Below are 57,671 nucleotides of genomic sequence, written 5' to 3'. Positions count from 1 at the left end.
ATTACCCACTGCTTGATGAAGTCACCTTCTGGCAGAAGCATGAAGCGCAGCGTGCTCATAGCGAACGCCCGCCTTTAAAAACCGGGGATCACCTTCCATTTGCAAGCCGAGGCATCGATTACCGGTATTACCTGTTGCCCATCACACTGGCAGAGAAAGAAACGCTCACCGTTTATATACGAGTGCACAGCAGCGGAGCTCTCAATGTGCCGTTGAGCCTGGTCACACCGGAAGTGGCGATTGAGAAAAGCAATCATCTGACACTGATCCATGGCCTGTTTTACGGCGCCTTGGTCATACTCGCGGCATTCAACCTGCTACTGTATGCCAGCTCCGGCACCCACTATTACTTTCTCAACGCATTCTACACAGCCGCTATGGCCATGTTCTTGTTCGCCATGGGTGGATTTGCGAACCAATATTTCTGGCCCGGTAGCTCTCAGCTGGCGAATCTGTCGATCCCTCTCCTGCTTGCGGTCATCGCGCTGGCCATGGTCCAGTTCGGCTGGTCCTTCCTGGAGGTGCCGCGGCGCACGCTGTCCGAAAAAACACTGCGAGCTCTGGCGTGGGGCGCCGGAGGGTTGTTGGCCCTGACTCTAGTGATGCCCTACACCAAATCCATTCTGATCAATACCATCTTCGTGCTGACGGTCATTGCGCTACTGTCCATTATTGCAACCGTTCGTTGGCGCCAAGGATACCAGCCGGCGTTTTGGTATTTGGCAGCCTGGATGGTGATGGTGGTTGGCGCCCTCGTTTATGCGTCCGCTGCTTTTGGCTATCTAAGAGATTACCTAGCCAGAGAAGTTATGATGCAGGCCGTGGTTGGCGCTCAGGTCGTACTTATAAACTACGCACTGGTCCACCGTTGGCGACTTTTGAATGAAAAGTTGCTGGACGTCGAACATCAAGCCCGCAACGAGCTCGAACTAAAAGTACACGAGCGAACATCACAGCTACGCACCGCCATGTGTCGACTCGAAAAAGCCAATCGCAAGCTCGAAGCTCTTAGCCTTAATGACGCGCTCACCGGCCTGTACAATAGAAGGCACATGGACAATTTGCTTCCAGAACTGTGCCTTGAAGCTCAGAGAACCCGCAAGCCGCTGACCATCGCCCTTTTTGATGCCGATCACTTCAAGCACATCAATGACACCTGGGGACACGATTTTGGTGACACGTGCCTTCGAATGATTGCCAATATTTTGATGGACCATGCCAAGCGCCCCCGTGATGTTGCGGTGCGGTTTGGCGGCGAAGAGTTTGCCCTGTTGCTACCAGATACCGACACGGACGGTGCATATCGCCTGTGCAACAGCATCCTGGAACATATCCGGCATACAAGCCTTAGCGCACCTAACGCAGAACCCGTAACCATCACTTTGAGCGCAGGGCTCGCGGAACTAACCGACCACAAAAGTGCCCAAGAACTGTTTCAAAGTGCCGATGAGGCACTTTACGCGTCAAAACACCAAGGCAGGGACCGGCTTACTTACGCAAGAAGCGCCCCTCAGAGTACCGCCTGATCGTTTAGAAATTCGCGAGTAACCACCGCTGCTTCACGTACCAAATCCGATTGTTCCATCGGGTGCCGTACCGGAGGAACAAAATCATGGTTGCCACCATCCAGCCAGCAAAGCCGGGTTATACCTTCTATCCCCCCCTGCGCTTTCACGTCCTCAGGTTTGCCAAAAGGATCTCGTGTACCCTGCAATACCAGAAGCGGGCAGGTCACGCTGGACAAATGACTGGTGCGCCAACGATCAAGCTTACCCGGCGGATGAAAGGGATAACCGAAACACACAACGGCATCCACGTCGTCTGCACCTTCGCTAGCGATCACTGAGGCCATTCGACCGCCCATAGACTTCCCCCCGATGGCCAGCTGACAATCCGGGCCGACCTCACCCCGAACCTCGCGGATCTGCTCCCTGAACGCCTCCAACAACACAGGCTGTCTGTCAGGGGGCCGTTTTTTCCCATCGCTACGACGCTTCTGCATATAAGGAAACTCAAACCGGACGCAAGCTATTCCCTGCTGTTCCAGTTCCTGCGCCAATTGATCCATAAAGGGAGAATCCGCTGGCGCGCCCGCCCCATGAGCGAGAATCAAGACTTTTGTAGCACCCTGAGGGTAGCTTTTAGTGGTAATTCTGATCACAACATTCACCTTAATGTTATCTAGCGGTATCATTAGTGACTTGCGAACCCCCTGCAAGACCCTTTTACGAAACAGGAATCTAAGCCAACCCACTGGCAAGGCAGCTGATTCTGACTCACTTGACACCGTTCAGGAGTTGACCTGAGTCATTGCAAAGGGTTCATGGTTTCTCCATACTTGCGGCCGCATAATTTCCCCATCCTGAATCCATTGGTAAGGCTATGAGCACAGTAAATGCAAACCTGACATACAACTACAAGGTGGTGAGACAATTCTCCATCATGACAGTGGTGTGGGGTATTGTAGGCATGGCTATGGGTGTGCTGATTGCAGCACAGCTGGTTTGGCCATCCCTCAATCTCGACCTACCCTTCACCCACTTCGGCCGTCTGCGGCCGCTGCACACCAACATCGTCATTTTCGGTTTTGGTGGTAGTGCCCTGTTTGCAACAGCGTACTACGTTGTTCAAAGAACCTGTCAGGCACGCCTGATATCTGACAGCCTTGCGGCTTTCACGTTCTGGGGCTGGCAGGCGATTATTGTGTCCGCCATCATCACCCTGCCCATGGGTCTGACCTCTACCAAAGAGTACGCAGAACTGGAATGGCCAATCGATATCGCCATTGCCGTTGTGTGGGTCACCTACGCTCTGGTGTTTTTCGGCACCATTACCAAGCGCAGCACGCCACACATTTACGTAGCTAACTGGTTTTACGGTGGTTTCATCATTACCGTGGCCATGCTGCACATTTTCAACAACCTGGCGCTGCCGGCTACAGCCTTCAAGTCCTACTCAGCATACGCGGGTGTTACAGACGCCATGATGCAGTGGTGGTATGGCCACAACGCCGTAGGGTTCTTCCTGACCGCCGGCTTCCTGGGCATGATGTACTACTTTGTACCCAAGCAAGCGGGTCGCCCGGTTTACTCCTACCGTTTGTCTATCGTCCACTTCTGGGCATTGATCGCTACTTATGTCTGGGCTGGTGGTCACCACTTGCACTACTCTGCACTACCCGACTGGGCGCAAACTGCAGGCATGGTAATGTCTCTGATTCTTCTGGCTCCGTCTTGGGGGGGCATGATCAATGGCATGATGACCCTGTCCGGCGCTTGGCATAAGCTGCGCACCGATCCGATCCTGCGCTTCTTGGTGGTTTCCCTGTCGTTCTACGGCATGTCCACCTTCGAAGGTCCGATGATGGCGATCAAAACCGTCAACGCCCTTTCACACAATACTGACTGGACCATAGGCCACGTTCACTCCGGTGCTCTGGGCTGGGTTGCCATGATCAGTATCGGCGCTATCTATCATTTGATCCCGAAGCTTTGGGGTCTGAAAGAAATGTACAGCATCTCACTGATCAACGTTCACTTCTGGCTGGCAACAGTGGGCACCGTTCTGTACATCGCTGCAATGTGGGTTAACGGCATTATGCAGGGCCTGATGTGGCGCGCAGTAAACGCAGATGGCACCTTGACCTACAGCTTCGTGGAAGCACTGGAAGCCTCTTACCCGGGTTACTTCGTCCGCTTCATCGGTGGTGCCACCTTCTTGGCTGGCATGCTGATCATGGCTTACAACGTCTTCATGACTGTGCGCCAGAAAGAAGCGGTTGCCGAAAACAATGCGGCAACTCAGGCGGCCTAAGGGGAGATTGACCAGATGAAACATGAAACGATCGAGAAAAACCTTGGCTTGATGATCGCGCTGATCATCTTCACCATCAGTGGCGGCTTTCTAGCCGAAGTTGTTCCCCTCTTCTTCCACAAAGAAGTGAACGAGCCGATTGAAGGCCTTGAGCCTCTATCAGCACTGGAACTGGAAGGCCGGGACATCTATATCCGGGAAGGCTGTCACGTATGTCACACCCAGCAGATCCGTCCCTTCCGTGCGGAAACTGAGCGCTACGGCCACTACTCCGTTGCGGGCGAATTCGTATACGATCGTCCGTTCCTGTGGGGCTCCAAGCGCACAGGGCCAGACCTGGCCCGTGTCGGCGGTCGTTATTCGGATGCATGGCAGCGCCAGCATCTGTTCGACCCGCGCAGCGTAGTTCCCGAATCCAATATGCCAGCGTTTCCCTGGCTGTTCGAGAACCGTGCTGATCACGGCTCAATCGAGGCACGCATGACAACCTTGCAGACCCTCGGCGTTCCATATACCGACGAGCAAATTGCCGGTGCAGCAGACGAGCTGAAAGGCAAATTTGAAATTGAAGCACTGGTCGCATACCTGCAGCAGTTAGGCACTGTGCTTTCAGAGAAACGGTGATCCCATGGATATCAATGAGTTACGCGGAATTCACTCTCTCTTGGTAATGGCAGCGTTCTTCGGCATCATCTGGTGGGCATACAGCGCCCACCGCAAGAAAGCCAATGAAGAGGCGGCACAACTGCCCTTCGATGATGACGAAGTGGATAAGCGTACGCTCGAACAGGAAAAAACGGAGAAGAAACAATGAGTACCTTTTGGAGCGTCTGGGTCATAGTGATCGTGCTCGGTACCATATTCGGCTGCGCTTGGCTGCTGTTTGCCACCCGCAAAGGTCAGACAACCGACACCGAAACCGAAAACACCACGGGCCATTCGTACGATGGCATCGAAGAGTATGACAACCCACTGCCAAAGTGGTGGTTCTACCTGTATCTGGGCACCTGCGTATTTGCGCTGGGTTATCTGGCTCTCTATCCCGGCCTAGGCAACTACCAAGGTCTGCTGGGCTGGACATCCACTAACCAGTGGGAAGCCGAAGTTCAGGAAGCCGATGAAAAATACGGCCCGATCTACGCGCAGTTTGGCGAAACGGAAATTACCGAACTCGCTCAGAACGAAGATGCCATGAAAATCGGCCAGCGCTTGTTCGCGAACAACTGCGCGGTATGCCATGGCTCAGCAGCTCGTGGACAGGTTGGCTTCCCTAATCTGACCGACGATGATTGGCTGTGGGGCGGTGAACCAGAGCAGATTCTGCATACCATCGCCAAGGGTCGCCAAGGCAACATGACCCCCAAAGGCGTGATGCCCAACATGAGCAATGAGCAGGTCGACCAGGTGGTCAACTACGTTCTGAGCTTCAGCGGTCGTGAGAAAGACGCAGAAGCTGCTGAAGCTGGTGCGGCTGTATTCGCACAGGCTTGTACAGCGTGTCACGGCGCGGAAGGTAAAGGTATGCACGCAGTAGGTGCGCCGAACCTGACGGACAACATTTGGCTCTACGGTTCCACTTACGAGTGGATCAAAGAGACCGTTGTTAACGGTCGTCAGAACCAAATGCCCGCTCAGGAAGGTCGTCTGACCGACGACCAGATTCATATTTTGGCAGCGTACGTTTACAGCTTGTCAAACTGAATCTGACCCGGCCGGGTAGATCCCGGCCAGGTCTTTTCAACCCTATATCTGCGCTGCGGGTATAGGCTTGAAAAGATCTGCAGACCCTCCGAGGCCCGCTCCCAGCACGTCACATTACCGGGAGGTATCCATGAGTAACCAGATTCCTGTTAAGCAGGTAGACCCTTCCCCTTCCGACAATAACAAAAACCCCGGAACCTACGATCTTTATGCCAGCCGCGAAAAGATCTACGTAAAAGAAGTCAAAGGGCTTTTCCAGAAGATTCGGAACGTTAGCCTGGTCGCGCTTATGGGCATGTACTTTCTCTTTGCCTGGCTGACTCTGGATGGCCAACCGCTGATTCATTTTGATTTACCGGCCCGTGAGTTCCATCTTTACGGTGCGACCTTCTATCCGAAAGATTTCTTTTTGCTATCTGCCATGCTGATTATCTCGGCATTCGGCCTATTCTTTATCACTACCTTGTTTGGTCGCGTTTGGTGTGGTTATACCTGTCCACAAACGGTTTGGACCTTCATCTTCATGTGGATTGAGGAAAAGGTAGAAGGCAACCGGAACAAGCGAATCAAGCTCGACAAAAGTCCGAACTCAGCCGAGAAAATCACCAAAAAAACCATCAAACACACACTCTGGTTGATTGTTGCTCTGGCGACAGGCATTACGTTCATCGGTTATTTCTACCCGATCCGTGAACTGATCGTGGACATGTTCACCCTGCAGGCCAATGGCTGGGCTTACTTCTGGGTCGCTTTTTTCACCGTTGCGACCTACCTGAACGCAGGCTGGATGCGCGAACAAGTATGCCTGTACATGTGCCCCTATGCGCGCTTCCAGTCGGTCATGTTCGATGCGAACACCCGAATCGTGTCTTACGACCCCAATCGCGGTGAACCTCGCGGCAAACGCAAAAAAGGGACCGATCCCGCCGAGGCAGGCTTGGGTGACTGCATCGACTGCGAACAGTGCGTACAGGTTTGCCCAACCGGCATTGATATCCGCGATGGCCTGCAGTACGAATGCATCGGTTGCGCGCTCTGCATCGACGCCTGTGACGATATCATGGACAAAATGAACTACCCAAGGGGCTTAATTCGGTACACCACCGAAAACGAACTGGAAGGCAAAACCTCAAAACTGCTACGCCCGCGAACGTTCGGTTACGGCCTGGTACTGGCACTGATGATCGGTGCGGTCGCCTTTATTATTGGCACTCGCGTACCAGCTCAATTGGAAGTTCTCAGAGATCGAGGGGCTCTGTTCAAGTTCAATGGCGAAGGGCGGGTTGAAAACTCGTTCACATTGAAAGTACAGAACATGACTGAGGTTCCTCAAACCTTTGAACTTTCGGTCGAAGGCTTGGACGGCATCCGTATCCTGACCCAAACCACCATCAAGGTAAGCAGTGGTGAACATCTTGCACTGCCTACCGTTGTCGATGTGCTGCCAGAGTCCATCGAAGTAACCAACAGCACCATACGCTTCCGCGCAGAATCCCAGACAGATAATTCTCTGCAGCTGGAAACTGAAAGCCGTTTTGTAGGTCCAAGGCCACGTTAATCGTGGTCCGGACCGGGCAATCAATCCATTTTCGAGACGAACTGCACAATGACTGATAAAACCCCTGTAGCACCTTGGTACCGCCAGCCCTGGTTCTGGTTTCTGACCATATTCCCGCTCGCCTCTATCACCTGGGGCCTGAGCATGCTGGTCCTCTCAGTGAACCTGGATACAGCCATGGTCTCCGATGACTATTCCAAAGAAGGCCGCGGCATCAACATGGCCATCGCCAGAGACCAGAAAGCCTCAGAGATGAAGGTGGCCGGAACGTTACAACTGTCAGACAGAAACGCAACGCTCACGCTGGATACCAAAGACGGCCCGGCTGACTTCCCTTACATCATTCTTAATCTCTACCACCCGACTCTTGAAGAGCGGGATCGCGTCATACAATTTAACCGTTTAAGCGCCGGTGAATACTCTGGACGCACCTTAGAAGATTTGGACGGCCGGTGGTACTTCGACCTTCAGGGCCCCGACAATGACTGGCGCGTCAAAGGTGAACTTTGGTTACCGGCCGAGCATCCCATTACCATTAAAACCAAGGGCAGCGCGGAAGAGTGACCCCCCGGAGTTGTTTCCATTGTGGAGAGCCCGCCGAGGGCCATCCACCGATCACCCTTCTGATTGACGACCAAGAACAACACTTTTGCTGCCAAGGCTGTAAAGCGGTGTGTCAGACCATCCATCAGGAGGGTCTGACCGGCTTCTATGACATTCGCACACAACGGGCCACTACACCGAAAGAACTGAACCAGGCCGATCTGCTTCGCTTACGCGAACTGGATCACCCATTGGTGCAACAATCGTTTGTCGCACCGGTTAAGGCGGGACAGGAAGCTCAGCTACTGATCGGTGAGATTACGTGTGCCGCCTGCATCTGGTTGCTTGAGAACCACATGAAGCACCAGACCGGCGTACAGAGTTTTACCGTAAACCATACCACCCAACGTGCAAGATTGGTTTGGTCACCGGATCAAGCCTCCCTCAGCGATTTGCTCATCGCTATCCATGAATTAGGTTACACGGCTCGCCCTTATCAAGCAGACGCTGCCGAACAGGCGCTTAAAGCTGAAAACCGCTCTATGCTCATTCGGTTGGCCGTTGCCGGCATCGCCACCATGCAAAGTATGATGCTGGCATTCCCACTGTATTTCGAACTCATCAGCGAGCTTTCACCCGAATTTATCAATATGTTCAGGTGGTTCGGTTTTCTCGTGGCAACGCCGGTTGTTTTCTACAGTGCGCGGCCGTTCTTTCGGAACGCTCGGAGAGATCTTGCCTCCCGACACCTGACCATGGACGTTCCAGTAGCGATCGCGATTGGACTGGCCTACGTCGCAAGCGCGTGGGTAACGGTATTCGGTGGGCAAGAAGTCTACTTTGAATCGGTGTGTATGTTTGCTTTCTTCCTGCTTCTGGGCCGGTACATCGAGGTACAAGCTCGCTATCGGGCCGGGCTAAGCGGGAATGCCCTCGCCGGCTTCCAGCCCGCGGTTGCCGCGTTGGTGACCGAGGGTGAAGCAGACATCGTGCCCGCACACCAGATCAAACCCGGCGACATTGTGCGGGTTCGTCCCGGTGAGACGCTGCCTGCCGACGGCGTCATTATCTCCGGAGAGTCCACGCTAAACGAAGCTGCGCTTACGGGCGAGTATTTGCCAGAAACCCGCTCACCGGGCGATACCGTTCATGCCGGCACAATAAACGGCGAGAATCCGCTGGATATCCGCGTTACCCGTGCCGGTGCGCAAACCCGCCTATCCGGCATCCTTCGGGTCCTTGACCGCGTTCAATCCGAAAAACCACCGGTTGCAAGAATGGCGGACCGAATTGCCGGGAAATTTGTCGCTCGTGTGCTCATACTCGCCCCGGTCATCTGGATTGGCTGGTGGCTTGCCGGGGCCGATAACGCCTTTGATATTACTTTGTCAGTGCTGGTTGTCACCTGCCCCTGTGCCCTGTCTCTGGCTACCCCTACAGCCATCACCTCGGCTACCGTCCGATTGAGAAAGCTGGGCTTCCTGCCTACGCGGGGGCACACGCTTGAATCCATGAACACGGTCGACACCGTTGTGTTCGACAAGACCGGCACCCTGACCCGCGGTGAGCTCACGCTCACCGATCATACAATCCGGGGCTCCGTTGACGAAGCCACCTGCCTGAAAATCGCCGCCGGACTTGAGAAACAATCCGAACACCCGATTGCCAAAGTCTTTCATAAAATGTCTTCAGTTCCGGTGATCAACGTCACCAACCACCTGGGGGGCGGCTTATCGGGAAAGTATGACGGCCAGCCGGTATTTATCGGCCATAAAGCCTTTGTGGCCTGCCACACCAACGCTTCAGCACCGGAGACCGCAGGTGCTGCCGGCATGGAAATCTGGCTCGCGACCAAAGACCAGTGGCTGGCGAGCTTCCAGTTGGACGACCAGGTCCGCGACGATGCAGCCAAAGCACTTGAAACGTTGCAGAACATGGGCATCCAGACCATCCTACTCAGCGGTGACCGCTCAGGGCATGTCCAGCAAATCGCTGCCAAGCTTGGAATTTCTCGTGCTATCGGCGAGGCCTCCCCCGAACAAAAACTTGAAGTGCTGGATAAGCTCGGACAGCAAGGCCACCGTGTTATGATGGTGGGCGATGGTTTGAATGACCTGCCCTCGATGGCCGGTGCAGGCATTTCAGTGGCGATGGGCACCGCCGCCGACCTGACACAGCTGAAAGCCGATGCGGTTTTGCTGAATGGCCAGCTTTACCAGCTCGTTGAAGCTATTCATACCAGCCAGCAAACCCGCCAGATCATTCGCCAGAATATGATTTGGGCGTTCGGTTACAACGTGTCTGCACTGCCTCTTGCAGCAGCAGGTCTTGTGCCCCCGTGGCTTGCCGCGATCGGCATGTCCCTCAGTTCACTGATAGTCGTCCTGAATGCCCTGCGCCTGAGCAGGGCTAGACGCGGCACATAGGAGTTCGCAATGAACATTGTCATGCTTCTTATTCCCCTGATGCTGATGCTGGTAGCTCTCGGCATCGTACTGTTCGCATGGGCCGTCAAAAACGGCCAGTATGATGATCTGGACGGCCCCGCACACCGGATACTGCATGACGACGACAAAGACATGATCCCCAGCGAGGCACGCCCTCCCCAAAGTGCCCCCAAAGATCATAACGTCGCAAACCGTTCGGAAAACACACCGAACAGCCAAAACTGATCGCATTCATGCAACCTGAACTCTACCTGAGCTATTCGAGCGCTTTTGTCATTGGTCTTCTCGGCAGCACCCATTGTCTGGGCATGTGCGGGGGCATCAGTGCCTCTCTATCAATGGCACTGCCCGTTGGCCGTGGTTTTAGGTTTCGCCAAACCCTGCTCCTGCTGGCCTTCAACTTTGGCAGAATCGGTAGTTATTCGCTGATTGCCGCAGGCATCGCCTTACTCAGCACTCAAGCTGCAGGCCAATGGGCTTGGGCAGGGCTTCTGCTCATGGCGATCGCCGGCGTGCTGCTGATTTTCATGGGGCTGTCGATGGGGCAATGGTGGCAGGGGATTCGATTTATCGAGCGTGCAGGGGCTCCGGTGTGGCGAGCCTTGTCACCACTCACCAAACGATTTCTTCCGGTTCATAACGCAGGCCAAGCGCTGGCGCTTGGTTCTTTGTGGGGTTGGCTTCCATGCGGGCTGGTTTACAGTACGCTCGGCTGGGCGGCCCTTCAGCCCACCGTACCCAGCGCGGCATTGACCATGTTTTTCTTCGGCTTGGGCACCCTGCCCTCAATGCTCGCGACCGGGTATGCAGCTCAATGGATTCGCGGCATCAAGAGCCATCAGGGCGTTCGTAAAATCAGTGGCGCTCTGTTGATCCTGTTCGGATTATGGACACTGCCGCTTCAAGCTCTATTGAACCTCTAACCTCTAGAGGTTCAATACATCGAGCCTGCCAAAGTCTTGTTCAGGTTCGCCATTCTGCACTACCGCCTGACGCTTACCGCCCAAGCGTTTTCCATCCTTGAAATCATACAGGTTCGGATCGGCCAGATGAGAGGGTTCAACATTACACATGGCGCGGAACATAGTTTCCAGTCGCCCGGGATGCTGCTTATCCCAAGTCTGGAACATATCCTTGATAACCTGGCGCTGAAGGTTTTCCTGAGACCCGCACAGGTTACAGGGAATGATGGGGTATTCACGAAGCTCTGCGTAACGGGCAATGTCTTTTTCCCGGCTAAACGCCAAAGGTCTGATCACCGTATTGCGCCCGTCATCGCTGTGCAGAACTGGTGGCATCGACTTCAGTTTGCCACCGTAGAACATGTTCAGAAACAGCGTTTCCAACATATCGTCCCGGTGGTGACCGAGCGCAATTTTCGTTACGCCATGCTCTTCCGCAAAGTTATAGAGAATTCCCCGGCGCAGACGCGAGCACAAACCGCAGGTCGTCTTCCCTTCCGGAACTTTTTCCTTAACAATGCTGTAGGTGTCTTTCTCAATGATGTGGTACTCGATACCAAGTGCCTCCAGATAGGCTGGAAGCACCTCTTCCGGGAAGCCTGGCTGCTTCTGGTCGAGGTTCACCGCAATGATCTCGAAGTCGACCGGTGCGCTCTTCTGAAGATTGAGAAGTATATCCAGCATCGCGTAAGAGTCTTTGCCGCCAGACAAGCAACACATAACCTTGTCGCCAGCCTCAATCATTGAGTATTCAGCAATCGCCTGCCCGACCTCTCGGCGCAGACGCTTCTGGAGCTTGTTCTGCTCCACTTTACGGAGGCGTTCTTGCTCGGAAACGTGTTGGGGTTCAGATTTGACAGCCATTGCTTCAGACATCGGTTATACGCTCACGAGGAAAGTGAGCCCGGAATTATACGCACGACAAACATTCAGGGACAGGACAGCAACATGGATATGTTGAATTTGAAGCCGGAAACTACGGGTAAACGCGCACTCAACAAACTGCGTAACCATCGGGCCATCCTGATAGCGGCCAGGGATTGTTTTCAGGAAAACGGATACGACAACACCTCGGTTCGCGACATCGTGCGGAGAACGAGTCTGGCATCCGGCACTTTCTACAATTACTTTTCGAGCAAGCAAGATATTTTTGCCGCCTTGTTGAGCGATTTTCTAAGCTCGCTCAACGACGATATGACGGCCCTCAGAAACTCAGCAACATCAACCGAAGAGCTCATCTATTCAACCTACCACGCTCTCTATTGTGCAACGGCAAAAGATCCCGTTATTTACGGATTGGCGCATCAAAATCAGCGGGCTCTGCGAAACCTGTTTGGCTCTGACATACTTGGCCTGACACTCCTGTCGCTGGAACAAGATGTTCGGACCGCAATAGAGCGTGGATTATTACCTCAAACCGACCCGGAATATCTGTGCGCCACGTTCTTTGGTGTTGCCTATGACATGAGCCTTCTGGTGGCTCGTAAAGCACGAACCTGCCCGAACGGTATCCAAGATGAAGTTCAGCGTGCAGCGAAATTTTCAACCGACCTGTTTCTTGGCGGGCTGCCGGCTTTAGGCACCCTTCCAAGCCAAAGCTGACTGACTTACCATGAATACATGACGACTGAATCCAAAAACAGCCCATCCGATAGAACCGCTCAACAAGAGTGGCACTGGCTAGCTCAGCAGGTTGAGCACCTTTTGCTGGCCGTCGAACATGAACTGAGACTAGCGGGCCCCTTGGGGCTTAGCGAGCTTGCTCTGATTAAAGCGCTGCAAAGTGATCGTTGGAAGTTAATTGGGCCGGTAAACTTTGCTCGCCCGGAGCAACTCTACCCTGTCCACTTCCTGCTGTTTCACACACTTTACCGTCTCAGCGACGAACTTTTACCCGACGGCGAAAGCATTCATTTGTCGCCCTTGAGAATCAACCTGTTCACGATGGATTCGTCCGCCCGAGGGAGCCAACCGGGGCCCAAAGATGCGCTCAGGGATTTTTATCTGGACCTGGAACAATACTACCTATCCAACATCGAAATCGGCGACATGATGGATCGTTTCTGGGCAGGTACAATGCAACAAAAGCCGAATAGCGAATCCACCGCCTCAGCGGCTGAATTACTTGGCTTCGAGTCGATACCGCCAGCGTTTGCAACGGTGAAACACCGGTTTAGAAAGCTGGTCATGAAGGTACACCCTGACCGCGGCGGCAGCACTGAAGAAGTGCAGCACCTGAACGAGGCTTTCGCGATCCTCAAAGCACACTATTCCTACTTATCAGCCCGGCCGTCAATTGGAACTTCCCGCTCATGATCCATTTCAGAAAACTGATGTCGCTACCCGCTCTGTCCTTGATGATGGCTCTTCCTTATACGGCCAAGGCCGACTTGGTGGTACTGCAATATCATCACGTTGACGACAGCACCCCTCCGGCAACCAGCACATCACGCTCACTGTTTGAAGCACAGCTTGAAATGATCTCCGATCTGGGTCTGAAGGTGGTTCCGTTGGGTCCGGGCACTCGTCAGGCGCTGTCCGATGACGCGCCACAAAACAATCAAGTCGCTGTTACTTTTGACGATGCCCATGACTCGGTTTACAGCGTTGCCGCCCCGATTCTTGATCAACAGAAGATGCCCTACACCATCTTCGTAAACACCAACGCCGTAGGTGCCGAGGGCTATATGGACTGGGCCGAGTTAAAAGAGCTTGGCGATAAGGAATGGGTTACGATCGCCAATCACAGCGCTGACCATGCACATCTGGCCCGCAAACCCGATGAATCCGATGACGACTGGCATAAACGCACCAACCATAGTCTGGACCGTGCTCAGGCGACGTTAGAGAAGCAACTGGGAACCACCGAGCGTTTGTTCGCCTACCCCTACGGAGAATACGACGAAGCACTCGAACAGAAGGTGAACGACAGAGGTTGGTTCGGCTTCGGTCAACAATCCGGAGCCATCGGGCGTCACTCACACGGCACCCGACTCCCTCGTTTCCCCATGGCCAACGCCTACGGGCAACTCAACAGTCTGGAAGACAAACTGCAAAGCAAAGCTTTTCCCATTGATGCCAGCACACTCCCGGATGGCGTTATCTCCCAAAACCCGCCGTCTTTGACGTTGACGCTGCAGGCTCCTTTGTCGCCAAAGCGCCTCACCTGTTTTGCGTCGGGCATGGGGAGAATTGATTTCAGCATCAATGGAGGCACCGTGACCGTACAGGCTCCCAGCGCTCTTTCCAGTCGCCGTTCCCGCTACAATTGCACACACCCTGCGGGTGACGGCGGCTTTTACTGGTTATCACAACAATGGCTGAATCTGAACACCCCTGAAGACTAGCTACTCCTCAAGGTTCGAAGGTTACGATTCCCAGCTCGCCTTTTTCGTTATGCGGGATGACCTTAGGCCCCGTATCGGTGGCGACAACCGTCTGTCCTTCCAGGTCTTGCGAGCGGGTATAGAGCACCAGCCAACGTTCCCCTTGCCCTGAAAAAACGGGCACCCAAGCTTCGACATAGCCTCGGCGATGCCAGTTCTCGGGAGTGTAATCCATCACCAGATCCGTGACGATCCTGACCACGCCAAAATCCCGGTCAAGGAACGCCAGACTGGGAACAAACACGCCTTGATGATCGTAAGCACGAAGGCGCATGACGAACCCCGACTTAGCCGAATCGAATAGCAGGGCAATTAACTGGAATGGAGATTCACCGGAACTGAATTGATGACGAGGTGCTTCGCCATCGATTTGAATACCAAACTCACTCCCCTCGACCCAGTTTTGATGGTCTTTGTTTGCAAACTCTGTGCAGCAAAGCGATGAAAACTCGTCAAACTCACTGACCTGATTTGGTTCAACACCGAGAATCGCAAAAGCATACGGGTCATACCCCTCAACCGGTTCCATCTCTGCGACGGATTGCGATGGCAGGTGCACAGAGGCTGGGGTTAGATGAATCGGACTGGCGCGAGAGCCTGAGCTCCGGCCATCAATATCGGGCGTGTAATAGCTGACCCGCACATTGCCTTGCGCGTCAAGCCAGGTGAAATACGGCGGCCTCTGGCCGTCACGAACAAAGCTTTTGTCGGCCAGCTCTTCACCGTCGGGGTAGTTTTCGGGGGTGTAATCCTCTTCGCTCGGGGAGGTACTGGCTAGGAACGGGTCTTTGGTTTGCGCGCTCTCGACTTCACCTGCCTGAGTTTCCGCCGACGACGTTTCCGAGTCCGGAATACGGGTATAACGTACCCGGCCCTGCTCATCGACCCAAGTAAAATAACCGTCTCGCTCCGAGATGCCCGAACTCCCGCCGCCTAGCTGGCAACCTGCCAAAAAGGTGACAACAACGAGCAACGGCAAGAGGCCTCTTATTCGGGCCTGCATCATTGGCGAACTCCGCAGTTAGATCAGAACTTGGTCCTGAAACTCAGGCCGGCCATGACCACACGCAACGAGGTTTTGATGTCCATACCGGCATAAGGGTTATAGATAATATTCGTTATATTGTCGCAGTTTACGTTACAGCTGGAATCCGCTGGAATGGTTTCGATCGACTGTAAGTAAGATAGACTCATGTCGATCTCGGTATCTTTATCCCATCGGTACCCCATACCAATACTGTAAAGATTCGCACCGCCGAAGGGCGCCATAATCGATCGCTGATCATCCGGAATCACAGAGTCCCGAATTTCCACGCCCGCGCGCAGGTCCAATCGTGACGAGGCATGGAATTCCATCCCGAATGCCCAGTTCCATTGGCTTTTGAATCCAAGCGGGAGTTTCAACGTATTCGGAGTCGCGTTGTCAGGCGACAAGATCCTGGCGGCATTCAGGAACTCAAGATCTCGGTCAAACCTCAAATTAAACGCATCCCATTGAGCAAAATCCGTCCACCCGATATCCGCATTCAACGACAGCTTGGGGTGTACATCCACACTAATCCCGGTTTGAAAGTGCTGCGGGTACACAAGATCCATCGACACGTTACCCGCTTCCCGGGGCGCTCCGGATGGCAGGCTGAGTATGGAGGAGGTGATCGCGCCAAGCACCGACCCGTTAAGACCCTGCCAGAAGCCAGCCCAATCATCCGTATATTGAATCTCGAACTGACCTTTCAGGTTCATGTCCGCTTCAGAGGTATAGCTTGCCCCCCAACGGAACCAGTCGGTCGGTTCCCACATAACACCCAACGCATAGGTCGGAGAGATACTTTCCTGCAAGTTCAGGCTCAACGCACCAATATCATCGAAGGGCCCTATGTTCCCCCCACACAAAGCCAACCAAGGTTGTAATGGCTCATCGCCACTTTCGCAGTTGAAGGCATCCTGCAGTACTTCGGCCACACCGAGCAGCATGTTGGGGGCCCGCATGTACTGGTCTGCGGCTAATCCGAAATGTGACAAATGAATGCCAGCACCCACAGACCACTCGTCATTAATTTCATAGCCCACTGTCGGCGACAGATAGGTGGTTCTTTGAAGCGCAGTCGCTTGAGGCTGGTAACGGCCTGGATCATCTTTGTCACGATAAAAGCCCGCTGCCATCGGCATAAAAAAAGCGTTGGCAAACGTGAGTTTCGAACCGGGCGACTTAATACTGATCCCCGCTGAGGGCGCAACCGCGGGCCCCGGCGGCAGTCGAAGAACACCGTATCCCGGCACGTAAAGTGCCACATTATTCGTGTGACTGTGACTGTTGGCTACGGGGTCACGCTGCTCTCCGGTAGTAGGATCTATTTCCAGACCCTTAATACCAAAAATCTCGTACTCTTCATCGGCAATGAAATCCGCATCAATATCCAGATAGATACTGAGAATATTCACTTCCAATTGGCGGCCGTCCAATTTAGTAAGACCGGCTGGATTGTAGTGAATCGACATGATCCCAGGGGGATCTGCCGTCACGGCGTTGCCCAGCGCCAGCGCTTTCGGGTGGATCGTCAGGTTTTGCGTCATCTGCGCCTGAGCACCCCATGAAAGACCGGCAGCAATCAGAGTCGCCAGAATGGGCTGTTTGTAGCTAGGTTGTCCCATGAAATACATCCTCTTCCCTTAGAATATCTGCGGCGCCAATCACTCTTTGAGGCCAGAGAAATTAATGGGAAGGGATACACCCAGGGAAAAGTCCGGAGCATCTTCCGTCAGACCGATTCCCAGACTGGTATTCACAATCGTCATATCACTGACGCGGGTACCGAGAGACATACTCAGGAATCCAGTCATCTGGTCTTGTGCAACGGCTTGATCGCCGTTCGAGAAGGTCAGAATCGTTTCGTCGCTGTAGCTGACCTGAGCGGACATGCTCAATGAAATATCGTAAGACAGTGAGTAGGCAAAACCGGCCGACCCGGAAAGCCCGAAACCGGGCTCGACTTCGGTCAGCAGACGACCACCACGCACTTGCTCCAAGTCGTCCGCGGTAATGTTGTACGTTGCACTTAGGGAGCCGAATACAACCACCGGATCCAGGACCTTGGATAAACTCAGACCGCCACCAACCGAGTAGTAACCGCTGCCCGTAGACAGCTGTTCCTTAATGTCGATTTCGTAGGGACTAACACCGGTTTTGGTGCTTAGGGTGCCAAAAAAGGTGGTCGACATTTTCCCCGGCACGTAGGCAAAAGGCTGCCAACGGCCGGTGAAGGAAACATCCCCCATGTCGTACACGTTCAATTCGTCTTCGGTGTCGTACTTAACCACGAGGGGAAGCCGAGCACCGATGGTCAGGTTATCCAGAAGCCCGTAATCGTATGAAAAGGCATTTGTAAAACTGTGAGTGGCCGAGGGCACCACATCCAAATTACGAACCGAACCGTCCGTAATGGACAGATCAAGGCGTTGATCGCCGGTATAAGAATAATCAAAAGAGTAGTTAAGGGAATGAGTGCCCTTTTTCTGCAATGAGTAGTTTTTTTCCGCTGCCTGGAACACTTCTTCAAGCTGACGGCTGGAATCCTCATCCCCATCCTGACGCGAAAGCGCTTCCCGCGCCTGATCCACACTTCCATCTTGTGCAAGCGCCATACCTGGAAGCAGACCTGCCGTGGAAACAAGGAAAAAGCCTCGCACTAACCAACGATTCATCCTGACTCCCTACTCTTATTGATTTTATTCCTGTCCCGAGCCTTAACCCGAAAATTAGTTACGACGGTAGTAAAGTTGTTTTCGTGTGTTTTCCACACTACCGTCGGGATTGTTCTTCTGTCGTTCCAGCAGGTTCTGCAGGCGCCGTTCTGTGGCCTCATGAAATGCCGGAATCTGATGTTGCGCCAGCAGTGTCATGGTCTGATCATCCACAAACCGGAGGTCTTCCTCTTTCAGCTCCAGATTGTCCAATGGCTTATCACTCCCCGGGAAAACAATGAACAACACGTTGTCGTCCCACTTTTCTTCGAATTGAGCCAAGGTAAACGAGATATTGCCCACGGCCGGATCGGCCAGATAGACACGGCCATCGCGAATGGTGCGAAGAACGACAAAGTGCTTAAAACCTGCGTGTTGAATAGGAACGATGGCGGGATGGTCGAGTTCCATTAAGTCATCAAGACCAGCGCGGAAGCCGCCCGAGGGATAACCCAGTGCGGTCACCAGCTTTTTCATATCCAGCATGGAGAATGCCCGACGCTCAACGATCCGTTCACTTTCACCGTAATGCAGCAGCCCTTCCATCACCTGGCGCTCTGAAAGTGTTCGCCCCAGATAATTGTTCAAGACGGTTGTAAGCGCTGCGCTACCGCAACTGTAATCGTAGGCTTGCCGAACGATGTTTCGGAACGTTTGCTCTACCAATGGCTCAACGCGAACATCCGTACGATGTTCAACGGGGCTGGAGTCCACTTTGTGCTCGAGCACAATGGTACCCCGATCAAACGGTTCTACTTCGGTAGCTTCCTGCACCATTGCGAACGTGAGGATCGACCCGGCCAACACCAGCAGCATTATGGAAAGTCCCTGTTTTTATTAGACATGCAACTAAGTGGTTACATCATGTAACGGTAAGATACCGAAATCGGAAACGGCTTAAAGATAACTGTGCCTCAAATCTATAGCTGCAGCTGAGGCCAGTCGGGGCGGGAGTGAGAAGTGGTTCAAGAAAGCCCGGTGTTAACCAAGCAGTTGATCAATCTTTGCTCTCAAGGCAGGCAAAACGTCCTCTTCAAACCATGGATTGTTTCGCAACCAACGATTGTTCCGCGGACTCGGATGAGGCATGGGTACAAGGCTTGGCCAGTACTGCGCCCAAGCTCGAACATTTTCTGTGACGGACCCTCGGCAATCAGGCAAATGCCAAGCTTGCGCGTACTGCCCGATAACCAGAGTAAGTTCAACGCGCTTCAGCCGGGCGAGCAACGCATGCCGCCAGGTATCAGCGCAGAGGGAGATTGGCGGCAAATCTCCAGATTTGCCGGTACCAGGGAAGCAAAATCCCATAGGCAAAATCGCCACCCGATTAGCATCGTAGAACGTCTCGCGACCAATGCCCATCCACTCCCGTAATCGATCACCACTCGGATCATTGAATGGTATGCCGGTTTCGTGGACTTTACGGCCTGGCGCCTGCCCTACAATTAAAATCCGGGACGATTCTGCCAACTGAACGACGGGGCGAGGTTCGTGAGGTAATTGCTCACGACAGAGCGTGCAGGCACGGACTCGTTCTATCAGCGCACTGAAGCCCAACTCGGCGTTGTCCGCAGGTTCAGTCACAATTCGGACGTCCAAAACACACTGGCGCCCTGCTCCGGATTGCTGGCACCTTGGCGCATCCAGCCAAACAGTTCACGACCATAGCCTTGATGCTGACTGGCAAGGTCGCGTCGGGCCCCGGCACGAGCATTCAAGGTAGCGTCATCCAACAGCACGGAAAGCTGGCCGTTAACGGCGTCCAAACGGAGAAGGTCGCCGTCCTCAATCTTTGCCAACGGCCCATTATCCAAAGCTTCGGGATAAACATGAATGGCCGCAGGCACCTTTCCCGAGGCGCCCGACATACGACCATCCGTCACCAAGGCGACCCGGAACCCGCGATCCTGAAGAACCCCCAGGTAAGGCGTCAACTTATGCAGTTCCGGCATGCCATTGGCGCGGGGCCCCTGAAAACGGACAACCACGATGCAATCCCGGTCCAGATCTCCGGCGTCAAAAGCGGCTTTCAGGTCGTTCTGATCATCAAACACGACCGCGGGCGCTTCTATACAGTGATGTTCTGGCGCAACCGCAGAGACCTTAATAACACCCCGCCCCAGATTTCCCTCAAGCACCTTCAACCCTCCATCTGGCGCAAAAGGCTGAGCCACAGAACTGAGCACCTCCGGGTGCAAGCTTTCCTGCGCCGCAGGACACCACTGCAAGCCCTTCTCGTTCAGTTCCGGCATACGCGCGTACTGGGCCAGCCCTGGCCCCATAACGGTGTTCACGTCTTCGTGAAGGAGCCCGGCCTTTAATAATTCCTGAATCAGGTAAGGCGTTCCACCCGCCTCATGAAACGCATTGATGTCTTCTTGCCCGTTCGGGTAGATGCGTGTCATGGATGGCACAGCGGCTGCGAGATCAGCGTAATCATTCCAATCAATGATGATGCCTGCGGCTCTGGCTATCGCGATCCAATGTATCGTGTGGTTGGTCGAGCCTCCGGTCACGAGCAGTGCCACCAAGGCGTTCACGATGGCCTTTTCATCGACCATGTCCGCCAACCCAAGCTTACCGCCTTGGGGCTGTGACAAACGGATAACTTGTTCTGTGGCAGCGCGGGTCAATGCATCCCGCAGCGGCGTGTTCGGGTGGACAAATGCGGCACCAGGCAAGTGCAGCCCCATAACCTCTACCAATAATTGATTGCTGTTGGCAGTGCCGTAAAAGGTACAGGTTCCGGGGCTATGGTAGGATTTACTCTCGGCCTCTAGCAGTTCCTCCCGGCCTATTTTGCCTTCCGCGTATAACTGGCGTACTCGCTGCTTTTCCTTGTTTGGCAGTCCAGAGGGCATTGGTCCCGCAGGAATCAATACGGCAGGCAAATGCCCAAAACTCAGCGCACCAATAAGCAGGCCTGGCACAATTTTGTCACATATACCAAGTAAGGTGACGGCATCGAACATGTTGTGGCTTAGCGCCACTGCCGTACTCATGGCAATGGTGTCGCGGGAAAACAGGCTCAACTCCATGCCCGGCTGCCCTTGGGTAACACCGTCGCACATGGCGGGCGTACCGCCGGCAAACTGAGCCACGGAGCCCATCCCATGAGCCGCTTCGCGAATAACATCTGGAAAACCATGATAGGGTTGATGCGCAGACAACATATCGTTGTAAGCCGAGACAATGGCCACATTGGCTCGATTCATCAGTTTAAGATGGTCTTTGTCGGCCGGCTGACACGCTGCAAATCCGTGTGCCAGATTACTGCAGGACAAAGTCCCTCGCTGCGGGCCCTGCTCTTTCAGTGCCTGCATTCGGGCCAAATACGCCTGCCGCGTAACCCGACTTCTCTCGACAATTCGGTCAGTAACCTTGGAAACGACAGGCTGCATGGCACTACTCCCCAATCGATAAACACACGACGTAAGTGTACTTCCTTAAAGACTCACATTCAGATTCAATTAACCATACTCAATACAAGCTTCGTTTACGACACACCAAAAGGACAAACCCTATGCTCCGGCGCACCAAAATAGTAGCCACCCTTGGCCCCGCCACTGACAGTAAAGAAGCACTGGCGGGCATTATTGCTGCTGGTGTCGATGTCACCCGCCTGAACTTTTCACACGGCAGCGCACAGGAGCACATTGAGCGGGCGAAGAACGTACGTGAAACCGCCGCTGCACAAGGTCGTTTCGTGGCTCTACTAGCCGATCTTCAAGGTCCGAAACTGAGAATCGCCCGTTTCAGCGACAACAAAGTAACGCTGGAACGCGGCCAGACTTTTGTACTGGATGCCGCCATGGACAAAGCTGCCGGCACCGAAGCCTCTGTGGGCATCGATTACGAAGAGCTGATCAACGACGTCAATCCGGGCGACATCCTGGTTCTGGATGATGGTCGCATCGAAATGGAAGTCACGGCCGTTGATGACCACAGTATCACCTCCACCGTACTCATCGGCGGCCCGCTGTCTAACAACAAAGGGCTGAACAAGCGCGGTGGCGGTCTGTCGGCTGACGCACTCACCGAAAAGGACAAGCAAGACATCGTCACAGCCGCGAATCTGGGGGCAGACTACGTTGCCGTCTCCTTTGTGCGCACCGCTGAAGACATGCACGTCGCTCGCCGACTGCTGAAAGAAGCTGGTTCCAACGCTGGCCTGGTGGCAAAAATAGAGCGCGCCGAACTCGCTCACGACACTGATGCACTGGATGCGGTCATCAAAGCTTCAGATGCAGTGATGGTCGCGCGCGGCGATTTGGCCGTCGAGATTGGCGATGCGGAATTGGTGGCTGTGCAAAAACACATCATTGCCAGAGCCCGGGTACTTGACCGCGTGGTGATTACCGCCACCCAGATGATGGAATCCATGATCACCAATCCGATGCCGACACGAGCCGAAGTATCGGACGTGGCCAACGCGGTGATGGACTATACCGATGCCGTAATGCTGTCGGCAGAAACCGCCGTGGGCGACTACCCTATTGAGGCGGTCGAAGCCATGGTGCGAATTTGTAAAGGTGCCGAACGCCACCCATCGATGCGCCAATCCAAGCACCGTATTAACGAAAGCATGGAAGCCGTCGACGAAGCCATTGCGCTATCGGCCATGTACGCCGCAAACCACCTACAAGGCGTGACAGCGATTATTTGCCTGACAGAAACCGGCTCAACACCGCGGTTGATGTCGCGCATTAAATCGGCTTTGCCGATCTTCGCTTTCTCCCGGCATCATTCGACTCAGCACAAGGTCGCTCTGTACCGGGGCGTTCAAACCGTGCCGTTTGATTCAGCCAACCACGAAAAGGAGCAGGTCAAGAATCTGGCACTGGAAGAATTGGTTAAACGCGAATACGTCAAACAAGGTGATCTGGTGGTGATTACCAACGGCGACTTCGTCAACGCCCAAGGCGGCACCAACACCATGAAAATTGTTCAGGTAGGCACCGACATCGATTAATCAGAGGTTTACCTCTGCTGCCTGGCATCGACAAGACTGGCGCGTGCGATATCGGTTATCGCCGCCCAGTCTTTCGCTGCAACTCTATCGGCTGGAGTTAACCAGCTACCCCCCACTGCACCTACATTCTCCAGCTTAAGGTAATCAGCCGCGGTATCTTGGCGGATACCACCTGTCGGACAAAACTTCACATCCGGAAACGGGCCCGCAAACGCTTTCAGCGCAGCAATACCACCGGACACTTCAGCCGGGAAAAATTTGAAATGCCGGTAGCCATGGATGTGACCCATCATCAATTCCGATGCAGTGGAAATACCGGGTAACAAGGGAGCTTCAGACGTGACACCAAATTCCAGCACCGCTTCAGTGACTCCGGGGGTAATCACAAACTGAGCCCCGGCCAATTCGACCTCACGGTATTGGGCAATACTGAGCACCGACCCTGCCCCGACCAACGCTTTCGGTAGCGCCTTTCGAACCTCGCTGATCGCCGCCACCCCGAACTCGGTTCGCAGGGTGATCTCCAGAACCTCAATCCCCCCGTCATACAGCGCCTTACACAAAGGCACAGCATCGGCCAAACGATGGACAGTAATCACCGGTATGACCAGCGAGCGGGTCAGAACCTTTTCAATTTGCAGCTTATGATCGCGCGAGAGTTGTGGCATCAGGGGCTCCAGTAAATATTCAACCCGGTTCGTATGAACGCCCGAATCGGCATTGCAGACCAATCAGCCGGAGCTTCTGCAGCTCGAGCCAAGGTAGAAATCTTGTCTTCTCCTTTCAGGTGCAGCGCTTTGAAACGAGCTTGCGCCAGCACCGCCAAGGTCAAGGTCACCCGTTGGTGCTCTTGTGAAGGGGGCGTCATGACCATAACGCTCGGCGCCCCGTCTTTGTCCATTGCATCGGTCAACTCCGGCGCATCAGGGAACAGCGACGCGGTATGCCCGTCATTGCCCATACCCAGCACCAACACATCGATCGGGAAGGTTAATTCTGCCGCTGCGGCCTCAAGCTCAGGCAACGCATCCGATGAGTCTTTGTTCAAATAATTGAACAAGACGAACCGCGCGTCAGCTGCTTCGCCTTGCAACAATTCCGCTTTCACCAAGGCCGCATTACTGGCCGGATCATGCTCGGGCACCCAGCGTTCATCTGCCAGAGCCACTTTAACTCTAGACCACTCCAAAGGCTTTTCCCGTAATGCCCGGAAAAACGGCAGCGGCGTTGATCCGCCCGAGACCATCAGCGTCGCCTCAGGGTTCTCGGCAAGCCGTAACCTCAGGTAGTTCGCAACATGGTCTGCCAGTGTTTCAGCAATGGATTCCGGCGTCTCTGCCGAATGGAGAACAACCCCCTCAGGAAGCGGCAAGTCAGGCATCCTCATACCAGCTCCTACCGTCTCTGGTTATCAGCGCTATGGAGGCAACAGGCCCCCATGTGCCGGCGGAGTATCGCTTCGGAGGCTCTCCCAAATTACGCCAGTTTTGGATAATCTGATCTACCCAGCGCCAAGCATGCTCAACTTCATCACGCCGCACGAACAGATACTGGCTACCTCGCATCACTTCCCACAACAAACGCTCGTAGGCATCCGGTATACGCTCAGCACCAAAGGTTTCAGAGAACGTCAGCTCCAGCGGTCCTTGACGCAACCGCATCCCCTTATCCAAACCGTGCTCTTTGGTGAGGATCTTCAAGGCCATGCCTTCATCAGGCTGCAGCCGAATAATCAGTTTATTGTTGGCCAGATGTTTCTGATCGGGGTCAAAGATGTAGTGCGGAGCCGGTTTGAAATGAATAATAATCTGAGCCATTTTTTCGGGCATGCGTTTTCCGGTACGCATGTAAAACGGCACGCCCGACCAGCGCCAATTATCGATCTCCACCTTCATCGCGACAAAGGTTTCCGTAACGCTGGACTTGTCGGCGCCCTCTTCTTCCAGGTAACCAGGTACCACCTTGCCCTTGCTGGCTCCTGCCGCATACTGTCCGCGCACCACGTACTGCTCCATCATCTCCGGCGTGATTCGCTTGAGCGCCTTCAGTATTTTGACCTTTTCATCACGGATACTGTCCGCCGACAGATCCGCGGGTGGGTCCATCGCGATCAGGCAGAGCAACTGCAACAAATGATTCTGGATCATATCCCGAACCTGCCCCGCCTTATCAAAATAACCCCATCGACCATCGATCCCGGTGCTCTCAGCCACCGTAATCTCAACATGCGAGATATGGTTTTGATCCCACTGGGAAGCAAACAGGTTGTTAGCAAAACGCAGGGCAATCAGGTTCTGTACCGTTTCTTTACCCAGATAATGGTCGATACGGAAAAGTTGGCTTTCGTCATATACCTCGGCCAACGCATCGTTGATCACTTTGGATGACGCTAAATCGTGACCCAGCGGCTTTTCCACCACGACCCGAGTGCGGGCGGTGCAACAACTTTGGTCCTTAAGATTCCGTGCGATCACCCCATACATCGCTGGTGGCGTTGCCATATAAACGATCAGGTGATTGTCCGGGTTGCGCCAACTGTTCAGTTCAGCGAACCCGGCGGTATCGGTGAAATCCAGGCATTGGTAATCCACCCTCGCGGCAAACCTTGCTGCCAACTCCGGATCAAACTCCTCATTCGCAACCGCATCTTCCAGATTCGAGATCAACCCCGCTCGCATGTCCTCGATGCTCAGGTCATGCCGGGCAATCGCCAGAATACGACTGTTGTCGGCGAGCAAACCAGCCCGATCCAGTTGATAGAGCGCAGGAAAGAGCTTTTTCCGGGCGAGGTTCCCCAACGCACCGAAAAGCATAAGATCACAAGAGGCTGGCAGTGGCTCTGACATTCAATTCCCCATCCCAGTGGCGCATTTATGTCGTAACTTTAGCTAAATAATGACACTGCCTACCCAGGAATCCAAGAAGCACCGCCAATCATGACGTTTTTACTACTCAGATTTTATTTCCGGGCAGGTATAATGAAGGCTTCATTACTCATATTGCGTGCAGGCAGGGAGCAATCCGTATGGCAGTTAGTGCGGTCCGTAGAGAAGATAATTTACTGGAAGAAATCCAGAACCGTCTGGAAACTCTCAATAAGTCCGAGCGTAAAGTTGCCGGTGCTATTCTCCGTGACCCCAGCGCCGCAACTCGCTACAGCATTGCCGCCCTGGCCAGGGCGGCCGACGTCAGTGAACCTACCGTTAACCGCTTTTGTCGAGGCTTTTCTGCCACGGGCTTCCCCGATTTCAAGATACGACTGGCACAAAGCATTGCCACTGGAACCCCCTATGTGGGGGAAAACATCAAGCCCGATGACAGTGCCACCGAGTATGCAGACAAGATCATGCTCAGTACCATCGCCAGTCTGGACAAAGCCAGACAGATGCTGAATCCCCAATCCATCTCAACCGTTGTGGATTATTTGATTCAGGCGAAACAGATCATATTTTTCGGCATGGGAGGTTCCGCATCGGTCGCACTGGATGCTCGCCACAAGTTCTTCCGGTTCAATACCCCGGTATCCTCTTACGACGATGCGCTCATGCAACGAATGGTGGCCGCCGGAGCGGGCGTAGGTGATGCCATTGTCGTGATTTCATACACCGGCCGTACTCGCGAGTCTGTGGAGTCGGCGGAAATAGCCAGACGGAACGGTGCCACGGTTATTGGCATTACCAACCCGGACTCCCCTCTGGCTGAAGTATGCACCACCGTTCTCGGGGTAACGTCGCCTGAAGACACCGAAGTGTACATGCCGATGTCGTCCCGCATTATCCATTTGACTGTGATCGACATACTGGCAACTGGGGTTACGCTGAAACGGGGCCCGGACTTCCTGCATCACCTCAAAAAAGTGAAAGAGAGCTTAAAAGCGACGCGCTTCCCGCTTGATCCGAAGGCATAAAAAAAAGGGTGCCTCAGCACCCTTTTTCCTTGGAGCGAAAGATCAGTTGCGCTCCACCTCGGCAGTTTCTCTGAGGTATTGCTGATACACCGCGTACTCACGCTGGCCTTCCAACTGAGTCAGGAACTGCTGAACCTGCTGGAACTCGGCGTTTTCACGATCTACAGTTCCCTCATTGACAGCCTCAAGCACGATGACATGAGCTTCGGCCAAACCTACAACCGCGTCTACCGAAGGTTGCTCTCCTTCTGGACGCACCATTGTAAATACTTTGCGTAGAACCAGCTGGCTCAGATCACCAGCGGCACCGCGACCTTGCGCTTCAAATTGCTGCCAATTGCCCTGTTCAACGTCATCCCCCGACTCAATGTCAGACACCAGCGCATTCGCCTTCGCTTGCAATGCTTCACGTGTGGCCATCACTTCAAGCGTCGCCTTGATGTCATCACGAACATCGGCCAGCTCAAGCTGACGAGCTTGATGATGCGTCTTCACACGCGCGACGATAGATACATTGTCACCCACGTCGATCAGCTCCGTGTTATAGCCTTCTTGCAACACATCGGCAGAGAACAACTGGCGCACCAGTCCTGCATGATCGAAAGGTGCTGCACCGCCATCACGGGTAACGTCCTGCACTTCACGCAATTCCAGACCCAATTCGCTGGCAGGCCCCGCTAAGTCGTCCGCCGCATAGGCAGCGTCTGCCAAATCAGCACGAACCTCAACATAACGTTCTTGGGCTTTGACACGAGCCAGCTCCTGACGAAGCTGGCCTTCAAGCTCCTCAAACGCCGGCACATCCGAACGACGGACATCATCCAGGCGAATCAGGTGAATACCAAAATTGGTTTCAACCGGCTCAGAAACTTCGCCCTTCTCCAATGCGAACAACGCCTCTTCAAACGCTTCGTCATAGACACCACGGCCAGCGTAACCCAAATCACCACCGTCACGACCGGATACCGTGTCTACCGAAAACTCTTTTGCTAGATCGGCGAACGATTCACCGGCAGCCAGCCGCGTCTGGATAGTGGAAACGGTTTCATCAGCGTCAGCGCCCGCTTCAACCAGAATATGGGCGGCTTTACGCTCTTCACGGGCAAACTGCTCAGCGCGTGAATCGTACTCGGCCCGAACCTCGTCTTCACTCACTTCGATGGTTTCAGCCAAAGCCGCCTGAGACAGAGTCAGGTATACAGCATCGACATTTTCCGGCTCCTGGAATTGAGCCATGTTGTCATCGTAATAAGCGGCAATTTCTTCATCAGACACGTCCGCCTGATCAGAGACTTCGTCCTTGGAAAGTGATAAGACTCGGAAGTCACGGGTCTGGTTCTGCATCGCCAGCAAGCGAGCGGCGTTCTCCGGAGCCGCCAACGCGGTTTGCGCGATCGCAGCTCGAATTTGATTGGTCACATAACTCTTGTGCATGCTTGCCCGGAACTCGGCAACACCCATTCCCAGGTTACGGACCGTGGCAGCAAACCTTTCAGGGCTGTACTGGCCGTCCACCTGAAACTGGGGCATCTGCATGATCAAGGCATCAATATCCGCATCCGAAAGCTCCAGCCCCTGATTCTGGGCATCTTGCGTCAGCACGGTTTCCTGAATGAGTGCTTCCAACACGTCGGTCCGCAGCTGGTCTTCATCCACCAGCGATGGATCTGGGTTTTCCATCTGCATCAGACGCTGCTGGGTTTCCAACTGAACGGTCCGGAGGAACTCCCGTTCGGTGATGTCAGTTCCATTCACCGTAGCCACTTCGGGCTCACCGGTAAAACCGCCAATAATGGCATCCATTCCCCAGATGGAAAGGGAAACAATCAAAAGGCCAACGATTACCTTGGCGATGGTACTCTGGGCGTTATCCCGAATATCTTGAAGCATGTTAGTTCTGAATCCCTGTTCAAGGTCGTGCTGGTGATTATTGTGTGAGCTCTAGCCCCGGCTGCCTTTAACGTAAAAAGGCGCACCCTGTTCGGAATGCGCCTTGAATTCTTATGGCAACTTCCGCCAGCGGAAGCTGCCAGAGAAAGAGCTATTACTTAACAGCGTCTTTCAGGGCTTTGCCTGCCTTGAATCCAGGCACTTTAGAGGCCGGAATCTTGATCTCAGCGCCAGTCTGTGGGTTACGGCCAGTACGAGCGGCGCGCTCCTTCACAGAAAAGGTACCGAAGCCGATCAGAGTAACCTGATCGTCATTCTTCAGAGCACCAGTGATGGTGTTCGTCATAGCATCCAGCGCACGGCCAGCTGCAGCTTTAGAAATATCTGCGGATTCTGCAATTGCATCAATCAGTTCGGACTTGTTCACACTAAACCCCTTCGATTTCAGGTTGAAGATGTTATAGGTTGGTTTGTTTTTTCGCGGACGCTCACGACTATCGCATAAGCGGTCGGAGAATTCCATTCTTCACTTTTATTATTCCTTGCGGCGATTAACCGGTGTTCGGAATAGGCACATACTGCGCGGGAGCCCTTGGTATTGGCTGCTTCACGGCGAAACAGTTATACCAATGGGCTCTCCGGCATGTCAACAACTCATCCAGTCTTTAATGTGTATTTATGCGCTCTACAGCATCATTGGAGTCGTCATTTCCTTTCGCGGAAGCCGTTTTTTCTTCCCCTTCTTCCGCTCTCGGCTCCGGAGGATACGCCAAAGCAATATCGAGAACTTCGTCTATCCACTTAACCGGCTTGATCTCCAGAGACGCCTTTATATTCTCCGGTATCTCTTTGAGATCACGAACATTTTCATCTGGAATCAATACAGTCTTAATGCCTCCACGATGAGCGGCAAGCAGCTTCTCTTTAAGCCCGCCGATCGGCAGCACTCGGCCTCGCAAAGTGATCTCGCCCGTCATCGCAACGTCAGCGCGGACCGGTATTTTTGTGAGTGAAGAAACGAGCGCTGTGCACATCCCAATACCCGCACTTGGGCCATCTTTTGGCGTTGCGCCTTCCGGAACGTGAACGTGTAAGTCATGCTTTTCATGGAAATCGTCGGCTACGCCAAGTCCAGTTGCACGACTTCTGACCACTGTCAGTGCCGTTTGGATCGACTCCTGCATGACATCACCGAGTGAGCCGGTCTTCACAACCCGACCTTTACCCGGCGTTAAAGCACACTCAATTGTCAGCAATTCCCCACCGACCTGAGTCCACGCCAAGCCGGTCACCTGACCAATCTGGTTGTTCTCTTCCGCAAGGCCGTATTTGAACTTTTTCACCCCGGAGTAGTCTTCCAGCATCTCTGGCGTGATGGTTACCGAAGCCTTGTCGCTGCTTTCTACGTGCTCCCGCACGACCTTCCGGCAGATTTTCGCGATTTCACGCTCCAGGCCACGAACACCCGCCTCACGGCTGTAATAACGAATCAGATCCCGCAGCGTTTCTTCCGGCATTTCTAACTCGTTCTTGCGCAGCCCATTCGCCACAATCTGCTTTGGCAACAGATATCTCAGCGCAATATTGACCTTCTCATCCTCTGTGTAACCCGGGATGCGGATAATTTCCATCCGGTCCAGCAGAGCAGGAGGAATATCCATCGAGTTAGATGTGCACACGAACATCACGTCAGAGAGGTCATAATCCACCTCCAGGTAATGGTCGTTAAAGGTGTGGTTCTGCTCAGGATCCAGTACTTCCAGCAACGCAGACGCGGGGTCACCACGATGATCCATGCCCATCTTGTCGATTTCATCAAACAGGAACAGCGGGTTCTTAACGCCAACCTTCGAAAGCTTCTGAAGCAACTTGCCCGGCAAAGCCCCGATATAGGTTTTTCGGTGACCGCGAATCTCGGCTTCATCGCGAACGCCACCTAATGCCATGCGGGTGTACTTACGGTTGGTTGCCTTGGCAATCGACTGGCCGAGCGAGGTCTTACCCACGCCAGGAGGCCCTACCAGACAAAGCACAGGACCTTTCACTTTCTTCACCCGACTCTGAACGGCCAGATACTCGAGAATACGCTTCTTCACTTCGTCCAGACCGTAGTGATCCTTGTCCAGAATCTCACGAGCCTTCTCGAGATCGTGGCGCACCCGGCTACGTTTTTTCCAGGGCACCGCCAACATCCAGTCGATGTAGCCGCGAACCACCGTTGCTTCGGCAGACATTGGCGACATCATCTTCAATTTATTGAGCTCGGCCTCAGTCTTTTTGCGAGCCTCTTCAGGCAAGCCGGCTTCTTCCAGCTTTTGTTCAAGCTCTTCGAAGTCGTTATTCCCCTCGCCGAGCTGGCCCATCTCTTTCTGGATAGCCTTCATTTGCTCGTTCAGGTAATACTCTCGCTGGCTCCGTTCCATCTGCTTCTTAACGCGGCCACGGATACGCTTTTCAACTTCAATAAGGTCCGTTTCGCTGTCCAGCTTGCCAAGCAGCAAGTCGACCCGCTTGCGGACATCCAGCGCTTCCAGCAGCTCCTGCTTTTCAGGAATCTGCATATCAAGATGCGCCGCCATGGTATCCACCAGGCGATCAATTTCGTTGATACCAGTCAGGGAGTTAGAGACTTCAGACGGAACTTTTTTGGAGAGTTTTACATACTTTTCGAACTCACCCAGCAGGGTCTTGTTCAACACTCCCTGCTCTCGCTCAGGCAACTGATCTTCGTCCATCATGACGGCCGCTGCCGTCAGGTAATCACCTTCTTCAATACCGGAAATGCTCGCACGGGCGTTACCCTCTACCAGCACTTTGACCGTACCGTCCGGCAAACGCAGCATCTGCAACACGGTCGCCAATGTACCCATGTCAAACACGTCGGCAGGGCCAGGCTCGTCTGTGGCTGCATCCTTCTGTGCAACCAACAAAATCTCTTTGCTACCCTCCATCGCGGCCTCAAGTGCCTGAATGGACTTCTCGCGTCCTACAAACAGTGGCACCACCATGTGCGGAAACACCACCACATCGCGAAGCGGAAGTAGCGGATATTCTTGCACGGTTTCTTCGGATATAAGGGTCATAGAGAATCCTCTGAAAGCATTTTATTCAGCATATCACCCATCATTGGGGCGCAGACAACAATTGCAATCTTTTACGGGGTAAAATTCGTGGCGGGTACTTTATCAGCAGCCATGAAAAAGGGGCGTTAGACGCCCCTTTTTCGTTTACCGATCTTTCGTCAGTCGAGAAAGTCAGTCCTCTGATGCAGCCTTCGCATGGTCGCTGTTGGCGTAAATCTTGAACGGCTCTGATTCACCGTTGATCACACTCTCATCGACCACCACTTTAGACACATCGGTTTCAGACGGAATCTGATACATGGTGTCCAGCAAGGTCGCCTCCATGATGGAACGCAAGCCGCGAGCACCGGTTTTTCGGGACATAGCCTGACGAGCGACTGCACGCAGCGCATCTTCACGGAAGTCCAGCTCAACACCTTCAAGATCAAACAGCTTCTGATACTGTTTAGTCAGAGCGTTTTTGGGCTCCGTCAGAATCTGAACCAGCGCGTCTTCATCCAGTTCGGTCAACGTTGCCACAACCGGCAAACGGCCGACAAACTCTGGAATCAGACCAAACTTGACCAGATCTTCAGTTTCCACATCCTGAATGATGTCGCCAGCACTCTTGCTGTCATCCTGACTTTTCACAGTTGCGGAGAAACCGATTGAGCTACGCTCTGAGCGTTCCTGGATAACCTTTTCCAGTCCAGCAAAGGCGCCACCACAGATAAACAGGATGTTCCCTGTATCTACCTGCAGGAACTCCTGCTGCGGATGTTTTCTACCGCCCTGAGGAGGCACAGACGCAACCGTACCTTCGATCAGCTTCAGCAACGCCTGCTGCACGCCTTCACCAGACACATCGCGAGTGATGGACGGGTTGTCGGACTTGCGAGAAATCTTGTCGATTTCATCAATATAGACAATGCCGCGCTGGGCCTTTTCTACGTCGTAGTCGCACTTTTGCAGCAGCTTCTGGATGATATTTTCAACATCTTCACCAACGTAGCCGGCTTCCGTCAGAGTGGTTGCGTCAGCAATGGTAAAGGGCACATTCAACGTACGAGCCAGGGTTTCAGCCAACAGGGTTTTACCGCTACCGGTAGGACCAATCAGCAGAATGTTACTCTTACCCAACTCAACGTCGCTTTTGCCTTCACCGTAACGCAAGCGCTTGTAATGATTGTAGACGGCAACAGCCAGCACAACCTTGGCGCGATCCTGACCAATCACATACTCGTTCAGAGTGTCGCGGATCTCTGCCGGAACCGGAAGGCGATCACTCGCTTCTTCCTGGGCATTTTCCTGAATCTCTTCCCGAATGATGTCGTTGCACAGATCAACACACTCGTCGCAGATGAACACCGAGGGCCCTGCGATGAGCTTACGGACTTCATGCTGGCTCTTTCCGCAAAACGAGCAGTACAGCAACTTGCCGTTATCGTCGCCTCTGCCGTTTCTTTCATCTGCCATTGAAATACCTCTGTTCTTCGTTAGCCTGCTGAAACATTAAATACGCAGGCTAAGGGTGATGCGATGACTTTCAGTATTAGTTATTCGATATGCGCTTATCAAGCACTGTATCGATTAGCCCGTACTCTTTAGCCTGATCCGGATCCATAAAGTTGTCACGGTCGGTATCGCGAGCAATGGTTTCCAGATCCTGCCCAGTATGGTGCGCCAGGATTGTATTCAGGGTATTGCGGATCTTCAGAATCTCACGAGTGTGGATTTCGATGTCCGTTGCCTGCCCCTGATAACCACCCAAAGGTTGGTGGATCATGACGCGGGAATTAGGTAGACATGCACGCTTGCCTTCTGCGCCACCGGCGAGGAGGAACGCCCCCATGCTAGCGGCCTGGCCAATACACAAAGTGGCCACATCCGGCTTGATGAACTGCATGGTGTCGTAGATCGACATACCCGCAGTGACTGAACCACCCGGGCTGTTAATGTACAGGTGAATATCCTTATCCGGGTTTTCGGATTCCAGGAACAACAACTGAGCAACGACCAGGTTGGCCATGTGATCTTCAACCTGACCGACAAGAAAAATCACTCGCTCTTTGAGAAGGCGCGAATAAATGTCGAAGGACCGCTCTCCACGTGCCGTCTGCTCGATTACCATCGGCACCAGACCGGCGTTCGTTATCATTGTTGGGCCATCAAACGGTTTTTGCGTCATGTGTGCCTGAACTCCTTAAAGACATTGGGCATGGACTCCTGCTGCAGGATATCCGGAATAGAAAGCCAAGATACCCTTATACTTTGCCAGCAGTAAGCCCAGATGAAAACAGCCGGATACACCGGCTGCTTCCAGAAAGCGACTCAGGGCTATGCCCGAGCTATCAACGCTGGGCTTGGCCAGCCTTGACGGCTTCCTCGTACTTCATCTTCTTTTCTTTAACTTTGGCCTGACCCAGCACCAGATCAACAACCGCTTCTTCCAGAACAACAGACTCAACCTGAGTCTTCTGCTCTTGGCTGCTGTTGAAGTGAGCCACAACTTCTTCCGGCTGCTCGTAAGTAGAAGCGATTTCCTGAATCTTTTCGTCTACTTTAGCGGCGTCAGCCTTCAAATCGTTAGCCTTAACCACTTCCTGGAACAACAGACCGGTCTTAACGCGACGCTGAGCCTGCTCTTCAAAGATTTCCTTCGGCAGCTGCTGGAAGTCTACCTGACCACCAAAGCGCTGAACGGCTTCTTGACGCAGACGATCGATTTCCTGATCGACCAAAGACGAGGGAACGTCCAGTTCAGTCGTTTCCAGCAAACCTTCAACAACGTCATTCTTAACCTTGTTGGCGACCGCTTGCTTCAGCTCACGCTCCATGTTTTTCTTCACTTCTTCACGGAACCCGGCTTCGTCTTCAGCTTCAATACCGAACTTCTGGAAGAATTCAGCGTCCAGCTCTGGCAACTGAGGCTCTTCTACCTTCTCAACCTTGATCGCAAACGTAGCAGGCTTTCCAGCCAGGTCTTCGTTGTGGTAATCCTCAGGGAAGGTCACTTCGATATCGAACTCTTCACCGGTCTTACCACCGACGATCGCCTTTTCGAATCCTGGAATCATCTGGCCAGAGCCCAGAGTCAAACGATGACCTTCAGCGGACCCACCTTCAAATTCTTCACCATCAACGGTGCCCTTGAAGTCGATCGTCACAACGTCCTTATTCTTGGACTTGCGCTTAACTTCTTTCATAGGAGCCTGCTGACGACGCAGGTTATCGATCATGGTATCGATATCTTTGTCGGTTACTTCAGCAACGGGCTTCTCAACTTTAACGTTGCTCAGGTCACCTAGCTCAATTTCGGGCAACACTTCGAACACAGCCACGAACTCGAGGTCTTTGCCCTCTTCCATGGTCTTTGGCTCAAACTGAGGCCAGCCCGCCGGATTAATGTCCTGCTCCTGCAGCGCCTTGATGTAGTTGTCGCGCATAACCTCGCCAACGATTTCTTGACGGATGCTGTCACCGAAACGACGCTTAACCACGCTCATGGGCACCTTACCTGGACGGAAACCGTTCAAGCGAACAGTGCGAGCAGTTTCCTGTAGGCGTTTCTGAACCGCCTGATCAATTTCCTGGGCGGGCACACCAATCGTCATGCGACGTTCGATGTTAGAGGTCGTTTCAACAGACACTTGCATGGAAGTTCCTCGAATTACAGATTCTGTATGTGAATGAAAATTAAGACAAAATCCCAGATAGAGCAAAACACTCTGGCGGGACGCAAAATTAAAAGCCGGTAGTTTATCACGATTTACCCTGCCGAGAGAATCATTGCGCCAACCAGAATGACGGTTTAACGGCATGATCACAGCGGGAAACGTATAATATGGGGATGAAACCAGAAAAATAAAGAAGGATGGTGCGAGAGGAGAGACTTGAACTCTCACAGGTTGCCCCGCTGGAACCTAAATCCAGTGCGTCTACCAATTCCGCCACTCTCGCATGCCCGAATATGACCTGAGGGACCTCAGAAACTCGGAAACAACTACACAGATAAAAAGTGGGGTGGACGAAGGGGTTCGAACCCTCGACCGCAGGAGTCACAATCCTGAGCTCTACCAACTGAGCTACGTCCACCACATTAAAAAAGTGCCTCGCGGCACTTTAATCTGTCTAGCTTTAACTTTGCTGGTTTGACGAGCCCGGTGCAGACCGAACCTAAAGCCTAATGGCGCGCCCGGCAGGACTCGAACCTGCGACCATCCGCTTAGAAGGCGGATGCTCTATCCAGCTGAGCTACGGGCGCTTGACCTTTCGCCCACCTGAATATTCAGAAAAATGGTCGGGGTAGAGAGATTCGAACTCCCGACATCCTGCTCCCAAAGCAGGCGCGCTACCAGACTGCGCTATACCCCGATAAACTGAACAACAAGTGCTTCAGCAAAGTTGGCGCGCATATTACCTTCGAGTTTCGCATCCGTCAACAAAGAATTTGAAAATCATTCAGATAATTATGAAATCGCCTTCTCACAACCCCTCTGACGAAGAGCCTTTCAGCAGCCTACTTACGTTGGCGTGAATGCTGAACCATGAGACAATGCCTGACCTTCATTATTAGACCATTATTCATGCCCAACCTACAAGACGGAATCATGAGCGCCACACTGATTAAAGGAAAAGAAATTGCCGCACAAGTTCGACAGCAGGTTGCTGTCGGCGTCGAAGCCCGCACACAGAAGGGGCTGAGAGCCCCAGGTCTGGCGGTTATTTTGGTTGGCAGCGACCCCGCCTCACACGTTTATGTAGGCAATAAACGCAAAGCCTGCGAGCAGGCGGGCATCATGTCGCTGTCCTATGACCTACCCGAAGATACCTCACAAGAGGCGCTAGAGGCGCTGGTAGATGAGCTGAACGAGAACCCGGCTATTGACGGCATTCTTGTGCAACTCCCCCTGCCCTCACATCTGGACGCAGACCCAATTCTGGTAAAGATTCGCCCGGACAAAGATGTGGATGGATTCCACCCCTTCAACATCGGCCGTCTGATGCAGCGCAAACCTACCCTGCGCCCATGCACCCCAGCCGGCGTGATCACCCTGCTGGACTCCATTGACACCCCCTACAAAGGCCAGCACGCCGTCATCGTTGGCGCATCTAACATCGTAGGGCGACCAATGAGCATGGAACTACTCCTCAAAGGCGCAACCACAACCGTGTGCCATCGCTTTACGGATAATCTCGAGAAGTTTGTTGGCGAAGCCGACATTCTCATCGCAGCAGTCGGCAAACCCGGCATCATCAAAGGCGAATGGGTCCAACCGGGCGCGACGGTCATTGACGTCGGCATCAATCGAATGGAGAACGGCTCTCTATGTGGCGACGTGGACTTTCAGGCCGCGTCAGAGCGCGCTGCTTACATCACGCCCGTTCCGGGCGGCGTAGGCCCTATGACGATCGCCAAGCTGCTGGAAAACACCCTGTATGCAGCTGACGTGTTGCACACCGACTAACGCACCACCGCAAACGTTTGCGCCGCCGACCGATCGGCAGCCATAAAAAAACCCCGCTTAAGCGGGGTTTTTTTTATTTCTTCAGCTTTATTACTGGCTAGCTTTTGCCTTCAGACGATAAGCATGCAACAGAGGCTCAGTGTAGCCGTTCGGCTGTTCACGACCCTTCAGCACCAGATCCATCGCGGCCTGGAATGCAATACCATCGAACCCTGGAGCCATGCTGCGGTAGCTCGGATCGTTTGCGTTCTGACGATCAACAACTGCAGCCATGCGCTTCATGGTTTCCACAATCTGCTCTTCAGTGCAGATACCATGGTACAACCAGTTAGTCAGCAACTGCGAAGAAATACGCAGAGTTGCGCGGTCTTCCATTAGACCAACATCATTGATGTCTGGCACCTTAGAACAACCCACACCACTGTCGATCCAACGTACAACGTAACCCAGGATACCCTGTGCGTTGTTGTCCAGCTCCTGCTGAATGTCTTCAGCGCTCAGAGAAGACGGATCGCCCATCACCGGAACAGTCAAGATGTCATCCAGAGCAGCGCGCTGACGACTAGCCAGCTCTTTCTGAACATCGAACACACTTACCTGATGGTAATGAGTCGCGTGCAAAGTGGCAGCCGTCGGTGACGGAACCCATGCAGTGTTCGCACCGGACTTCGGATGACCGATCTTCTGCTCCAGCATGCCCGCCATCAGATCCGGCATAGCCCACATACCCTTACCAATCTGAGCAACACCGGACAAGCCAGCTTCCAGACCGATATCCACGTTCCACTGCTCGTAAGCATTGATCCAAGCCGCCTGTTTCATTTGACCCTTGCGGATGAATGGCCCCAACTCCATGGAAGTGTGCATTTCATCACCGGTACGATCAAGGAAGCCGGTGTTAATGAACACCGTACGATCTTTGGCGGCGTGGATACAGGCTTTCAGGTTAACCGTGGTGCGACGTTCTTCGTCCATGATGCCCACTTTCAGAGTAAAGCGAGGCAGACCCAGAGCATCTTCAACACGACCGAAGAATTCGTTGGTGAACGCAACTTCTTCAGGGCCGTGCATCTTCGGCTTAACGATGTACACAGAACCCTTGGTGGTGTTCTGGAGCTGGCCGGTAGACTTCAGATCGTGAATAGCGATCAAAGAAGTCACCAAGCCATCCATCAGACCTTCAGGAACTTCGCTGCCGTCACTCAACAAAATGGCAGGATTGGTCATCAGGTGACCAACATTACGCACGAACATCATGCTGCGACCTTTCAAGGTCAAATCGCCGCCATCAGCCGCTGTATAGGCACGGTCCGGATTCATGCGACGAGTAACCTGCTTGCCGCCTTTTTCGAACGACTCCTCCAGATCACCCTTCATCAAGCCTAACCAGTTCTTATAGGCCAGAACCTTATCTTCGGAATCTACCGCGGCAACCGAATCTTCACAGTCCATGATGGTGGTCAGAGCTGACTCCATCAGAACGTCTTTAACGTTTGCGCCATCATCTTTTCCGATCGGATGCGTTGCATCGATCTGGATCTCAAAGTGCATGCCGTTCTTGACCAACAGCAGTCCCGTCGGCTCATCCGCAGCGCCGGTATAACCCACAAAACCAGACTCGTCTTTGAGACCCGTCACGTCACCGTTTTGCAGTTTAACCGCCAGTTTGCCACCGTCGACATAGTACTTGGCCGCATCTTTATGGCTACCAGTAGCCAAAGGTGCAGAGCTGTCCAGCAGGTTACGAGCCCACTCGATAACCTTGGCACCGCGAACCGGGTTGTAGCCACGACCTTTCTCCGCACCGCCTTCTTCTGACAGTGCGTCGGTGCCGTATAGCGCATCGTAAAGACTACCCCAACGAGCATTAGCCGCGTTCAGCGCGAAACGGGCATTCATCACCGGCACAACCAGCTGCGGGCCAGCCATGGTGGCAACTTCAGGATCAACATTTGCGGTAGAGATCTTGAACTCTTCCGGCTCATCAACCAGATAGCCGATTTCTTTCAGGAATGACTTGTACTCAGCCATGTCCAGCTTCTGACCTTTGTGGTCACGGTTCCAGGTGTCCAGCTTTTCCTGAATGGCATCACGCTTAGCGAGCAATTCACGGTTGCGGGGAGCCAGCTCGTTCACAATTTTGTCGAACTCGGCCCAGAATTTCTCGGCATCAATACCGGTGCCTGGAATGGCTTCGTTGTTCACGAAATCATACAGATCCTTAGCGACCTGAATGCCACCAACTTGAACGCGTTCTGTCATCGTTACCTGCCTCAATGGGTTATGTTTCCCGACTCCCCGATTGCACTGAGCACACGGGGGCATGAATATTTGAGCGCTGGATTATACGTGAAATTCCCTACAAGGTCATTCCCGAAAATCACAATACGGCTTTTGTCGACATTCAAAGCATCAAGCGCGACGCCAAGTGGTGCCTTCGCGACTGTCATCCAGGACGATGCCTTGCTCAAGCAACTCATCTCGAATGCGATCACTTTCCGCAAAGTTCTTCTCTTTACGGGCATCGGCGCGAGCCTGAATCAAGGATTGAATATCATCCGCACTCAACTCGCCACCCGTATCTGCCTGAAAGAAGGCTTCCGGGTCTTGCTGCAACAGACCCAACACACCACCCAAGCGGACGAGAACGGCAGCACTGCTCGCTGCTTGTTCTGCATCACCTTCACGGCGATGGTGATTGATGTCATTCGCCACAGCATGCAGAACAGCAATTGCGCCGGCCGTATTGAAATCATCATCCATCACTTCCGCAAATCGCCGGTCATGCTCGGTTTCCGAAACATTATCGCTCGAAGCCGGCGCAATGCCGCGCAAGGCATGATAGAGCTTGGTCAACGTGCGGCTGGCTTCTGCCAGACTCTCTTCCGAGTAATCCACCTGGCTGCGGTAATGGCTGGACACCAGAAAATAGCGAACAACTTCCGCCGGATAGGTTTCCAGAATCTCGCGAATGGTAAAGAAGTTACCCAAAGACTTGGACATCTTCTCTTTGTTCACACGAATGGCACCGGCGTGCATCCAGGTATGAACGAACTTATGCCCCGTCGCACATTCAGACTGGGCAATTTCGTTCTCATGGTGCGGGAAGAGCAAATCTGGCCCGCCACCATGAATATCGAAGGTGCCACCAAGACACTTGGTGGACATTGCAGAACACTCAATGTGCCAACCGGGACGCCCATCCCCCCACGGTGAAGGCCAACTCACCTCGCCCACCTTGGCCGCCTTCCACAACGCAAAATCTGCCGGACTACGCTTGGCTTCCTGAACGCCCACTCGCGCACCGGCCACCAGATCTTCGAGTTTTTTCTTGCTGAGCTTGCCGTAATCCGGGAAAGACTCCACCGAGAAATACACATCCCCATTGTCGGCTGCGTAGGCATGACCGCCCTCGATCAGCGTGTCAATCATTGAGATGATTTCGCCGATAAAGGCCGTTGCCCGTGGCTCTTCATTCGGGGACTGCACACCCAAACGCGCTTCGTCTTCGTGCATGGCATCAATCATGCGTTCGGTCAGAGCGGTATACACCTCACCGTTTTCTTCAGCGCGACGTAGAATCTTGTCGTCGATGTCCGTGACATTGCGAACGTAGTGCACGTCATAGCCGCGATGGCGCAGATATCGACTGATCACATCGAAAGCAACCAGCACACGCCCATGCCCCAGATGGCAATAGTCGTAAACAGTCATGCCGCATACGTACATGCGCACCTTACCCGGATCGATGGGCTGAAACTCTTCCTTTTTCTGCGTGAGCGTGTTGTAGATACGCATTACTTACCTCCCTTGCCCCAGGAATCCCTCAAGGTCACGGTACGGTTGAAAACAGGCTTCCCGGTGCTTTCCGTCAGTTCCTGATCGCAGAAAAAGTAGCCTTCACGCTCAAACTGATAAGGCAAATCGCTACGGGGTGAAGCCAGACTCTTCTCAACGCGTGCACCGTCGAGAACCACCAGGGAATCCGGATTGACGTGGTCCATCATGTCGCCGTCTTTATCGCTATCAGGCGCCTCGTGATTGAACAGGCGATCGTACTGATTGATACGCACTTCAACGCTGTCCGCAGCCGACACCCAGTGAATAACACCATTCGGCTTGTAGCCCTCAGGATTGACACCCAAGGTCTTTGGATCGTATTCACACTTGAGCTCGACAATGTCTCCGCTGTCGTCGCGAATCACTTCTTTACAAGTCATCACATAACCGCCGCGCAGACGTACCGCCTGATCCGGCGCCAAACGCTTCCACTTGCGCGGAGGTTCAAGCGCGAAGTCTTCACGATCGATATACAGAATCTGACTCCAGGTTACTTCGCGTTCGCCCATGTCCGGATTCTGCGGATGCACAGGCAACGTCAGGGTTTCAGCCTGCCCTTCCGGATAGTTGATCAGCGTCACTTTGATGGGGCGCATCACACACATAGCTCTGGGCGCACGGGTGTTCAAATCTTCGCGGATCGCGTGCTCAAGCATACCCACATCGACGGTTCCGCCAGCTTTATTCACACCGATCATGTCACAGAAGGTGCGAATGGACTCTGGCGTAAAACCACGGCGGCGCATACCGGAAATAGTCGGCATGCGGGGATCGTCCCAGCCATCGACCACGTCATCGTCAACCAACCGCTTGAGCTTACGCTTACTGGTGACCGTGTAATTCAGGTTCAGCCGGGCGAACTCAATCTGACGCGGATGACAAGTAATAGAGATGTTATCCAACACCCAGTCATAAAGCGGACGGTGATCCTCGAACTCAAGGGTACACAGTGAATGCGTAATGCCTTCCAACGCATCCGAAATCGGGTGCGTGAAATCGTACATCGGGTAGATGCACCACTTGTCACCGGTCTGATGGTGATCGGCATAACGAACGCGATACAGAATCGGGTCACGCAGATTGATGTTCGGGGACGCCATATCGATCTTGGCACGCAACACCAGCTCACCGTTCTGGAACTTGCCATCACGCATGTCGCGGAACAATTGCAGACTTTCTTCAATCGGACGATCACGGTAAGGACTGTTCTTACCGGGCTCTTTCAGAGAGCCACGATATTCGGCCATCTCATCGGCCGTGAGCGCGCAGACATAGGCCTTACCCTTCTCGATCAACTCCTCAGCGAAGGCATAAAGCTGGTCGAAGTAATCCGAGGCGAAACGTATTTCATCAGCCCATTCGAAACCTAGCCATTCCACATCGCGCTTGATGGCGTTGATGTATTCCAGGCTTTCCTTCTCTGGGTTGGTATCATCGAAGCGGAGGTTGCATTCGCCATCAAACGTCTCAGCAATGCCGAAGTTCAGGCAGATAGATTTGGCATGACCAACATGCAGATAGCCATTGGGCTCAGGCGGAAACCGGGTAACGACTTTGCCGGTGTGCTCGCCCTTGGCGACGGCATCTTCGATCAGGCTCTGAATAAAGTTGTGGGCTTTCTTCGACTCGGCGCTCATACAATCTCTGTCAACAGGGATGAATTATGGGAGCTATTCAGAGGCTCCATTAAACCGCCTATTATACTCACAAATCCTTGCAGTACTCATGCACAGGACGAAACTCTTCAGTACAATGTCCCATTTGATCACTTTCACACTCAATGACAGGAACCCCCTGATGATTCTGCTGCAAACCAATCTCGGTGACATCAAACTGGAACTCGATTACGAAAATGCTCCGGAAACGGCCAAAAACTTCGAACAGTACGTTCACGACGGTTTTTACGATGGCCTTATTTTTCATCGCGTTATCAGCAACTTTATGGTTCAGGGTGGCGGATTCGAACCCGGCATGACCCCGCGCCAAACCCGCGATCCCATCCAGAACGAAGCGGACAACGGCCTGAGCAACATGATAGGCACCATCGCCATGGCTCGCACTATGGACCCTCATTCCGCAACCGCTCAGTTCTTCATTAATGTTGAGAACAACGGCTTCCTGGACCACACAGGCAAGAACGCTGAAGGCTGGGGCTACTGTGTATTCGGCAAAGTTGCTGAAGGCATGGAAACCGTGAACAAGATGCGCGCCACCCGCACCACCCTGCGTTCCGGCCATCAGGACGTTCCCGCTGAAGACATTGTGATCATCAAAGCTGAGGTCGTGGAGGCCGCGTGAGCACACTGTTCATCTCGGATTTACACCTGGAGGAATCGCGTCCGGACATCACGGGCGCTTTTCTAAGCTTCCTCAAAAATGAAGCCATGGGCGTTGAGCGCCTCTATATTCTCGGCGACTTCTTCGAAGCCTGGATTGGAGACGATGAACGTACACTTCTTCAGGAACAGGTAGCTGCAGCCTTAAGAGATGTCAGGGACTCGGGCACAGACATCTTCCTGATGCACGGCAATCGAGATTTCCTCATTGGTGAAGATTTCTGCGAACGGGCCGGCGCAACCCTGCTGGATGATCCGACTGTGATCGACCTGTACGGCACACCCACCTTGCTGATGCATGGCGACAGCCTGTGCACGGATGACGTGGAGTACCAGAAATTTCGCGCCAACATGCGCAACCCAAAGACCGTGGAAATGTTGCTGGCACGCCCGCTGAAAGATCGCCAACTGATGGCCCGGCAACTGCGGGAGATTTCCATGGCGAAGAATCAGGGCAAGGCAGAATCCATCATGGATGTAAATCTTGAGGAAGTGGTGAACGAATTGGAACGCCATCACGTCCAACTGATGATCCACGGACACACTCACCGCCCGGCCATCCACGAGCTGGAAGCCAACGAAAGCCCTGCCCGCCGCATTGTGCTCGGTGACTGGGACGAAAACGTTTGGTGGCTTGTCGCCCGGCCCGACACGCCGCTCGAGCTCAAGAAAACCCCGCTCGATAGCGCGTAACCTCTATCCATTGTGAGCAGAACTATGAGAGAGCCCCCGTTACCCCGGATAATTTCGATCACACGGTTAATTGGGTTGCTCATATTCTGCTTTGCAATCGGAACGGCATCGGCACAGACGGAGTCAAAACCGGACGCCGACACCCCGGAGGAGGCTCTTCCAGCCGTTCAACCTGAACTGCTACAAAGCACGAATGCACCGCCCCAAACCAAGCTTCCGGAATCCGTTAACGCGGATATCCGAGAACAAATTCAAACACTTCAAAAATCACTCCAGCAACGGCGAGCCGCTCTGACGGAGAGCCGAGAACGCTTAAATTATGCCGAATCGATCCTGTCGCGCTTACAGGGTGAGTACCAAAGTTTTGAACTGCGGTTAGAAAACGCAGGCCTTAATCTGACCGCTGATTATGCAGAACTGCTAAAGCAACGCCTCGAAAGACTTCAGGAGCAAAGCGTCGCCAGCGATTTCATCAGCGGCATCGAAGAAAAACTGGCCAACGCACGTGAAGAACAACTGCGACTGGAAGAGTTTGAAGCCATCACAGATCCCGGCGAAGACGCCCGCAGCCAACTGCGCAGCTTCCGTTCCAATCTGTTGCGCGAATTGCACAAGGCCGTCACTGAACACATCAACGTGCTCAACGAGTATTTCAATACCGTTACCGCCCTCCAGGAACAGGTACAGCAATATCAAGCGTTATTACAACAGCGCTTGTTCTGGCTCCCCAGTGCAGAGATCATTAATACAAACACCATTGCACAGCTGGTTGAATCAACCCGCTGGCTGGCATCTCAGCTCCGCTTCGATGCACTCCAGGATGCAGTAACCAGCTCTGCCAGTGAGCGAGGCGGCCGCATTGCTCTGGTTGCCGCCCTACTCATCGTACTGCTGATCAAACGCCGGAAAATCCGGGACAATCTTCACGCCAACCATCGGTATATCGGCCATGTGGGAATGGATCGCACGGCGTTCACGTTACTCGCTCTGGTGAACAGCGTTCTGCTCGCGTTACCGGGTGTTCTGATTTTTTCGCTGGCGGCGTTGTTTCTGATGGAAGGTAATGCCTTTTTCGAAGCACTCTCCAAAGGTTTTACTGCAGCCGCCTTCATCATGTTTTTATTGGCATTCATCCGTGGCGTCTCAACAAAAGAAGGCTTGGGCGGAAAACACTTTCACTGGAACCCCGAGTCCTTGGAGACTATCCGGCGAGAGCTGCTCTTGTTAATGACTTTCGCAATACCTGTCACCATCATCACAACAGCCATCAGTTCGACTCCAGACGGAGCCAAATTCGATGACAGTCTGGGCCGGTTACTGTTCATTGTTGTCTCTATCGCACTCGCGGTCTTTGCCCAACGCATCATGACGGCTGTGCGCAGCGAGAAACCTCGAAACTGTTTCTTCTTTCTTTTGCACGCGATCGCTGTTGCTACCCCTATTTTGCTGGCTATCGCATCAACGATTGGTTACCACTACACCGCCCTGCAACTCGAACGGAACCTGTTTATTTCGATTTGCTGGCTGGCCTTTGCCTCATTGCTCTACTTTACCGGCTTGAGGGCTCTTTCAGTGCGGGAGCGCCGCCTCACGATCAAACGGTTAGTCGAACAACGAGCAGCGGAGCGCAAACTGGCCGAGGCAAGAGAAGCCTCCGACGCATCTGGCGAAGGAGCCCTCATTAGCCCTGAAATGCCGGAAATGAATCTGAAAGACATCAGTGAACAAAGCTCCTCTTTGCTCCGCATCATCATTTCCACGCTGGCATTAGCCGGCTTACTCCTTCTCTGGACTGACGTCATTCCAGCTCTGCAGCTCTTTGATGACATTACGCTCTGGACCATCGCAACGGACCTTCAAGGAGGCGACCCACTGCCTATAACACTCGCCGACGCCCTGCTCTCACTATTGGTTGCGGCCGGCACGGTCATGGCAGTCAGAAACCTTCCCGGCACTCTGGAGGTCACCCTGCTAAGCCGGCTGGACCTGCAACCGGGCTCTGGCTATGCCATCACCACAATCACCACCTACCTTCTTGTTTTCTTTGGAGTGGTGGTCTGCCTGGGCGTGATCGGCGTGCAATGGTCAAAGCTACAATGGTTAATAGCCGCTCTTGGGGTTGGGTTAGGCTTTGGCTTGCAGGAAATCGTAGCTAACTTTGTGTCTGGCATCATTCTGCTGTTCGAGCGTCCGATACGGGTGGGCGATACCGTGACCATTGGCGGCATCACCGGCAAAGTTTCGCGAATCCGAATTCGCGCCACCACCCTGGTCGACTGGGATCGCAAAGAGCAGATCATTCCGAATAAAACCTTCGTGACACAAGACCTGACCAACTGGACGCTGTCAGATGCCACCGTTCGCCTCATCATCCGCGTGGGTGTCGCCTACGGCTCCGATGTCGACCATGTTCAAAAATTGCTGTCGGACGTCGCCCTGAGCAACGAACGGGTTGTGGACGACCCGGCGCCAGCCGTTTTCTGTGTCGGGCTCGGCGAGAGCAGCATAAACTTCGAAGTGTGGGTTTTTGTAAAAGATTTGCCGGATATGATGCCGCTTTACCACGAACTGCATTCTGCTATCACGCGAACGCTGGCAGACGCAGGAATTACCATCCCGTTCCCGCAACGAGATATCCGCATTCACTCGCTTTCGGAGACTTCATCGAGGGAAAAACCCGAACCACGCTCTCAGGACGATCCTTTCTGAGCAGCCTTTGTATGCCCAGGTTCATTGTAAGTTTGCAAACGCTTGAGCCAACCCGGCAGCCAGCGCTCCCGCTCGATAGAGTTGGCGGCATTCTGTGCACGGCGCGTTAGCACCGTAGCTGCAGCGTCCCGAAACTCCACCAGCGGACTAGCAGGCTGCTCCGGCATTGCGAGTAAAACCTGCAGCAACCCCCAACCCAGCCCCTGATACCGCTCGGTTTCAGACACCCCCTCACCCTTGAAATTGACATAATCCATCACCGCGTAAACGCCACCGGGGGTCTGCATGAGCGCACTTAGCTTCTGCCGAACCAACGTCTTTTTCTCATCCGGAGCCGCGGCTACCACCTTCGCCAGAGACGCACTCGCTCGTTGCTGTATATACCGTACTTGCAAGCCGCGGGTTTCGTATAGAAATGTCCTCAGGGCTTGCACTCGGTCAGACTGAGATGCCGCTTGATTAAAACGGTTCCGGTCCGGCCAGGGCGCACCTTTGGCTTCAGACACCCAATCCGGAATATCCGCGCCTTGCACCCTCATGAACGCCAGCAAAGCCGGAAAACTCTCAGTGAATCGGCCGCTCACACCCTCGGGGTACCAAATGAAATGACCAATGCCCAGCGAAGGAAAATCTTCACCCACATTCCAGTGCACCAGACATTCCCGACGACCCGCACACTCGTTCTGAAATATTCTATCTCCGACCCACGCCAATTCGGCCGGACTTAAGCCCAGCCCATCTCCCTCCACCGCATGTCCGGCCTGGGTCGGCAACGCCAACAGAAGCATCGACAGAAGAGGGATCAAACGCGCGCAACGGCCGATTACGATATGGACATTTTTTTCAAACACGCAAATTTACACTCCCAAGAAAACCCAATTAAATTCTTTTAAAACATGCAGATGAAAACATAACCAAGCCCCTGCTATACCGCTTTTAACTCGCCATGTACGGTTGAAGCATTTTACCTGACACCCATACTGTAACGATGACTCCTTCAAACAGACATTACATATGACGAAACTGCGCCAACTGACCGACCACGCCCTAACACGAACATTCTTGCTGTCTTTTGGCTGGCTCATGTCGATCCGCGGCTTACTGATCCTGCAAAGTGGCGTTATTCCCAGTATGCCGGGCACGCTGGGCGGCGATATTGCAGGCGCGGTTTTACTGACACTGATGCTGCAAGGAAGCCGCGGTATCTTGCGAGGGCTGATCGTCATTGCTCTTGGTTGCGCCCTTTACGTTGCTGGCATGCATCTGACGGCCCACGGAACGCTGTTCCAACTGGCATTCGCCGGCAAAAGCATGGACAGCACGTTCATCATGGGCAGCCTGTTAAATGGTTACCTGGTTACCTTGCCGGCTTACTTGGCAATGGCCTGGCTATTACACTGGCTGCATCGTCGCTGGATTCCGGTCTCTCGGCCTCGGGCTCTGCCATTCGCAGGTGCGGCGGCTGCCACACTGATCGTCTACACCCTGTCCTTCCCAAGCCTGACCACCCCGGCCAACAATCTGGTGGCCAGCACTCTGGCCCAGATTCCGGGCGCACTGATCAACCCTGTCGGCACCGCCATTGGTAACGACAAGGTCGAGCTTAGTCGGGCCTTAAAGAACCGCACCCATTTTTTTCACCAACAGGTAAGCGCTCGAAACATTTCACCACAGCCGAACATACTCCTGATCATGATTGAAGGCCTGTCAGGCGGATACCTGCCATCGGTCAGAGACTATCACGGGCTTTCGCCGGTGGTATCACTGGAAGACTTGGAACAGACCTTTAACGATCTCGGGTTCCGCATTTACAAGAATGTCCTGAGCATGGAGCGGCAAACCGATCGCGGAACATTTACCCTAACCTGCGGCCGATACCCGGATTTGAGACGCTCCTCCGAAAAAGTCAGTCTGGTTGCCAGCGAGCATGCGACACCAGACTGCCTCCCTGAAAAACTAACAGTACAGGGCTATCACACTGCCTACTGGCAGGCGGCGCCCATTGCCTACATGAACAAAGATCAGTTCATGCCGCAGGCCGGGTACATGGACGTCACCGGAGCCGAAGTGTTTACCGGAACGAACGAAGCTGAAGGCTGGGGGCCTCCTGACCCAGTTTTCTTTACCAACATTGCGACGAGACTCCGGGCGCTTAACCGCCAACAAAAACCGTGGTTCGTGACCACTCTTAACGTTGGAACACACCACCCGTTCAACATCGGCGATAAGTACGAGCGACGGCTAGCCTCGCAACAAGCCGAGAGCAACCATGAAACCGTTCTCCCGATCCCGTCACCGCAAACCGCTCGAAAAAACGCGATGCAGGTTATGGCCACGACCCTAGGCAACTTTCTGCGCCAACTTGAACAGGAAGGCATCCTGGACAACACCATGGTGATCGTCACTTCCGACGAGTCCGGCGGTTTTATTCGTGAAGACCATGAAACGCTTCCCCTGAATAATAACGTTGGCATGCTTGCGGTGAAGCCCGCTGCTCAGGACAGCCTTTCATACTACGCGCCAGATACCTCGTTGATATCACAACTGGACGTCGCCATTTCCATTCTGGATGCCAGCGGTCACGGCTCTACTGCCGGCGGCATGATTGGCACCAGCCTGTTGGCGATGGACTCGGAGCCGGCCCGCGACATTCTGTTGGCTGACACCTATACCGGGATGAAATATTTTCTCCGTAATCAGGGCAAGTTACTGGCCTGCACAGAGCTCATGACACGCTGCGCGACTTGGGCATTCAATCCAGATCGAATTTTTGGCACCTTGGCCGAAACGGACGAAGAGCCCTTTCTAACACTTGAAGAGCGGCTGGCGCTGATCGAAAACGCCAACCAATTGGCCGCGCCTGATAACTGACATGCTCAAGCTATCCTCTCGAACACTGGCGCTATTGCGCCAGCACAGGCGCGCACTATTGGCGCTGCATCTGACCATCATGGGGCTGTCGGTGGCACTGCTGCCTCCTCTGATTGCCGCGGCACTAGCAGCCATGCGCCCGCTGACCGGTGAAGCAGCAATCACAACGTCGGGCTTGATCCGGTTTTTGACGTCGCCGGGAGGTCTATTGTGGGCAAGCTTCACGGCGCTTATCACCATCGCCATTCTCGTGTACCAGCAAGCTGGCATCACTCTGATCGTGTCCCAACCAAGTGGCCAACCCGTGCGAACCAATGCGCGCGCCCTGCTTGGTGTTGCCCGCCGCCTGAGCGGATTGACCACCCTTGCCTTGCTGCTGACCATCGCACATTTGCTGGCTGCACTGCCCTTTCTGGCCGCCATTACTGGCGCTTCGAAACTCCTACTCCATCATTACGATCCATACCTGTTGAATCTTGAACGTCCTCCAGTGCTCTGGTGGTACGGAGCGTTCTGCCTGACCATGGTCGCCGGATTGGTTGTCGCCAATGGCACCCTCCTTGTACGCTGGAGTCTCGCTATTCCCAGATTTACGCTGACCCAAGTCGGGCCACTGGCCGCACTGCGCTCCAGCTATTACCTCACCCGCAAACGTTCCGGGCACGCCGCGACGGCACTGGCTCTGGGTGCCGTACTCATTCTTGCCGCACCGCCTCTGATCACCGCCCTATTCAATGTAGTAGCCGCCGGTGTGCTTCAACTCCTACCTGACACCATGACTTTTTTGCTGCCCGCGGTTTTCGCCCTCGTGGGCAGCTATGTGCTGATCGGACTGGCTCTTACATTTCTGGCCACCTCCGCATTCGGAACACTGGTGGCGGCCTATTACGAAGAGCTGACCAACCATGCACCGAGCAAGCCCCCAAACCAGGCACCCAAGCACGCCACACGCCTGATGCGCAGAGCCTGGGCGTTGGAAGCGATTGTCGTGGTGGTGGTGTTAGCCCAGAGTTACCCTGTCATCAGCTCCCTGAATCACAGCGCTGATGTCGAAATTACAGCCCACCGGGGTAGCCCATCGGTGGCTCCGGAAAATACCGTCAGCGCCATTCAACAAGCGATCAAAGAGGGCTCCGATTACATCGAGATTGACGTTCAGCTGACGGCCGATGGCGTACCCGTACTCTGGCATGACACCGATATGCTGCGCATCTTCGGGCTGCCTCAACGAATTAACGACCTGCCTTTTCAGCAATTACGCGAGCTTGATGCGGGTTCTTGGTTCAGCACAAAGTATGCCGACGAACGAATTGCTTCTCTGGCTGACGCCATCGAAGCAACCCGAGGCAAAGCAAACCTGCTGGTTGACCTTAAACCCAATCGGAATGAGCAGGCGCTCGTTAGCGCCGTAGTCAAAGTACTGCAAGAGAAAAATGCCGTAGCTGGGACGGTTATTGCTGCGGCAGACTGGCCTATTCTAGAAATGGCGAAAACTGAGGAACCCAAACTGCGGACGGCTCTGCTGGCTCAATTCGTGGTCGGCCCTCTGTGGCAGGACCGCTATGACATTCTCGGCATACGCTCCAACCGCGCCAGCGCTGCAATGGTTGCTCGCGCTCACGAGGCAGGCAACGAACTGTTCGTGTGGACCGTCAACACGCCCGAAGAGATGACACGCTTTATCGACATGGGGGTCGACAACATTATCACCGATCAGCCGGGCATTCTTTCTACGCTTCTTAAGCAACGTTCTGAGATGTCGGACGCAGAGCTGTTGGCCACTCGGTTGCGTAACTGGTTGCAATGAACCCTCGGGCTTATCAGCCATGCTCCTGAAGCCAACGAGAGATCTGTTTTTGATACCGGAGCGATGAGCGCTTCTGAGTATCCGTCGTGGTAGCCACCAAACTGTCGTGGCCAGCGGCATCCTTGGCTATCTCAAACCGCCGAATGGCGCCGAACGGACGCTTGTCGGAACCATAGATGCAGATGACATGGTACTCCATAGCCTTTAGCTCAACGTTCGGGTCTGTCGGTCGCCCATCTTTAATCGGAGCGCCAGCCAACTGCGCAGCACGTTCCAGCGTGGCCTTGAACGAAAACAACTCCCGACAAGATCCAGATTCCAGCGGCCCCTGATGAGTTCGGGCTTTCAGATCGGCCTGATTGCGTTCTGCCGAAACTTGCCCGCAGTCGGTCGCCGGAACAAAAAACTCTCCGTCTGTGGTTTCCACGTGCACCATCACGAAATAGACGTAAACGGCTTCGCTGCTCATATTGCATACTAGGCAAGGTGAATCCAGACCCTCGTCGCCCACCGCGCGATTAATCAAGACTCGTGCCCGGGTTTGCCGAGCGTAGCTGCTATACAAAAGCTGTGCGTAAAAAATCCATATCATCATCGTGCCGATACTGGTGGCCGCTGAGATCCATTGCGCATTAGCGCCAAACCACTCTGTGACCCCCATTGTTATACCTCCTTTTGCCAGATCACCAGTGAGTATAGACACTCAGCAACTGAGGCCAAACAGCCATTAACACATGGTAAAGGAACACGTCCGTTGGAGGGGCCGAGACGAAAAAAGCCTCCCCGACGCACGCCGAGGAGGCTTTTTTCAGCACTAATGATTAGCCAGGCCGTTGTTACTGCTCTACGAAGGCTCGCTCGATGACGTAGTGACCAAGGTCGCCGCCGCGCGCTTCTTTAAAGCCCTTATTATCGAGAATCGCACACGTATCCTTGAGCATGCTTGGGCTGCCACAGATCATGAAACGATCCTGTTCGATATCGAACTCCGGGAGACCCAGATCACGGGTGATCTTTCCACTTTCCATCGCATCAGTGAGCCGCCCCTGATTCCGGAATGCCTCACGAGTCACCGTCGGGTAATACAACAGCTTACCCTCGACCATCTCACCGAAGAATTCATTATCCGGCAACCCTTCAATGTCACTCTGGTATGCCAGCTCCGATACATAACGCACACCGTGGGTCAGAATGACCCGGTCATAAGCCTCATAGACTTCAGGGTCCTTGATGATGCTCATGAACGGAGCCAGACCGGTGCCGGTGCTAATCAGCCACAAATTCCGGCCGGGTAGCAGGTTATCCAGAATCAAAGTACCGGTGGGTTTACGGCTAACCAGAATTTCATCACCTACGTTGATCTTCTGCAGGCGAGAGGTCAGCGGGCCATCGGGAACTTTGATCGAGAAAAACTCCAACTCTTCTTCGTAGTTGGCACTGGCGATACTGTATGCACGCATTAGCGGCTTACCTTCAGCTTCCAGCCCGATCATAACAAAGTGCCCGTTCTTGAAACGGAATCCGGGGTCCCGGCTTGTCTTGAAGCTGAACAAAGTATCATTCCAGTGATGAACACTGGTCACCGTTTCTTTCATCAACTTACTCATGGCGCCCTCGCAAGGTAGCAATCATTCAGAATTTAAGATGTGCCCAGTGTAAGCTTTTTCTTGAAATCGACAAAATGGGATGCTCTCATAATGCTATTCGATTTTTTAGATAAACAGATTTCACTTTGGTAGCAAAACCATGAAATACAGCTTTCGCCAATTGGAAGTTTTCCTAGCCGCCGCTCATTTTCAGAACATCACCCGCGCAGCGGAGTCGTTGTCGATGTCCCAATCCGCGGCCAGTAGCGCGCTAAAAGAACTGGAAAGCCAGTTCGACATCCAGCTCTTCGACCGAGTTGGCAAACGTTTGCAGCTCAATGAATTGGGCAGACTTTACCGCCCGAAGGCCGAGGCACTTCTCGCTCAAGCCACCGAACTGGAACAAGCGTTCAGCAAACACTCTGAAATCGGCGCGCTGAAAGTTGGCGCAACCCTAACGATTGGGAACTATCTCGCCGTTGGCGTCATGGCTCAATACATGAACACCCCTACCCGGCCGAAAGTCTCTCTGGAAGTGGCCAATACGAGCACCATCGCCCGTAGAGTGAAGGATTTCGAACTTGATATTGGGTTGATCGAAGGGGAACTTCAGGCGTCCGAACTTGAGGTTATCCCCTGGCGCGAAGATGAACTGGTTGCATTCTGCGCCCCGGATCATCCGTTGGCGCATAAAAAGCAGATGACCGACGACGATTTACGGCAGGCGGTATGGATAATGAGGGAGCAAGGATCAGGCACCCGCCAAAGTTTTGAGCGTGGTATGCAGGGCCTTCTACCAGACCTGAACATTTTGCTGGAACTGGAACACACTGAAGCTATTAAACGCGCGGTCGAGGCCAATCTTGGCGTTGGCTGCTTGTCCTGGGTCGTGCTGGCCGATGCATTCAAGCGTGGCAGCTTGGTCCCACTGTCCATGCCGGAACATCGTTCTTTTAATCGGCAGTTTTACTTCATCCTGCACAAGCAAAAATACCGCAGTGCCGGTATTGCCCAATGGATGGAGCTGTGCAAACAACTTTGACCGGCGGCCCAAACCTCACAATTATAGTGAGATTCGGGCCACTGCATCAGCCCGGCATCGGCCCACTGTGAAAACGGAATTCAGAATCCGGCGCTTCGATCAGAGCTTTTTCTACCGCCATAAACTCTGCGACACGCTCATCGACCGAGCCACCGTTGGCCTGGACGGCCAGTTTCAGGTAGTCCCGATAGTGGCGGGCCTCGGATTTCAATAATCCGGTGTAGAATTCGGCCAATTTCTCATCAAGATGGGGTGCCAATGCGGCAAAACGCTCGCAAGAACGCGCCTCAATAATCGCACCCACAATCAACACATCCACCAGACGGCCCGGGTCGTCCTTACGCACCAGATCCCTCATGCCACCCGCGTACCGAGCAGGCGTGAGGTGAGTGTAGGTCACACCCCGTTTTTTCATAATGGCTAACACCTGTTCGAAGTGTCGCAACTCTTCTCGGGCCAAACGAGACATTTTATTCAGCAGTTCGGTGTTTTCGACGTACCGATACATCAGACTCAATGCGGTAGAGGCCGCCTTCTTCTCACAATGAGCGTGGTCGATCAGCAACAAATCCTGGTTCGCCAAAGCATCCTCAATCCACTGAGATGGCGTTTGGCACGGCAGAAAGTCGTGTATTTCCTTCAAGGCATCAGTCATATTATTGAATCTGGTCAGGTTCTAAAAACCTCGGAGTATACCGCAGCTATCAGACAGCTCCGACCTCTGTCCAACTTAACTTTATAAGTGCTTTCCTATAGAATACAGCGCCGGATCAAGGTGTCTCTGAATAAAACCTGAATGCCCCGCCGGCCAATTTAGGCGTTATTCAGAGGCTCCTGTGGCCTTTTCGCCAAAAAACACCCGCCAGGCAGCATGCCACCGGCGAGGAAAATTCCAACTGATGAGGGTCCATATCGTGTTAGAAGCTTATCGTGAACACGTTGCCGAACGTGCAGCTCTGGGTATCCCACCAAAGCCGCTGAACCCCGAACAGACTGCTGCTCTGGTAGATCTGCTGAAAAACCCACCGGCCGGTGAAGAAGCAACTCTGGTTGATCTTCTTGAAAACCGTGTACCACCAGGCGTGGACGAAGCTGCTTACGTTAAAGCTGCGTTCCTGACCGCTATTGTTAAAGGTGAAGCGGCCTCTCCGCTGATCGATAACAAAAAAGCCGTTCAGCTGCTGGGTATGATGCAAGGTGGTTACAACATCGAAACCTTGGTTGACCTGCTGGACAATGAAGAGCTGGCCGCGCTGGCCGGTGAAGAACTGAAGCACACCCTGCTGATGTTCGACGCATTCAACGACGTTAAAGAAAAAATGGACGCCGGCAACGCTGTTGCCAAGTCTGTGGTTGAATCCTGGGCCAACGCTGAGTGGTTCACCAACAAAAACAAGGTTCCTGAAAGCACCAAGATGGTTGTTTTCAAGGTTACTGGCGAAACCAACACTGACGACCTGTCTCCGGCCCCGGATGCATGGTCCCGCCCTGACATCCCGCTGCACGCCCGCGCTGCCTACAAAATGGAACGCGATGGCCTGAAGCCGGAAGAACAAGGCGTAACTGGCCCAATGAGCCAGATTGATGAAATCAAATCCAAAGGCCTGCCCGTTGCCTTCGTTGGTGATGTTGTAGGTACCGGTTCTTCCCGTAAGTCTGCCACTAACTCTGTTCTGTGGTTCTTCGGTGACGACATCCCGGGCGTGCCGAACAAGCGTGCCGGTGGTGTATGTATCGGTAACAAAGTTGCTCCGATCTTCTTCAACACCATGGAAGACGCCGGCGCTTTGGTATTCGAAGCACCTGTAGACAACATGAACATGGGCGACGTTATCGAAATCCGCCCGTACGAAGGCAAGATTCTGAACGAAGCCGGTGACGTTATCTCCGAGTTCGAGTTCAAGTCTGACGTTATTCTGGACGAAGTTCAGGCTGGCGGCCGTATCCCTCTGATCATCGGTCGTGGTTTGACCGCCAAGGCACGTACTGCTTTGGGCATGGGCGCAACCGACCTGTTCCGTCTGCCGAACGATCCTGAAGCTGGCACCAAGGGCTTCACCCTGGGTCAGAAGATGGTTGGTAAAGCTTGTGGACTGGAAGAAGGCCAAGGCGTTCGTCCGGGCACCTACTGCGAGCCTCACATGACTACCGTGGGCTCTCAGGACACTACTGGTCCTATGACCCGTGACGAACTCAAAGATCTGGCTTGCTTGGGCTTCCAGGCTGACCTGGTTATGCAGTCATTCTGTCACACCGCCGCTTATCCGAAGCCGGTTGACGTTGAAATGCAGCACACCATGCCGGACTTCATCCGCAACCGTGGCGGTGTTTCCCTGCGTCCTGGCGACGGCATTATCCACTCCTGGTTGAACCGTATGCTGCTGCCTGACACCGTTGGTACCGGTGGTGATTCTCACACCCGTTTCCCGATGGGCATCTCCTTCCCGGCCGGTTCTGGTCTGGTTGCGTTTGCTGCGGCCACAGGTGTTATGCCTCTGGACATGCCAGAATCTGTTCTGGTTCGCTTCAAAGGCAAGATGCAGCCAGGTATCACCCTACGTGATCTGGTACACGCGATTCCGCTGTACGGCATCAAGCAAGGCATGCTGACCGTTGAGAAGAAAGGCAAGATCAACGAATTCTCTGGTCGCATCTTGGAAATCGAAGGTCTGGAGCACCTGACTGTTGAGCAGGCGTTCGAACTGTCAGACGCCTCTGCCGAGCGCTCTGCTGCTGGTTGTACCATCAACCTGTCTGAAGAGTCCGTAGCAGAGTACCTGCGCTCCAACATCACCATGCTGCGCTGGATGATCGCTGAAGGTTACGGCGACCCACGCACCCTGGAGCGTCGTGCCCAGCAGATGGAAGCCTGGCTGGCTGATCCTAAGCTGATGCGTGCAGACAAAGACGCTGAGTACTCTCACGTTGTCGAAATCGATCTGGCCGACATCAAAGAGCCGATCGTTTGCTGCCCGAACGACCCTGACGATGCCAAGTTCCTGTCCGAAGTGGCTGGCGACAAGGTAGACGAAGTGTTCATCGGCTCCTGCATGACCAACATCGGTCACTTCCGCGCCGCTGGTAAGCTGCTTGACCAGCACAAAGGCTCCCTGAACACCCGTCTGTGGATGTCCCCACCGACCAAGATGGATCAGGCGCAGCTGATGGAAGAAGGTTACTTCAACATCTACGGCACCGCCGGTGTTCGCACCGAAATGCCGGGCTGTTCACTGTGTATGGGTAACCAGGCACGTGTGGCTGCGAAGTCCACCGTTCTGTCTACCTCTACCCGTAACTTCCCGAACCGTCTGGGCGATGGTGCCAACGTGTACCTGAC

At 53.7% G+C, this 57,671-nt stretch carries 47 protein-coding genes and 4 tRNA genes (1 of these 51 running past the window's edge); 23 read left to right on the top strand and 28 right to left on the bottom strand.

The features are described from left to right. Positions 1-1,526, top strand: the 3' portion of a protein-coding gene (locus VOI14_RS03590; RefSeq protein ID WP_323750664.1) for a diguanylate cyclase. The gene continues 277 nt to the left of window position 1, outside the view; the window shows 1,526 of its 1,803 coding nt (coding positions 278-1,803); its start codon lies beyond the left edge, outside the window; its stop codon occupies positions 1,524-1,526. Here the strand turns inward: VOI14_RS03590 and VOI14_RS03585 are convergent. Beyond that, positions 1,511-2,161, bottom strand: a complete 651-nt coding sequence (locus tag VOI14_RS03585) for an alpha/beta family hydrolase (protein ID WP_323750663.1) — start codon at positions 2,159-2,161, stop codon at positions 1,511-1,513. The genes VOI14_RS03590 and VOI14_RS03585 overlap by 16 nt on opposite strands. Before the next feature lie 221 nt (positions 2,162-2,382). Between VOI14_RS03585 and ccoN the strand changes: the two genes are divergently transcribed. The 9 genes from ccoN to VOI14_RS03540 all read left to right on the top strand — a co-directional run bounded on the left by ccoN (position 2,383) and on the right by VOI14_RS03540 (position 10,985). Continuing rightward, on the top strand, positions 2,383-3,813 hold the full coding sequence (ccoN, locus tag VOI14_RS03580) for a cytochrome-c oxidase, cbb3-type subunit I (RefSeq protein WP_323750662.1): 1,431 nt from the start codon (positions 2,383-2,385) through the stop codon (positions 3,811-3,813). Between the two features lie 15 nt (positions 3,814-3,828). Beyond that, entirely contained in the window at positions 3,829-4,437 is a 609-nt protein-coding gene (gene ccoO, locus VOI14_RS03575) for a cytochrome-c oxidase, cbb3-type subunit II (RefSeq protein ID WP_323750661.1), read from the top strand. A 4-nt stretch (positions 4,438-4,441) separates the two neighbouring features. After that, positions 4,442-4,627 carry a cbb3-type cytochrome c oxidase subunit 3 gene (locus tag VOI14_RS03570; protein ID WP_323750660.1) on the top strand — a complete coding sequence of 62 codons (186 nt, stop codon included), beginning with the start codon at positions 4,442-4,444 and terminating at the stop codon, positions 4,625-4,627. After that, positions 4,624-5,514: a cytochrome-c oxidase, cbb3-type subunit III gene (gene ccoP / locus VOI14_RS03565; RefSeq protein WP_323750659.1), complete on the top strand. Its 891-nt coding sequence runs from the start codon at positions 4,624-4,626 to the stop codon at positions 5,512-5,514. Before VOI14_RS03570 ends, ccoP begins: the two co-directional genes overlap by 4 nt. 130 nt (positions 5,515-5,644) lie before the next feature. Then, positions 5,645-7,072, top strand: coding sequence for a cytochrome c oxidase accessory protein CcoG (ccoG, locus tag VOI14_RS03560; protein ID WP_323750658.1), 1,428 nt, complete (start codon positions 5,645-5,647; stop codon positions 7,070-7,072). A 48-nt stretch (positions 7,073-7,120) separates the two neighbouring features. Beyond that, entirely contained in the window at positions 7,121-7,636 is a 516-nt protein-coding gene (locus tag VOI14_RS03555) for a FixH family protein (protein ID WP_323750657.1), read from the top strand. Then, entirely contained in the window at positions 7,633-10,041 is a 2,409-nt protein-coding gene (locus tag VOI14_RS03550) for a heavy metal translocating P-type ATPase (RefSeq protein WP_323750656.1), read from the top strand. The genes VOI14_RS03555 and VOI14_RS03550 overlap by 4 nt, the downstream gene beginning before the upstream one ends. 9 nt (positions 10,042-10,050) lie before the next feature. Further along, positions 10,051-10,287: a cbb3-type cytochrome oxidase assembly protein CcoS gene (gene ccoS, locus VOI14_RS03545; protein ID WP_323750655.1), complete on the top strand. Its 237-nt coding sequence runs from the start codon at positions 10,051-10,053 to the stop codon at positions 10,285-10,287. Between the two features lie 8 nt (positions 10,288-10,295). Further along, positions 10,296-10,985: a sulfite exporter TauE/SafE family protein gene (locus VOI14_RS03540; RefSeq protein WP_323750654.1), complete on the top strand. Its 690-nt coding sequence runs from the start codon at positions 10,296-10,298 to the stop codon at positions 10,983-10,985. Between the two features lie 3 nt (positions 10,986-10,988). Here the strand turns inward: VOI14_RS03540 and ttcA are convergent, their stop codons facing one another. Further along, positions 10,989-11,888, bottom strand: a complete 900-nt coding sequence (gene ttcA, locus VOI14_RS03535) for a tRNA 2-thiocytidine(32) synthetase TtcA (RefSeq protein ID WP_323750653.1) — start codon at positions 11,886-11,888, stop codon at positions 10,989-10,991. 84 nt (positions 11,889-11,972) lie between these two features. Here ttcA and VOI14_RS03530 point away from each other — a divergent pair, with 84 nt between their 5' ends. Genes VOI14_RS03530 through VOI14_RS03520 form a run of 3 tightly spaced genes read left to right on the top strand, consistent with a single transcriptional unit; the run spans position 11,973 to position 14,371 of the window. Continuing rightward, positions 11,973-12,626, top strand: a complete 654-nt coding sequence (locus tag VOI14_RS03530) for a TetR/AcrR family transcriptional regulator (protein WP_323750652.1) — start codon at positions 11,973-11,975, stop codon at positions 12,624-12,626. Between the two features lie 18 nt (positions 12,627-12,644). Further along, positions 12,645-13,340, top strand: coding sequence for a DNA-J related domain-containing protein (locus VOI14_RS03525; protein ID WP_323750651.1), 696 nt, complete (start codon positions 12,645-12,647; stop codon positions 13,338-13,340). After that, positions 13,337-14,371 (top strand): polysaccharide deacetylase family protein, encoded by a 1,035-nt coding sequence (locus VOI14_RS03520; RefSeq protein WP_323750650.1) that lies wholly within the window; start codon positions 13,337-13,339, stop codon positions 14,369-14,371. The genes VOI14_RS03525 and VOI14_RS03520 overlap by 4 nt, the downstream gene beginning before the upstream one ends. 7 nt (positions 14,372-14,378) lie before the next feature. Here VOI14_RS03520 and VOI14_RS03515 read toward each other — a convergent pair whose 3' ends face one another. The 6 genes from VOI14_RS03515 to edd all read right to left on the bottom strand — a co-directional run bounded on the left by VOI14_RS03515 (position 14,379) and on the right by edd (position 21,552). Further along, positions 14,379-15,416, bottom strand: a complete 1,038-nt coding sequence (locus VOI14_RS03515; protein ID WP_323750649.1) for a MalM family protein — start codon at positions 15,414-15,416, stop codon at positions 14,379-14,381. Positions 15,417-15,436: 20 nt separating this feature from the next. Then, on the bottom strand, positions 15,437-17,062 hold the full coding sequence (locus tag VOI14_RS03510) for an OmpP1/FadL family transporter (protein WP_323750648.1): 1,626 nt from the start codon (positions 17,060-17,062) through the stop codon (positions 15,437-15,439). 39 nt (positions 17,063-17,101) lie between these two features. After that, a complete protein-coding gene (locus VOI14_RS03505; protein ID WP_323750647.1) occupies positions 17,102-18,112 on the bottom strand; it encodes a transporter in 1,011 nt (336 codons plus the stop codon). Positions 18,113-18,166: 54 nt separating this feature from the next. After that, the gene (locus VOI14_RS03500) at positions 18,167-18,967 is read right to left on the bottom strand and encodes a C39 family peptidase (RefSeq protein WP_323750646.1); all 801 of its coding nucleotides are present in this window, start codon (positions 18,965-18,967) and stop codon (positions 18,167-18,169) included. Positions 18,968-19,132: 165 nt separating this feature from the next. Further along, on the bottom strand, positions 19,133-19,735 hold the full coding sequence (locus tag VOI14_RS03495; protein ID WP_323750645.1) for a uracil-DNA glycosylase family protein: 603 nt from the start codon (positions 19,733-19,735) through the stop codon (positions 19,133-19,135). Next, the gene (gene edd / locus VOI14_RS03490) at positions 19,732-21,552 is read right to left on the bottom strand and encodes a phosphogluconate dehydratase (protein ID WP_323750644.1); all 1,821 of its coding nucleotides are present in this window, start codon (positions 21,550-21,552) and stop codon (positions 19,732-19,734) included. Before edd ends, VOI14_RS03495 begins: the two co-directional genes overlap by 4 nt. A gap of 122 nt (positions 21,553-21,674) precedes the next feature. On the opposite strand from edd, the gene pyk reads away from it, so the two are divergent. Further along, entirely contained in the window at positions 21,675-23,123 is a 1,449-nt protein-coding gene (gene pyk, locus VOI14_RS03485) for a pyruvate kinase (RefSeq protein ID WP_323750643.1), read from the top strand. Between the two features lie 8 nt (positions 23,124-23,131). Here the strand turns inward: pyk and VOI14_RS03480 are convergent, their stop codons facing one another. Genes VOI14_RS03480 through zwf form a run of 3 tightly spaced genes read right to left on the bottom strand, consistent with a single transcriptional unit; the run spans position 23,132 to position 25,969 of the window. Continuing rightward, entirely contained in the window at positions 23,132-23,791 is a 660-nt protein-coding gene (locus tag VOI14_RS03480) for a bifunctional 4-hydroxy-2-oxoglutarate aldolase/2-dehydro-3-deoxy-phosphogluconate aldolase (RefSeq protein ID WP_323750642.1), read from the bottom strand. Beyond that, complete coding sequence (gene pgl / locus VOI14_RS03475; RefSeq protein WP_323750641.1) at positions 23,791-24,510, bottom strand: 6-phosphogluconolactonase; 720 nt, start codon at positions 24,508-24,510, stop codon at positions 23,791-23,793. The genes VOI14_RS03480 and pgl overlap by 1 nt, the downstream gene beginning before the upstream one ends. After that, positions 24,497-25,969, bottom strand: coding sequence for a glucose-6-phosphate dehydrogenase (gene zwf / locus VOI14_RS03470; protein WP_323750640.1), 1,473 nt, complete (start codon positions 25,967-25,969; stop codon positions 24,497-24,499). Before zwf ends, pgl begins: the two co-directional genes overlap by 14 nt. A gap of 179 nt (positions 25,970-26,148) precedes the next feature. Here zwf and hexR point away from each other — a divergent pair, with 179 nt between their 5' ends. After that, the gene (hexR, locus tag VOI14_RS03465) at positions 26,149-27,030 is read left to right on the top strand and encodes a transcriptional regulator HexR (RefSeq protein WP_323750639.1); all 882 of its coding nucleotides are present in this window, start codon (positions 26,149-26,151) and stop codon (positions 27,028-27,030) included. A gap of 42 nt (positions 27,031-27,072) precedes the next feature. On the opposite strand, the gene VOI14_RS03460 is transcribed toward hexR, so the two are convergent. The 10 genes from VOI14_RS03460 to VOI14_RS03415 all read right to left on the bottom strand — a co-directional run bounded on the left by VOI14_RS03460 (position 27,073) and on the right by VOI14_RS03415 (position 36,356). Then, positions 27,073-28,920: a SurA N-terminal domain-containing protein gene (locus tag VOI14_RS03460; RefSeq protein WP_323750638.1), complete on the bottom strand. Its 1,848-nt coding sequence runs from the start codon at positions 28,918-28,920 to the stop codon at positions 27,073-27,075. Positions 28,921-29,074: 154 nt separating this feature from the next. Beyond that, entirely contained in the window at positions 29,075-29,347 is a 273-nt protein-coding gene (locus tag VOI14_RS03455) for an HU family DNA-binding protein (RefSeq protein ID WP_114333466.1), read from the bottom strand. A 238-nt stretch (positions 29,348-29,585) separates the two neighbouring features. Next, positions 29,586-32,003, bottom strand: coding sequence for an endopeptidase La (gene lon / locus VOI14_RS03450; RefSeq protein WP_323750637.1), 2,418 nt, complete (start codon positions 32,001-32,003; stop codon positions 29,586-29,588). 171 nt (positions 32,004-32,174) lie between these two features. Beyond that, positions 32,175-33,458 carry an ATP-dependent Clp protease ATP-binding subunit ClpX gene (clpX, locus tag VOI14_RS03445; RefSeq protein WP_323750636.1) on the bottom strand — a complete coding sequence of 428 codons (1,284 nt, stop codon included), beginning with the start codon at positions 33,456-33,458 and terminating at the stop codon, positions 32,175-32,177. A gap of 76 nt (positions 33,459-33,534) precedes the next feature. Then, complete coding sequence (gene clpP, locus VOI14_RS03440; RefSeq protein WP_323750635.1) at positions 33,535-34,170, bottom strand: ATP-dependent Clp endopeptidase proteolytic subunit ClpP; 636 nt, start codon at positions 34,168-34,170, stop codon at positions 33,535-33,537. A 163-nt stretch (positions 34,171-34,333) separates the two neighbouring features. After that, complete coding sequence (gene tig, locus VOI14_RS03435) at positions 34,334-35,638, bottom strand: trigger factor (RefSeq protein WP_323750634.1); 1,305 nt, start codon at positions 35,636-35,638, stop codon at positions 34,334-34,336. A gap of 219 nt (positions 35,639-35,857) precedes the next feature. After that, positions 35,858-35,942 (bottom strand) — tRNA-Leu (locus tag VOI14_RS03430). 59 nt (positions 35,943-36,001) lie between these two features. Continuing rightward, positions 36,002-36,077 (bottom strand) — tRNA-His (locus tag VOI14_RS03425). 92 nt (positions 36,078-36,169) lie between these two features. Next, a tRNA-Arg gene (locus VOI14_RS03420) sits at positions 36,170-36,246 on the bottom strand. Positions 36,247-36,279: 33 nt separating this feature from the next. Further along, positions 36,280-36,356, bottom strand: a tRNA-Pro gene (locus VOI14_RS03415). A 236-nt stretch (positions 36,357-36,592) separates the two neighbouring features. On the opposite strand from VOI14_RS03415, the gene folD reads away from it, so the two are divergent. Beyond that, positions 36,593-37,450, top strand: coding sequence for a bifunctional methylenetetrahydrofolate dehydrogenase/methenyltetrahydrofolate cyclohydrolase FolD (gene folD / locus VOI14_RS03410; protein WP_323750633.1), 858 nt, complete (start codon positions 36,593-36,595; stop codon positions 37,448-37,450). 90 nt (positions 37,451-37,540) lie between these two features. Here the strand turns inward: folD and VOI14_RS03405 are convergent, their stop codons facing one another. The 3 genes from VOI14_RS03405 to VOI14_RS03395 form a co-directional block, all read right to left on the bottom strand. After that, positions 37,541-39,712, bottom strand: a complete 2,172-nt coding sequence (locus tag VOI14_RS03405) for a malate synthase G (protein WP_323750632.1) — start codon at positions 39,710-39,712, stop codon at positions 37,541-37,543. Positions 39,713-39,862: 150 nt separating this feature from the next. Then, complete coding sequence (gene cysS / locus VOI14_RS03400) at positions 39,863-41,248, bottom strand: cysteine--tRNA ligase (protein ID WP_323750631.1); 1,386 nt, start codon at positions 41,246-41,248, stop codon at positions 39,863-39,865. Next, positions 41,248-42,927 carry a glutamine--tRNA ligase/YqeY domain fusion protein gene (locus VOI14_RS03395; RefSeq protein WP_323750630.1) on the bottom strand — a complete coding sequence of 560 codons (1,680 nt, stop codon included), beginning with the start codon at positions 42,925-42,927 and terminating at the stop codon, positions 41,248-41,250. Before VOI14_RS03395 ends, cysS begins: the two co-directional genes overlap by 1 nt. A gap of 160 nt (positions 42,928-43,087) precedes the next feature. Between VOI14_RS03395 and VOI14_RS03390 the strand changes: the two genes are divergently transcribed. The 3 genes from VOI14_RS03390 to VOI14_RS03380 all read left to right on the top strand — a co-directional run bounded on the left by VOI14_RS03390 (position 43,088) and on the right by VOI14_RS03380 (position 47,028). Then, entirely contained in the window at positions 43,088-43,588 is a 501-nt protein-coding gene (locus tag VOI14_RS03390) for a peptidylprolyl isomerase (RefSeq protein ID WP_323750629.1), read from the top strand. Then, positions 43,585-44,319, top strand: a complete 735-nt coding sequence (gene lpxH, locus VOI14_RS03385) for a UDP-2,3-diacylglucosamine diphosphatase (protein WP_323750628.1) — start codon at positions 43,585-43,587, stop codon at positions 44,317-44,319. The genes VOI14_RS03390 and lpxH overlap by 4 nt, the downstream gene beginning before the upstream one ends. A gap of 75 nt (positions 44,320-44,394) precedes the next feature. Then, positions 44,395-47,028, top strand: coding sequence for a mechanosensitive ion channel domain-containing protein (locus tag VOI14_RS03380; RefSeq protein ID WP_323750627.1), 2,634 nt, complete (start codon positions 44,395-44,397; stop codon positions 47,026-47,028). On the opposite strand, the gene VOI14_RS03375 is transcribed toward VOI14_RS03380, so the two are convergent. Further along, positions 47,010-47,879 carry a hypothetical protein gene (locus VOI14_RS03375; protein ID WP_323750626.1) on the bottom strand — a complete coding sequence of 290 codons (870 nt, stop codon included), beginning with the start codon at positions 47,877-47,879 and terminating at the stop codon, positions 47,010-47,012. The two genes, VOI14_RS03380 and VOI14_RS03375, sit on opposite strands and share 19 nt — an antisense overlap. Before the next feature lie 163 nt (positions 47,880-48,042). Between VOI14_RS03375 and VOI14_RS03370 the strand changes: the two genes are divergently transcribed. Together VOI14_RS03370 and VOI14_RS03365 are read left to right on the top strand one after the other, a co-directional pair. After that, positions 48,043-49,899 (top strand): LTA synthase family protein, encoded by a 1,857-nt coding sequence (locus tag VOI14_RS03370; RefSeq protein WP_323750625.1) that lies wholly within the window; start codon positions 48,043-48,045, stop codon positions 49,897-49,899. Between the two features lies 1 nt (position 49,900). Next, positions 49,901-51,706: a glycerophosphodiester phosphodiesterase family protein gene (locus VOI14_RS03365; RefSeq protein ID WP_323750624.1), complete on the top strand. Its 1,806-nt coding sequence runs from the start codon at positions 49,901-49,903 to the stop codon at positions 51,704-51,706. A gap of 13 nt (positions 51,707-51,719) precedes the next feature. On the opposite strand, the gene VOI14_RS03360 is transcribed toward VOI14_RS03365, so the two are convergent. Together VOI14_RS03360 and VOI14_RS03355 are read right to left on the bottom strand one after the other, a co-directional pair. Beyond that, positions 51,720-52,367 carry a hypothetical protein gene (locus tag VOI14_RS03360; protein ID WP_323750623.1) on the bottom strand — a complete coding sequence of 216 codons (648 nt, stop codon included), beginning with the start codon at positions 52,365-52,367 and terminating at the stop codon, positions 51,720-51,722. Between the two features lie 175 nt (positions 52,368-52,542). Then, entirely contained in the window at positions 52,543-53,313 is a 771-nt protein-coding gene (locus tag VOI14_RS03355; RefSeq protein ID WP_323750622.1) for a ferredoxin--NADP reductase, read from the bottom strand. 139 nt (positions 53,314-53,452) lie between these two features. Here VOI14_RS03355 and VOI14_RS03350 point away from each other — a divergent pair, with 139 nt between their 5' ends. Beyond that, positions 53,453-54,334, top strand: coding sequence for a LysR family transcriptional regulator (locus tag VOI14_RS03350; RefSeq protein ID WP_323750621.1), 882 nt, complete (start codon positions 53,453-53,455; stop codon positions 54,332-54,334). Between the two features lie 46 nt (positions 54,335-54,380). Here the strand turns inward: VOI14_RS03350 and VOI14_RS03345 are convergent, their stop codons facing one another. Next, positions 54,381-54,989 carry a tRNA-(ms[2]io[6]A)-hydroxylase gene (locus VOI14_RS03345; RefSeq protein ID WP_323750620.1) on the bottom strand — a complete coding sequence of 203 codons (609 nt, stop codon included), beginning with the start codon at positions 54,987-54,989 and terminating at the stop codon, positions 54,381-54,383. A 259-nt stretch (positions 54,990-55,248) separates the two neighbouring features. Between VOI14_RS03345 and acnB the strand changes: the two genes are divergently transcribed. Continuing rightward, positions 55,249-57,671 (top strand): bifunctional aconitate hydratase 2/2-methylisocitrate dehydratase (gene acnB / locus VOI14_RS03340; RefSeq protein ID WP_323750850.1); only part of this gene is annotated, 2,423 nt, incomplete at its 3' end.

Origin of the sequence: Marinobacter sp. (assembly GCF_034669625.1) — a bacterium.
In the GTDB taxonomy this organism is placed as follows: domain Bacteria; phylum Pseudomonadota; class Gammaproteobacteria; order Pseudomonadales; family Oleiphilaceae; genus Marinobacter.
Note: the sequence above shows the minus strand (reverse complement) of the source record. Positions and strands in the feature narration are given on the sequence as shown.

Bases quoted from the DNA above. Each gene is read 5' to 3' on its own strand.
- VOI14_RS03345 (WP_323750620.1), bottom strand. From the start codon at position 54,989: ATGACTGATGCCTTGAAGGAAATACACGACTTTCTGCCGTGCCAAACG.
- VOI14_RS03390 (WP_323750629.1), top strand. From the start codon at position 43,088: ATGATTCTGCTGCAAACCAATCTCGGTGACATCAAACTGGAACTCGAT.
- VOI14_RS03395 (WP_323750630.1), bottom strand. From the start codon at position 42,927: ATGAGCGCCGAGTCGAAGAAAGCCCACAACTTTATTCAGAGCCTGATC.
- VOI14_RS03520 (WP_323750650.1), top strand. From the start codon at position 13,337: ATGATCCATTTCAGAAAACTGATGTCGCTACCCGCTCTGTCCTTGATG.
- VOI14_RS03515 (WP_323750649.1), bottom strand. From the start codon at position 15,416: ATGATGCAGGCCCGAATAAGAGGCCTCTTGCCGTTGCTCGTTGTTGTC.
- VOI14_RS03355 (WP_323750622.1), bottom strand. From the start codon at position 53,313: ATGAGTAAGTTGATGAAAGAAACGGTGACCAGTGTTCATCACTGGAAT.
- VOI14_RS03480 (WP_323750642.1), bottom strand. From the start codon at position 23,791: ATGCCACAACTCTCGCGCGATCATAAGCTGCAAATTGAAAAGGTTCTG.
- zwf (WP_323750640.1), bottom strand. From the start codon at position 25,969: ATGTCAGAGCCACTGCCAGCCTCTTGTGATCTTATGCTTTTCGGTGCG.
- ccoN (WP_323750662.1), top strand. From the start codon at position 2,383: ATGAGCACAGTAAATGCAAACCTGACATACAACTACAAGGTGGTGAGA.
- VOI14_RS03540 (WP_323750654.1), top strand. From the start codon at position 10,296: ATGCAACCTGAACTCTACCTGAGCTATTCGAGCGCTTTTGTCATTGGT.
- VOI14_RS03525 (WP_323750651.1), top strand. From the start codon at position 12,645: ATGACGACTGAATCCAAAAACAGCCCATCCGATAGAACCGCTCAACAA.
- VOI14_RS03370 (WP_323750625.1), top strand. From the start codon at position 48,043: ATGACGAAACTGCGCCAACTGACCGACCACGCCCTAACACGAACATTC.
- clpP (WP_323750635.1), bottom strand. From the start codon at position 34,170: ATGACGCAAAAACCGTTTGATGGCCCAACAATGATAACGAACGCCGGT.
- cysS (WP_323750631.1), bottom strand. From the start codon at position 41,248: ATGCGTATCTACAACACGCTCACGCAGAAAAAGGAAGAGTTTCAGCCC.
- VOI14_RS03360 (WP_323750623.1), bottom strand. From the start codon at position 52,367: ATGGGGGTCACAGAGTGGTTTGGCGCTAATGCGCAATGGATCTCAGCG.
- VOI14_RS03365 (WP_323750624.1), top strand. From the start codon at position 49,901: ATGCTCAAGCTATCCTCTCGAACACTGGCGCTATTGCGCCAGCACAGG.
- pgl (WP_323750641.1), bottom strand. From the start codon at position 24,510: ATGAGGATGCCTGACTTGCCGCTTCCTGAGGGGGTTGTTCTCCATTCG.
- VOI14_RS03505 (WP_323750647.1), bottom strand. From the start codon at position 18,112: ATGAATCGTTGGTTAGTGCGAGGCTTTTTCCTTGTTTCCACGGCAGGT.
- lon (WP_323750637.1), bottom strand. From the start codon at position 32,003: ATGACCCTTATATCCGAAGAAACCGTGCAAGAATATCCGCTACTTCCG.
- VOI14_RS03530 (WP_323750652.1), top strand. From the start codon at position 11,973: ATGGATATGTTGAATTTGAAGCCGGAAACTACGGGTAAACGCGCACTC.
- VOI14_RS03555 (WP_323750657.1), top strand. From the start codon at position 7,121: ATGACTGATAAAACCCCTGTAGCACCTTGGTACCGCCAGCCCTGGTTC.
- VOI14_RS03405 (WP_323750632.1), bottom strand. From the start codon at position 39,712: ATGACAGAACGCGTTCAAGTTGGTGGCATTCAGGTCGCTAAGGATCTG.
- ccoG (WP_323750658.1), top strand. From the start codon at position 5,645: ATGAGTAACCAGATTCCTGTTAAGCAGGTAGACCCTTCCCCTTCCGAC.
- ccoP (WP_323750659.1), top strand. From the start codon at position 4,624: ATGAGTACCTTTTGGAGCGTCTGGGTCATAGTGATCGTGCTCGGTACC.
- ccoO (WP_323750661.1), top strand. From the start codon at position 3,829: ATGAAACATGAAACGATCGAGAAAAACCTTGGCTTGATGATCGCGCTG.
- VOI14_RS03570 (WP_323750660.1), top strand. From the start codon at position 4,442: ATGGATATCAATGAGTTACGCGGAATTCACTCTCTCTTGGTAATGGCA.
- clpX (WP_323750636.1), bottom strand. From the start codon at position 33,458: ATGGCAGATGAAAGAAACGGCAGAGGCGACGATAACGGCAAGTTGCTG.
- VOI14_RS03510 (WP_323750648.1), bottom strand. From the start codon at position 17,062: ATGGGACAACCTAGCTACAAACAGCCCATTCTGGCGACTCTGATTGCT.
- VOI14_RS03350 (WP_323750621.1), top strand. From the start codon at position 53,453: ATGAAATACAGCTTTCGCCAATTGGAAGTTTTCCTAGCCGCCGCTCAT.
- VOI14_RS03460 (WP_323750638.1), bottom strand. From the start codon at position 28,920: ATGCTTCAAGATATTCGGGATAACGCCCAGAGTACCATCGCCAAGGTA.
- folD (WP_323750633.1), top strand. From the start codon at position 36,593: ATGAGCGCCACACTGATTAAAGGAAAAGAAATTGCCGCACAAGTTCGA.
- VOI14_RS03500 (WP_323750646.1), bottom strand. From the start codon at position 18,967: ATGCTGCTGGTGTTGGCCGGGTCGATCCTCACGTTCGCAATGGTGCAG.
- tig (WP_323750634.1), bottom strand. From the start codon at position 35,638: ATGCAAGTGTCTGTTGAAACGACCTCTAACATCGAACGTCGCATGACG.
- ttcA (WP_323750653.1), bottom strand. From the start codon at position 11,888: ATGGCTGTCAAATCTGAACCCCAACACGTTTCCGAGCAAGAACGCCTC.
- edd (WP_323750644.1), bottom strand. From the start codon at position 21,552: ATGCAGCCTGTCGTTTCCAAGGTTACTGACCGAATTGTCGAGAGAAGT.
- hexR (WP_323750639.1), top strand. From the start codon at position 26,149: ATGGCAGTTAGTGCGGTCCGTAGAGAAGATAATTTACTGGAAGAAATC.
- pyk (WP_323750643.1), top strand. From the start codon at position 21,675: ATGCTCCGGCGCACCAAAATAGTAGCCACCCTTGGCCCCGCCACTGAC.
- ccoS (WP_323750655.1), top strand. From the start codon at position 10,051: ATGAACATTGTCATGCTTCTTATTCCCCTGATGCTGATGCTGGTAGCT.